The 57,398-nt window shown below is 66.1% G+C and carries 56 protein-coding genes (1 of these 56 cut by a window edge); 14 read left to right on the top strand and 42 right to left on the bottom strand.

The genetic code is table 11. From position 1 onward, the window contains the following. Positions 1–1,103: the 5' portion of an acetyl-CoA acetyltransferase gene (locus tag CRP45_RS21485; RefSeq protein ID WP_097246537.1), read on the bottom strand. Its footprint begins 430 nt before the window's first position; the window shows 1,103 of its 1,533 coding nt (coding positions 1–1,103); it begins with the start codon at positions 1,101–1,103; its stop codon lies off the left edge, out of view. Positions 1,104–1,238: 135 nt separating this feature from the next. Here CRP45_RS21485 and CRP45_RS21480 point away from each other — a divergent pair, with 135 nt between their 5' ends. The 4 genes from CRP45_RS21480 (at position 1,239) to CRP45_RS21465 (ending at position 6,072) form a co-directional block, all read left to right on the top strand. Then, positions 1,239–2,003 carry a crotonase/enoyl-CoA hydratase family protein gene (locus tag CRP45_RS21480; protein ID WP_084483072.1) on the top strand — a complete coding sequence of 255 codons (765 nt, stop codon included), beginning with the start codon at positions 1,239–1,241 and terminating at the stop codon, positions 2,001–2,003. 176 nt (positions 2,004–2,179) lie between these two features. After that, positions 2,180–3,253, top strand: coding sequence for a glycoside hydrolase family 183 protein (locus tag CRP45_RS21475; RefSeq protein ID WP_425436955.1), 1,074 nt, complete (start codon positions 2,180–2,182; stop codon positions 3,251–3,253). A 79-nt stretch (positions 3,254–3,332) separates the two neighbouring features. Beyond that, positions 3,333–4,562, top strand: a complete 1,230-nt coding sequence (locus CRP45_RS21470) for an erythromycin esterase family protein (protein WP_245910279.1) — start codon at positions 3,333–3,335, stop codon at positions 4,560–4,562. An 823-nt stretch (positions 4,563–5,385) separates the two neighbouring features. Further along, a complete protein-coding gene (locus CRP45_RS21465; protein ID WP_097246535.1) occupies positions 5,386–6,072 on the top strand; it encodes a class I SAM-dependent methyltransferase in 687 nt (228 codons plus the stop codon). A 255-nt stretch (positions 6,073–6,327) separates the two neighbouring features. Here CRP45_RS21465 and CRP45_RS21460 read toward each other — a convergent pair whose 3' ends face one another. Next, positions 6,328–6,924 (bottom strand): alpha/beta hydrolase family protein, encoded by a 597-nt coding sequence (locus CRP45_RS21460; RefSeq protein WP_097246534.1) that lies wholly within the window; start codon positions 6,922–6,924, stop codon positions 6,328–6,330. Positions 6,925–7,154: 230 nt separating this feature from the next. Between CRP45_RS21460 and CRP45_RS21455 the strand changes: the two genes are divergently transcribed. Next, entirely contained in the window at positions 7,155–8,990 is a 1,836-nt protein-coding gene (locus CRP45_RS21455; protein ID WP_067787065.1) for an acyl-CoA dehydrogenase, read from the top strand. Positions 8,991–9,159: 169 nt separating this feature from the next. Continuing rightward, entirely contained in the window at positions 9,160–10,245 is a 1,086-nt protein-coding gene (locus CRP45_RS21450; protein ID WP_097246533.1) for a glycoside hydrolase family 183 protein, read from the top strand. A gap of 408 nt (positions 10,246–10,653) precedes the next feature. Here the strand turns inward: CRP45_RS21450 and CRP45_RS21445 are convergent, their stop codons facing one another. The 3 genes from CRP45_RS21445 to CRP45_RS21435 form a co-directional block, all read right to left on the bottom strand. Continuing rightward, positions 10,654–11,037 carry a hypothetical protein gene (locus CRP45_RS21445; protein WP_097246532.1) on the bottom strand — a complete coding sequence of 128 codons (384 nt, stop codon included), beginning with the start codon at positions 11,035–11,037 and terminating at the stop codon, positions 10,654–10,656. Between the two features lie 944 nt (positions 11,038–11,981). Continuing rightward, positions 11,982–12,326, bottom strand: coding sequence for a hypothetical protein (locus CRP45_RS21440; protein ID WP_097246531.1), 345 nt, complete (start codon positions 12,324–12,326; stop codon positions 11,982–11,984). A gap of 593 nt (positions 12,327–12,919) precedes the next feature. Continuing rightward, positions 12,920–13,129, bottom strand: coding sequence for a hypothetical protein (locus CRP45_RS21435; protein WP_097246530.1), 210 nt, complete (start codon positions 13,127–13,129; stop codon positions 12,920–12,922). Between the two features lie 332 nt (positions 13,130–13,461). Here CRP45_RS21435 and CRP45_RS21430 point away from each other — a divergent pair, with 332 nt between their 5' ends. Further along, the gene (locus CRP45_RS21430; RefSeq protein ID WP_143861510.1) at positions 13,462–14,637 is read left to right on the top strand and encodes a hypothetical protein; all 1,176 of its coding nucleotides are present in this window, start codon (positions 13,462–13,464) and stop codon (positions 14,635–14,637) included. Beyond that, complete coding sequence (locus CRP45_RS21425) at positions 14,634–15,029, top strand: hypothetical protein (RefSeq protein WP_097246528.1); 396 nt, start codon at positions 14,634–14,636, stop codon at positions 15,027–15,029. The genes CRP45_RS21430 and CRP45_RS21425 overlap by 4 nt, the downstream gene beginning before the upstream one ends. A gap of 101 nt (positions 15,030–15,130) precedes the next feature. Here the strand turns inward: CRP45_RS21425 and CRP45_RS21420 are convergent, their stop codons facing one another. From CRP45_RS21420 to CRP45_RS21335, 17 genes are all read right to left on the bottom strand, one after another. Continuing rightward, positions 15,131–15,430, bottom strand: a complete 300-nt coding sequence (locus CRP45_RS21420) for a hypothetical protein (RefSeq protein ID WP_097246527.1) — start codon at positions 15,428–15,430, stop codon at positions 15,131–15,133. After that, positions 15,431–15,640 carry a hypothetical protein gene (locus CRP45_RS21415; protein ID WP_097246526.1) on the bottom strand — a complete coding sequence of 70 codons (210 nt, stop codon included), beginning with the start codon at positions 15,638–15,640 and terminating at the stop codon, positions 15,431–15,433. It abuts the gene before it with no gap. Continuing rightward, positions 15,640–16,413: a peptidoglycan recognition protein family protein gene (locus CRP45_RS21410; RefSeq protein WP_179830952.1), complete on the bottom strand. Its 774-nt coding sequence runs from the start codon at positions 16,411–16,413 to the stop codon at positions 15,640–15,642. Before CRP45_RS21410 ends, CRP45_RS21415 begins: the two co-directional genes overlap by 1 nt. Positions 16,414–16,483: 70 nt before the next feature. Next, complete coding sequence (locus tag CRP45_RS21405; protein WP_143861509.1) at positions 16,484–16,840, bottom strand: hypothetical protein; 357 nt, start codon at positions 16,838–16,840, stop codon at positions 16,484–16,486. A 721-nt stretch (positions 16,841–17,561) separates the two neighbouring features. Beyond that, positions 17,562–18,320, bottom strand: a complete 759-nt coding sequence (locus CRP45_RS33475) for a DUF6572 domain-containing protein (RefSeq protein ID WP_143861508.1) — start codon at positions 18,318–18,320, stop codon at positions 17,562–17,564. 530 nt (positions 18,321–18,850) lie between these two features. Continuing rightward, positions 18,851–19,342: a DUF6630 family protein gene (locus CRP45_RS21390; RefSeq protein ID WP_143861507.1), complete on the bottom strand. Its 492-nt coding sequence runs from the start codon at positions 19,340–19,342 to the stop codon at positions 18,851–18,853. A gap of 77 nt (positions 19,343–19,419) precedes the next feature. Continuing rightward, entirely contained in the window at positions 19,420–20,142 is a 723-nt protein-coding gene (locus tag CRP45_RS33470; RefSeq protein ID WP_143861506.1) for a hypothetical protein, read from the bottom strand. Between the two features lie 113 nt (positions 20,143–20,255). Further along, the gene (locus tag CRP45_RS21380) at positions 20,256–22,820 is read right to left on the bottom strand and encodes a hypothetical protein (RefSeq protein WP_143861505.1); all 2,565 of its coding nucleotides are present in this window, start codon (positions 22,818–22,820) and stop codon (positions 20,256–20,258) included. 361 nt (positions 22,821–23,181) lie between these two features. Then, positions 23,182–24,054: a hypothetical protein gene (locus CRP45_RS33955; protein ID WP_097246519.1), complete on the bottom strand. Its 873-nt coding sequence runs from the start codon at positions 24,052–24,054 to the stop codon at positions 23,182–23,184. A gap of 217 nt (positions 24,055–24,271) precedes the next feature. Beyond that, a complete protein-coding gene (locus CRP45_RS21370; RefSeq protein ID WP_143861502.1) occupies positions 24,272–24,625 on the bottom strand; it encodes a hypothetical protein in 354 nt (117 codons plus the stop codon). 175 nt (positions 24,626–24,800) lie between these two features. After that, positions 24,801–25,151: a phage tail fiber protein gene (locus CRP45_RS21365; RefSeq protein ID WP_179830951.1), complete on the bottom strand. Its 351-nt coding sequence runs from the start codon at positions 25,149–25,151 to the stop codon at positions 24,801–24,803. A gap of 61 nt (positions 25,152–25,212) precedes the next feature. Then, entirely contained in the window at positions 25,213–25,548 is a 336-nt protein-coding gene (locus tag CRP45_RS21360; protein ID WP_097246517.1) for an LtfC-like domain-containing protein, read from the bottom strand. Positions 25,549–25,690: 142 nt separating this feature from the next. Further along, a complete protein-coding gene (locus CRP45_RS21355; protein WP_097246516.1) occupies positions 25,691–27,076 on the bottom strand; it encodes a hypothetical protein in 1,386 nt (461 codons plus the stop codon). Next, positions 27,073–27,510, bottom strand: a complete 438-nt coding sequence (locus CRP45_RS21350; RefSeq protein WP_097246515.1) for a phage gene 29 protein family protein — start codon at positions 27,508–27,510, stop codon at positions 27,073–27,075. Before CRP45_RS21350 ends, CRP45_RS21355 begins: the two co-directional genes overlap by 4 nt. A gap of 85 nt (positions 27,511–27,595) precedes the next feature. Further along, the gene (locus tag CRP45_RS21345) at positions 27,596–29,278 is read right to left on the bottom strand and encodes a Gp37-like protein (protein WP_097246514.1); all 1,683 of its coding nucleotides are present in this window, start codon (positions 29,276–29,278) and stop codon (positions 27,596–27,598) included. Next, the gene (locus tag CRP45_RS21340; protein ID WP_143861501.1) at positions 29,275–30,030 is read right to left on the bottom strand and encodes a phage tail protein; all 756 of its coding nucleotides are present in this window, start codon (positions 30,028–30,030) and stop codon (positions 29,275–29,277) included. The genes CRP45_RS21345 and CRP45_RS21340 overlap by 4 nt, the downstream gene beginning before the upstream one ends. Before the next feature lie 161 nt (positions 30,031–30,191). Beyond that, a complete protein-coding gene (locus CRP45_RS21335; protein WP_143861500.1) occupies positions 30,192–31,484 on the bottom strand; it encodes a hypothetical protein in 1,293 nt (430 codons plus the stop codon). Between the two features lie 349 nt (positions 31,485–31,833). Here CRP45_RS21335 and CRP45_RS33460 point away from each other — a divergent pair, with 349 nt between their 5' ends. Beyond that, positions 31,834–32,280 carry a hypothetical protein gene (locus CRP45_RS33460; protein WP_143861499.1) on the top strand — a complete coding sequence of 149 codons (447 nt, stop codon included), beginning with the start codon at positions 31,834–31,836 and terminating at the stop codon, positions 32,278–32,280. A gap of 16 nt (positions 32,281–32,296) precedes the next feature. Here the strand turns inward: CRP45_RS33460 and CRP45_RS21330 are convergent, their stop codons facing one another. From CRP45_RS21330 to CRP45_RS33450, 13 genes are all read right to left on the bottom strand, one after another. Further along, positions 32,297–32,689 (bottom strand): hypothetical protein, encoded by a 393-nt coding sequence (locus CRP45_RS21330; RefSeq protein ID WP_097246511.1) that lies wholly within the window; start codon positions 32,687–32,689, stop codon positions 32,297–32,299. Further along, positions 32,686–33,129: a hypothetical protein gene (locus CRP45_RS21325; protein ID WP_097246510.1), complete on the bottom strand. Its 444-nt coding sequence runs from the start codon at positions 33,127–33,129 to the stop codon at positions 32,686–32,688. Before CRP45_RS21325 ends, CRP45_RS21330 begins: the two co-directional genes overlap by 4 nt. A gap of 38 nt (positions 33,130–33,167) precedes the next feature. After that, complete coding sequence (locus CRP45_RS21320; protein WP_097246509.1) at positions 33,168–33,500, bottom strand: hypothetical protein; 333 nt, start codon at positions 33,498–33,500, stop codon at positions 33,168–33,170. 23 nt (positions 33,501–33,523) lie between these two features. Continuing rightward, a complete protein-coding gene (locus CRP45_RS21315; RefSeq protein WP_097246508.1) occupies positions 33,524–33,706 on the bottom strand; it encodes a hypothetical protein in 183 nt (60 codons plus the stop codon). A 192-nt stretch (positions 33,707–33,898) separates the two neighbouring features. Next, positions 33,899–34,561 carry a phage tail tube protein gene (locus CRP45_RS21310; RefSeq protein ID WP_097246507.1) on the bottom strand — a complete coding sequence of 221 codons (663 nt, stop codon included), beginning with the start codon at positions 34,559–34,561 and terminating at the stop codon, positions 33,899–33,901. Between the two features lie 101 nt (positions 34,562–34,662). Next, on the bottom strand, positions 34,663–35,109 hold the full coding sequence (locus CRP45_RS21305) for a gp17 family tail completion protein (RefSeq protein ID WP_097246506.1): 447 nt from the start codon (positions 35,107–35,109) through the stop codon (positions 34,663–34,665). Then, a complete protein-coding gene (locus tag CRP45_RS21300) occupies positions 35,109–35,330 on the bottom strand; it encodes a hypothetical protein (protein WP_143861498.1) in 222 nt (73 codons plus the stop codon). The genes CRP45_RS21305 and CRP45_RS21300 overlap by 1 nt, the downstream gene beginning before the upstream one ends. 331 nt (positions 35,331–35,661) lie before the next feature. Continuing rightward, on the bottom strand, positions 35,662–36,339 hold the full coding sequence (locus tag CRP45_RS21295; protein WP_143861497.1) for a hypothetical protein: 678 nt from the start codon (positions 36,337–36,339) through the stop codon (positions 35,662–35,664). A 171-nt stretch (positions 36,340–36,510) separates the two neighbouring features. Continuing rightward, positions 36,511–36,708, bottom strand: coding sequence for a hypothetical protein (locus tag CRP45_RS21290; protein ID WP_097246503.1), 198 nt, complete (start codon positions 36,706–36,708; stop codon positions 36,511–36,513). Between the two features lie 809 nt (positions 36,709–37,517). Continuing rightward, a complete protein-coding gene (locus tag CRP45_RS21285) occupies positions 37,518–38,222 on the bottom strand; it encodes a hypothetical protein (protein WP_097246502.1) in 705 nt (234 codons plus the stop codon). After that, positions 38,219–39,004, bottom strand: coding sequence for an alpha/beta fold hydrolase (locus CRP45_RS21280; protein WP_143861496.1), 786 nt, complete (start codon positions 39,002–39,004; stop codon positions 38,219–38,221). Before CRP45_RS21280 ends, CRP45_RS21285 begins: the two co-directional genes overlap by 4 nt. Positions 39,005–39,006: 2 nt before the next feature. Next, positions 39,007–39,408, bottom strand: coding sequence for a hypothetical protein (locus tag CRP45_RS33455; protein ID WP_143861495.1), 402 nt, complete (start codon positions 39,406–39,408; stop codon positions 39,007–39,009). Continuing rightward, a complete protein-coding gene (locus CRP45_RS33450) occupies positions 39,405–39,626 on the bottom strand; it encodes a helix-turn-helix domain-containing protein (protein ID WP_143861494.1) in 222 nt (73 codons plus the stop codon). Before CRP45_RS33450 ends, CRP45_RS33455 begins: the two co-directional genes overlap by 4 nt. Before the next feature lie 141 nt (positions 39,627–39,767). Between CRP45_RS33450 and CRP45_RS21275 the strand changes: the two genes are divergently transcribed. Further along, a complete protein-coding gene (locus tag CRP45_RS21275) occupies positions 39,768–40,022 on the top strand; it encodes a helix-turn-helix domain-containing protein (RefSeq protein WP_179830949.1) in 255 nt (84 codons plus the stop codon). A gap of 106 nt (positions 40,023–40,128) precedes the next feature. Here the strand turns inward: CRP45_RS21275 and CRP45_RS21270 are convergent, their stop codons facing one another. After that, complete coding sequence (locus CRP45_RS21270) at positions 40,129–40,377, bottom strand: hypothetical protein (RefSeq protein ID WP_143861493.1); 249 nt, start codon at positions 40,375–40,377, stop codon at positions 40,129–40,131. A gap of 1,035 nt (positions 40,378–41,412) precedes the next feature. Further along, on the bottom strand, positions 41,413–44,547 hold the full coding sequence (locus CRP45_RS34695; protein WP_245910278.1) for a VanW family protein: 3,135 nt from the start codon (positions 44,545–44,547) through the stop codon (positions 41,413–41,415). Positions 44,548–45,728: 1,181 nt separating this feature from the next. Here CRP45_RS34695 and gnd point away from each other — a divergent pair. After that, positions 45,729–46,757, top strand: coding sequence for a phosphogluconate dehydrogenase (NAD(+)-dependent, decarboxylating) (gene gnd, locus CRP45_RS21260; RefSeq protein ID WP_097246720.1), 1,029 nt, complete (start codon positions 45,729–45,731; stop codon positions 46,755–46,757). 164 nt (positions 46,758–46,921) lie between these two features. Continuing rightward, complete coding sequence (locus CRP45_RS21255; RefSeq protein ID WP_097246498.1) at positions 46,922–47,122, top strand: helix-turn-helix domain-containing protein; 201 nt, start codon at positions 46,922–46,924, stop codon at positions 47,120–47,122. A 182-nt stretch (positions 47,123–47,304) separates the two neighbouring features. On the opposite strand, the gene CRP45_RS21250 is transcribed toward CRP45_RS21255, so the two are convergent. Continuing rightward, positions 47,305–48,627, bottom strand: coding sequence for an acetyl-CoA C-acetyltransferase (locus CRP45_RS21250; RefSeq protein ID WP_067787047.1), 1,323 nt, complete (start codon positions 48,625–48,627; stop codon positions 47,305–47,307). A gap of 247 nt (positions 48,628–48,874) precedes the next feature. On the opposite strand from CRP45_RS21250, the gene CRP45_RS21245 reads away from it, so the two are divergent. Beyond that, positions 48,875–50,230: a 3-oxoacyl-ACP reductase gene (locus tag CRP45_RS21245; protein WP_097246497.1), complete on the top strand. Its 1,356-nt coding sequence runs from the start codon at positions 48,875–48,877 to the stop codon at positions 50,228–50,230. Beyond that, complete coding sequence (locus tag CRP45_RS21240) at positions 50,230–51,096, top strand: MaoC/PaaZ C-terminal domain-containing protein (protein ID WP_097246719.1); 867 nt, start codon at positions 50,230–50,232, stop codon at positions 51,094–51,096. Before CRP45_RS21245 ends, CRP45_RS21240 begins: the two co-directional genes overlap by 1 nt. Positions 51,097–51,151: 55 nt before the next feature. On the opposite strand, the gene CRP45_RS34690 is transcribed toward CRP45_RS21240, so the two are convergent. The 4 genes from CRP45_RS34690 to CRP45_RS21215 all read right to left on the bottom strand — a co-directional run bounded on the left by CRP45_RS34690 (position 51,152) and on the right by CRP45_RS21215 (position 57,268). Continuing rightward, positions 51,152–53,056, bottom strand: a complete 1,905-nt coding sequence (locus CRP45_RS34690; protein WP_245910277.1) for a DUF5685 family protein — start codon at positions 53,054–53,056, stop codon at positions 51,152–51,154. Positions 53,057–53,160: 104 nt separating this feature from the next. Then, positions 53,161–53,760 (bottom strand): TetR/AcrR family transcriptional regulator, encoded by a 600-nt coding sequence (locus CRP45_RS21225; protein ID WP_067787041.1) that lies wholly within the window; start codon positions 53,758–53,760, stop codon positions 53,161–53,163. A gap of 273 nt (positions 53,761–54,033) precedes the next feature. After that, positions 54,034–55,197 (bottom strand): glycoside hydrolase family 3 N-terminal domain-containing protein, encoded by a 1,164-nt coding sequence (locus CRP45_RS21220; RefSeq protein ID WP_097246496.1) that lies wholly within the window; start codon positions 55,195–55,197, stop codon positions 54,034–54,036. Positions 55,198–55,678: 481 nt separating this feature from the next. Then, on the bottom strand, positions 55,679–57,268 hold the full coding sequence (locus tag CRP45_RS21215; protein ID WP_097246495.1) for an ADP-ribosylglycohydrolase family protein: 1,590 nt from the start codon (positions 57,266–57,268) through the stop codon (positions 55,679–55,681). Positions 57,269–57,398 lie beyond the last annotated feature (130 nt).

Below are 57,398 nucleotides of genomic sequence, written 5' to 3'. Positions count from 1 at the left end.
GTGGCGTAGTTGTTTCCCGGTCCGCCCGCGAAAGTCAGCCCGCCGGTGACCGAGAGCGGCCGCGCCGGATCGTCGATCGGCAGACCGAGCGCCTCTGCGGCGACCTGCACCGCGACGGGGAAGCAGGAGTACAGATCGACGTGCGCGACATCGTCGATGCCGATACCCGCCGCGCCGAGCGCGGACCGGCCCGCCGCCGCGATCGCGGGCGATGCGCTCATATCGGCGCGCTCGGAGACGAACCAGACATCCGTCGCGGTCGCGCCGCCGTGCGGGAAGACCCACTGATCGCGCGGGACTCCCGCGGCGTCGGCGGCGGCCGCGCTGCACACGATCAGTCCCGCGCCGAGATCGACGGACAGGTTCGCGACCAGCAGTTTCGGGTACGGGGTCGACACCAGCCGGTTGCTCGACGAGGGCGTCACCAGATCGGCGACCGTCTGCTCGGCGGGCAGGCAGGCGTAGGGGTTCTTCGCGGCCACCGCCGACAAGCGCGACCACAGTCCGCCGATCCGCTCGCGGTGCGCGTCCTCGCTCAGCCCTAGCCTGCCGCGCAGCGCGGTCTCCATCAGCGCGTAGAAGTAGACCGGACCCCACAGCCCGGCCGCGGTCTCCATCTCGGAGTTGGGCGCCTTGTCCGAGCCGATCACCTCGGTCGGGGCGACATCCTCCGGTTGCTCGGGCCAGCCGGGCGCGGTTCCCGCTCGGGTCGCCGCGTTCCACGAGGCCACGGACTCGGCGCCGGTGATGAGGGCGATGTCGGACTGTCCGTCGGCAATGGCCTGCGCGACCGTGTTGAGCAGCCGCTGTGGCGCGTCGCCACCGAATCGCACGGACTGCATCGTGCGCTTCGGCGCGGCTCCCAGTTCGGCCGCCACCAGCGCACCCAGATCCGGATATGGCTTGCTGACCGGCGCGACCGCGGCGACCAGATCGGCGGCGCGTAACAGCCGATCACCGGTGCCGCTGTCCGCGCCCGCCCGGCGCAGCGATTCGGTGGCGAGTTCGACCGGGCCGGGCAGCCCCGGCTCCCCCGTCCTGTGCACGACCTGCCCGACGCCGACGAGCACCGGCGTCCGCGGATCCATTCCGGCTGGCAGCATTGTTCCTCCGCTTCACTCCAGTTACCGTCAACATTGACGGTAACTTGATTTCGATTGAAGCAGACCCCTCCGACCAGGGCAATAGCCCGTAGACAAGAACTGACTCGCGAGTAAGATCTGGCCATGGACTCCCACATCGCGCTCCGGTTCGACGGCGACCGCGCCTACGTGAACCTGAACCGGCCGGACAAGCACAACGGACTGACCATCGGGATGCTCGAGGGCTTGGTCGACGCCGCGCGCACGGTCGCGAAACGCAAGGACGTCCGCGCCGTGATCCTGTCCGGCAACGGCCCCAGCTTCAGCAGCGGCTTGGATGTCGCCAAAGCGACCAAGGACCCGCTCGCGGGCGCGCTCAATTTCGTGCCGCTGCCGTGGCGCGGCACCAACACGTTTCAGGAGGCCTGCTGGGCTTGGCGGCGGCTGGAGGTTCCGGTCATCGCGGCGGTGCACGGTCGCTGTTTCGGCGGCGGATTGCAGATCGCGCTGGCGGCCGACGTTCGCTTCGCCACGCCCGACTCGGAGTTCTCGGTGATGGAGGCCAAGCACGGTCTGGTCCCGGATATGACCGGCGCGGCGACGCTTTCCCGGTTGATCGGTATCGACAAGGCGCTGCTGCTGACCATGACCGCCGACGTGGTCGACGCCGCCTACGCGGAGCGCATCGGCCTGATCACCGAGGTGACCGCCGACCCGCTGGCGGCCGCCGAGAAGCTGGCCGAACGCATCGCGGCGCGCTCGCCGCACGCGGTCGCGGGCGCCAAGCGGCTGTTCGAGCGGTCATGGCACGCGTCGGCCCGGCGCACCTTCGGAATCGAGCGCGCGACGCAGCTGCCGTTGATACTGCGCTTGGCCATGAAGCGAGATGGAAGATCGCACAACGAAAGCAACAATTCGTAGGGACAAGATCGCAAGCCACCAATTTCCCCGGTTCGACTGCTAGCATTTCGGTCGATTTGCCAGCCATTCGAAATGTGCTTCGGAACACATCGGGGGGTGGTGTGTCGAGGCCTGTTTCGGCGAGACCCGGAGGGCCCACGACTTTGAACAAGACCGCAAGAATCCTGCTTTCGACTCTGGCGGGTGGCACGGCCTTGCTTCTCACGGCAACTACCCCCGCCACGGCAAACCCAAACGCGATCAACCCGATTCCAGTGCTCAACGGCACCACCGGCCTGCCGAATCTGGCCGGCCGCAGCCGAGCGGTGTTCCAGGTGACCGGCATGGCGAGCCCCAACAACACCCAGACCTACAACGTGCTCGGCACCGATCTGGGCATCATGTGGGACAACGGCCACGGCGAGATGCTGACCGCGTTCGGCGATACCGCCGGACTCGGCTTTCCCAACCTGCTCGCGGGCAGCATGTGGGCGTGGCGCAGCAACATCCTGGTGCGCAGCAATACCAAGGACCCCGCCAACGGCATCTATTTCGACAGCGCGGTGCGCGATGTCTTCGGGCAGGCGCGCGATCTCATTCCGAGCCCGAAGATTCCGTTCATCGAAATCAGCCGTATTCCGACCGCGGGTATCTCGGTCGACGGCGTCCAGTACATGAGCTTGATGTCGGTGAAGACCTGGGACAACGTCGGCGAGTGGACCACCAATTACTCGGGCCTGGCCGCTTCCGCCGACAACGGTGAGACCTGGGCCGATCTCGGGCACACCCGGCGCCCGAACGAGGGCGGCAACGCCAACTTCCAGATGAACGCCTTCCTGAAGAGCGGCGGATACGTCTACGAGTACGGCACACCCTCCGGACGCGACAACGCCGCGTTCATCGCCCGGGTGCGCGAGCACGACATCCAGAACCTCGGCGAGTACGAGTACTGGGACGGCGAAGGCTGGCGCAAGAACGACGTCAACGCGGCGGCGCCGATCATGGGCGGCGTCGGCGAACTGTCGGTCATGTGGAACGACTATCTGGGCCAGTACATCTCGCTGACTACCGACCCGTTCAATTCGGTCGTGATGCGGCGGGCCTCTTCGCCCGAGGGGCCGTGGAGCGAGCCGGAGGTATTGATCGATTCGAGGGAGCTGCCGTCGGCCTACGCGCCGTCGATCTTCCCGTATCAGACCGGGCGCGATCTGTACTTCATGACGACGGTGCACAGTCAGTACAACGTGGTGTTGATGCGTACGACGTTGTAATCCCTTTTCCCGGAGCGCTTGACCTCAACAATGCTTGATGTATGAGGCTGGCGGCAGAACGCGAACTCCGGGAGGAACAGTGACTTCTGCATCCAGCATCGCCTCCGCCGAACTGGCGGCCTGGCTGCGCACCACCGCACGCCCCGTGGCGAACACCGAGCCGGGCGTCGTCGGGCCGGATCTCGACGAACTCGTCGGGACCCTCGGCTCGGCGACGATCGTCGGGCTCGGCGAGTCGACCAGGTTCTCCCGGCAGACCTACGGCGTGCGGGAGCGGCTCTTCCGCGCGCTCGTCGAACGGCACGGGTTCCGCGCGTTGGCGATTCAGGACAGCGCGCGTTCCGGCGAGCGCCTCGACGAGTACGTCCGCACCGGGGCGGGCGATCCGGAAACCGCGCTGGCCGGGGCGTGGCGGCCGCTGCGGACGGTCGAGATGGTCGAAACGCTTGCCTGGATCAGGCTTTTCAATCAGCAGCATCCGGACGATCCGATCCGCGTCTTCGGCGTCGAACCGCCGCATGCGGAACCCTCCGACTACGACGCGGTGCTGGACTATCTGCGCCGGGTCGCACCGGATCGGCTGGCGCGTGCCGAATCCCACCTGAACCCGATCCGCACCGCGCACCAGATCGACGAGCACGTCCAGCGCCACCAAGGCATTCACCCCGGACGCCCGTTCGCCGAACACGCCCGCGACGCGTTCGCCCTGCTCGACGGACTGCCCGATACCGAAGAGCACCGCACGGCACGCGCACACGCGCGGCTGATCGTCGAGTTCCACGAGCACAGCGTCGCCGGGCAGGGCGGCTTCGCCCGCGACGAGCGGCCGTCGGCCGAGCGCGTCATCGAATGGCAGCGCGAGACCGGCGCGAAGATCGCGTACTGGGACGGGATCGCCCACGTCAGTGCGAAGGCGCTCGGCGTCGGCTCGGCCGCGGGCGAGTTCCGCGGGACGGGCGCCCACCTGCGCGATCACTTCGGCACGGACTACGTCGCCGTCGCCATCGGATTCCACCACGGCGATCTCGGGATGGCTCAGGCGCCGCGGCCGCGGCCGGAGCTGGTGGACGCGCTGCTCGGCGAAGTGGATCTGCCGGCGTTCTCTGTCGATTTGCGCACGGCGGCAACCGAATTGGTGGACGCATGGCGCCACGCCCCGGCCGAGCTGCGCACGATCAGCGGGATCTACGACCCGGCGAAGGACGCCGAGGCGCACATCAACGTGCCGTCGCTGGCAGGTGCGTTCGACGTGCTGGTTCATATTCGTGAGACGTCACCTGTGCAGTGGCTTCCGGCGTTCTCAGGTTGAGTGGCGCCGACAGGTGATGCGCGAACTCCGGTGCGGCGCCGAAGGTTCAACCCCTGGCGCAGCGTCGCGGGCAAGCGCAGGAATGGGCACCGGTGGGCGTGTGCCTGGGGTTGGCGCCGAGTTTCGCGGTGCTCGGCTTTCGCTACGGGGTCGGTGGGCGTGTGCCGCTGGGGTTGGCGGCGAGTTTCGAGGTGCTCGGCTTCCGTTACGGGGTGCGGTGGGCGCTTGTCGGATGGAGGTCGGCTTTCCGGGGCTCGGGTGGGCGACGGGTTCCGAGGGCACGCCCGCTCGGGCACGCACTCGGTCCCAAGTATCCATCCAACGGTGCTGGGCGCGTCGCCTGCCGTACCCGGCTTACCTCCCGCAGTCGGTGGACACGGGGTTCGGCTTCCGGCGTGGTCATCCGGCCGTGGTTGCGTCCAGAGAGTGGGCAAAGCGAAAGCGAGCTCTGACCTGTCAAGGGCCTGACCACCATTTGACTACCGTCGATAGAGAAATGGATTCGACGGTAGTCATATATGGTGGCTCTTCAAGATCAAACAGCCACCATATGACTCCCGTCGATTTCGCGGGCTCGCCCAAGCGCGCCGTCGGGCACGCGCGACCGCAGCGGACTGTCCCCACCGCGTACACGGCATGGCCGAGAATCGGCGCGGTCGGCCCCCACGGGCAGCGGCGGTGACGGCGACGGCAGCCCAGGGTGGTGGCGGTAGCGGCGGTGGCAGCGACGGTGGCGGTGGCGGACCCTGGCGGAGTCCCCCGTCTGGTGCGGGCAGAAGTGCCAACCATCCGCCCGCGCGCGGCGGTTCCTAGACTCGCGGGTATGGATGCGGCCGATTGGGACGCGCGGTACGCGCAGAGTGAATTGGTCTGGGGCGCACCGCCGAACAGCACCGTGGTGGAGCACGTCTACGGGCTGGACCGGCGCGTGCCGCCGCGGCCCGGCACCGCCGACGGCGAGACGCTGCCGCGGGCGCTTGACCTGGCGTGCGGCGAAGGGCGCAACGCGGTCTGGCTCGCCACCCACGGCTGGGAGGTGCACGCGGTCGATTATTCGCAGGTCGGTATCGACAAGGGGCGGACCGTGGCGACGCGGTTGTCCCGGTCGGTGCGCGGCCGCATCACCTGGCAGTGCGCGGACGTCACCGATCTCGACGCCGCCGGGGTCACCGGCCCGTACGAGCTGGTGCTGATGGTCTTCCTGCACCTGCCCGCCGAGCAGCGCCGCGCGGTATTGCGCCGCGCCGCCGAACTGCTCACCCCAGCGGGCACGCTGCTCGTCCTCGGCCACGACACCCTCAACTTGGCGGAGGGCTTCGGCGGACCACCGGACCCATCGATCCTCTTCACTCCCGACGACATCGTCGCCGATCTCGCTGCGACCTCCGACCTGGAGATCCGCACCGCCGAACGGGTGCTGCGACCGACCGAGCACAGGGACGCCATCGACGCGCTGGTCATCGCAACCAAACCCGCGCCGGAGCCCGTCGAGCCGGACAACCCCTCCTGACCGGGTCGATCACCGCAGCCCGAACCGGGCACCTCTCGCACGGCAGGCGCTCGCGGCAAGCCCAGCTCTGATCTCCCCGAACTGATCCTGCGGCAGATCTCCACCGCGGACAAAGTCGCGCCCAACTCAGCAGTCACACCTGCCGTGCAGCCCATGCCCTGAGGCCGCGGCGAAACCGTCTTCGGCAGTCGCACACGTCGCGGACGCCCCTCAGAGCCCGGAAAAGCGCATTAGATCGCCGACCGGCGCGAACCCCTACTCCGACCAGTGGCGCAGCCACGGCTGCGCGGTCGCCGCGATGGTGTCGAACCCCGCCCGGAACGAATGCGGCTGCCCCGGGATCACCCGCACTTCGGCCGCGTCGGCGGGATCGGGCACGCCGAACGGGTCGTTGGCCCCGTTGATCACGACGACCTCGATGTCGCCCGCCGCGAGCAGCTCCTCGCGCCGCGATTTCTCCGGCTTCCCCGGCGGATGCAGCGGAAACGACAGCGCAAGCACGCCGCGAACCCCCGCCTCGACCGCCGTCCGACAGGCGACCCTGGCTCCGTTGCTGCGCCCGCCCTGGATCACGGGAACCCCGCGCACCTTCTTGCGCAGCGCGGCGACGATCTCCAGCCAGGCCTCGTCCTGCTTGACCGCGGAACCGGGTGCGCGCCGCCCTGCGACGCGGTAGGGCTGCACCACCCTGGCCACCGCGCCGCCCAGCTCGAGCGCCGAATCGCGCACGACCAAAAGATCTTTCGCCTCCACCCCGCCGCCGGAACCGTGGGTGAGCAGCAGCAGGAAGGCCGGCTTGCGCGGCCGGTCGAGCTCGATCTCCGCGGGGCCCGCGCTCGTCTCGATCTGCACACCTCACCGTATCCGCCGCCGAGCGGAGAGCACAGATGCCGCGCTCAGAGGCTGTTTATCGCGTCACATTGCGCCCCGCAGTCTTTGCCAGCCCCTTACCGGCCGGTAATATGACGCATAAGTTACCCGCGAGTAGCATGCGGAAAACCGGACACTACCCCGGTGGCGACAACGGGCGGGAACGGCAACCAAACCGACCGCACCAACTCAACGGAGAGTGAGTACAGACCATGGGTCACTACAAGAGCAACGTCCGCGACCTTGAGTTCAACCTCTTCGAGGTCCTCGGACTGGGCACCCTCCTCGACGCGGGCGCCTACGGCGACCTGGACAGCGACACCGTCAAGGAGATGCTCAACGAGGTGCGTCGCCTGGCCGAGGGCCCGCTGGCCGAGTCCTTCGTCGAGGGCGACCGCAACCCGCCGGTCTTCGATCCCGAGACTCACACCGTCACCCTGCCGGAAGCGTTCAAGAAGTCCTACCGCGCCCTCGAAGAGGGTGAGTGGATGAAGGTCGGCGTCCGCGAGGAGCTCGGCGGCCTCGGCGCTCCCTCCAGCGTGGTCTGGGCACTGAGCGAGATGATCCTCGGCGCCAACCCGCCCGCTCAGATGTACGGCGCGGGCGCCGGCTTCGCGCAGGTGTTCTACAACAACGGCACCGACGAGCAGAAGAAGTGGGCTCAGATCATCGCCGAGCGCAACTGGGGCGCCACCATGGTGCTGACCGAGCCGGACGCCGGTTCGGACGTCGGCGCCGGCCGCACCAAGGCGATCAAGCAGGAGGACGGCTCCTGGCACATCGAGGGCGTCAAGCGCTTCATCACCTCGGGTGACTCCGACGACCTGTTCGAGAACATCATGCACCTGGTGCTGGCTCGCCCCGAGGGCGCGGGCCCGGGCACCAAGGGTCTGTCGCTGTTCTACGTGCCGAAGTATCACTTCGACTTCGAGACCCAGACCCTGGGCGACCGCAACGGTGTGTTCGTCACCAACGTCGAGCACAAGATGGGCATCAAGGTCTCGGCCACCTGTGAGGTGACCTTCGGCGGCCACGGCATCCCCGCCAAGGGCTGGCTGGTCGGCGAGGTGCACAACGGCATCGCGCAGATGTTCGACGTCATCGAGAACGCCCGCATGATGGTCGGCACCAAGGCCATCGCGACCCTGTCGACCGGTTACCTGAACGCCCTTGCCTTCGCCAAGGAGCGCGTGCAGGGTGCGGACCTCACCCAGATGACCGACAAGACCGCGCCGCGCGTCACCATCACCCACCACCCGGACGTGCGTCGTTCGCTGGCCCTGCAGAAGGCTTACGCCGAGGGCCTGCGCGCCGTGTACCTCTACACCGCCGCGCACCAGAACGCCGACGTGGCGAACCTGGTCTCCGGCGCCGACGAGGACGTGGCCTTCCGGGTCAACGACCTGCTGCTGCCGATCGTCAAGGGTGTCGGCTCCGAGCGGGCCTACCAGTACCTGACCGAGTCGCTGCAGACCTTCGGTGGTTCCGGCTTCCTGCAGGACTACCCGATCGAGCAGTACATCCGCGACGCGAAGATCGACTCGCTGTACGAGGGCACCACCGCCATCCAGGCGCAGGACTTCTTCTTCCGCAAGATCGCTCGCGACCGCGGTGTCGCACTGGCCCACGTGGCGGGTCAGGTCCAGAAGTTCATCGAGTCGGAGGCGGGCAACGGCCGCCTGAAGGGCGAGCGCAAGCTGCTGGCCACCGCGCTCGAGGACGTCCAGGCCATGGCCGCCACCCTGACCGGCCACCTGATGGGCGCTCAGGAGCAGCCGTCCGAGCTGTACAAGGTCGGCCTGGGTTCGGTGCGCTTCCTGCTCGCCGTCGGTGACCTGCTCATCGGTTGGCAGCTGCTGCGCCAGGCCGAGGTCGCCATCGCGGCCCTCGACGCCGGTGCCACCGGCTCGGACGTGGCGTTCTACAACGGCAAGATCGGTGTGGCGCAGTTCTTCGCCCGCAACGTCCTGCCCGAGCTGACCGCCACCCGCGCGATCCTCGCCAACCTGGACAACGACATCATGGAGCTCGACGAAGCCGCCTTCTGAGGCTCGTAGCTCGAAACACCCGAGGAGCGGTCCGGATTCGTCCGGGCCGCTCTTCGGCGTTTCGGGTATAGGCGTGTCCGGTCCCACAACTTCACTCCTGCCCCGAATCCGCGGCGGGCAGGCACAATGTTCGGGGCAGACGCGCGCGCAACAGAAGGGATCCGTCCGGATGAAACGATCGCTGTCCGCTCTCGCAAGAGCCGGGGCCGTCGCAGCGGCCTGCACGGTCGTGCTGGCGGGTCCCGCCGCCGCAGACCCGAACAACGTCAACCCGATCCCGGTGCTCAACGGCTGGCGCGGACTACCGCAGCTGCCTGGGCCGACCAAGGCCGTCTTCCAGATGACCGGCATGGACAGCCCGAACCGGACGCAGAACGTCAACGTGCTCGGCACCGACCTCGGCATCATGTGGGACGACGGCAGCGGCCGGATGATCACCGCCTTCGGCGACAGCGCCGGACTCGGCGTGCCGAACCTGCTCGCGGGCAGCATGTGGGCGTGGACTTCGAACGTGTTGTTCCGCAGCACGACCAAAGATCCGTCCGGCGGCATCTTCTTCGACAGCGTCGTGCCGAATCCCTTGCCGAGCCCCAAGATTCCCGGCATCGAGATCAGTCTCATTCCGACCGCGGGCATTTCGGTCGGCGGCGTGCAGTACATGAGCCTGATGTCGGTGCGGGAGTGGGGCGATCACGGCAAGTGGCACACCAACTTCGCCACCCTCGCGGTTTCCGGTGACGGCGGCCAGACCTGGGCGCCGCTGCCCAACACCCGCCGCGCCAACGTCGACGGGCACGAGCGTTTCCAGCAGAACGCCTTTCTGAAGCACGACGGCTACGTCTATCGCTACGGCACCGCCGCGGGTCGCAACAATCCCGGGTTCGTCTCGCGGACAAGGGAAGCCGACATCGCCAACATCGACTCCTACGAGTACTGGGACGGCGGCGCGTGGAAGCCGCACGACGCCAAGACCTCCGCGCCGATCGTGGACGGCGTCGCCGAGCTCTCGGTGATGTGGAACGAGTATCTCGGTCAGTTCGTCATGCTGACGACCGATCCGGCGAATTCCGTTGTCATGCGCACGGCTTCGTCGCCGGAGGGACCGTGGAGCGCGCCGCGGGTGCTGGTCGAGGCGGCGGCGCTGCCGACCGCGTACGCGCCGATGATCTTCCCGTATCAGACCGGGTCGGATCTGTACTTCCTGCTGACGGTGCACACGCAGTACAACGTCGTGTTGATGAAGACGCCGCTGTAGGGGTGTACCCGAGGAACGGCTGAGACGAGAAGAGCGGCCCGGGAGGTTTCCCGGGCCGCTCTCGTCTGCGGGGCAGGTGATCTGCCTGGTGGCTTACATCCGTCATCGCGTTTGGGCTACGGTCAGATGCCACGACTCCTGTCAGGTCGAGGTGTCGATTCAGTCTGCCTACGCGAAACACCTTCTGCGCGCCGGAGTCAGGGTCGCCGCGCCATGCGAGTCGGTGTCGATCAGCTCGCCGAGCCAGCGCCGATTGCCGAGCCGGGGGTCGATCAGCCCGCCGAGCCGGTGCCGATCAGCCCGCCGAGCCAGCGCCGATTGCCGAGCCAGCGCCGATTGCCGAGCCGGTGTCGATTGCCGAGCCGGTGCCGATTGCCGAGCCGGTGCCGATTGCCGAGCCGGTGCCGATCAGCCTGCCGAGCCGGTGCCGATCAGGTTGCCGAGGCCGGTGAGCAGGTTGGAGGACCCGGCGCTCCAGCCGTCCAGCCAGGGGTTGGGGTAGCCGTCCGCGACCGGCAGCGGCTTCACGCCGCCGGAGCCGGAGGACAGCAGCCGGGAGAGGCCGGTGGCGAAGTTGGACGAACCGGCGGCGGAACCGGTCGGAGCCTCGGTCGAGGTCGGCAGCGGCTTCACGCCGCCCGAGCCGGAGGTCAGCAGGTTGGTCAGGCCGGTGGCGAAGTTGGACGAACCGGCGGCCGAGCCGGTCGGGGTCTCCGCCGACGCCACGCCGGAACCACCAAGGACGATACCGGCGGCGACCACAGCGATGCCGAGCACACGAATCTTGCTCATCGAATTCTTCTCTTCCTCGAAAGCTCTCGCCGGCAACACGCTGCGGCCGACGCGGGCCTATGTCTATCACGCGAGATTTGCGGGCCACGACGTGATGATGAACGCAGCGCAAATGATCAGTTACGAGTAGTTCACTTGCGCGGGGGTGACCGAGTGAAGCGTGGTGGTGTGTGGTTCTACCAGGATTTCTGCGCTGACGTGCAGTGATGGAGATGGCTGGGCGATGACGGGTTACGTGTCCGGCGTCACCGGCTCTGGCAAACATTTCTTCCGAACGGAATTTTGGCGATGACAACAGCCGATCGCGCTGATTCCATTGGTTGTAATCGGCGGTTTCGCGAGTTGGCGAACTCGCAGGTTTCGGGCTCGAAAACGAAAAATTGCCCCGCCTCGGAGGAGGCGGGGCAATTCGTGTCGGCGGTTGCCGCGCGGGGTTGTCGCGTCGATTGGCGATCAGCTCGACCGCGTCGGGTCGGTGCGGGGATCGCAGCATCGTGTTGACGCGGGATATCGCGTCGAGTCGGCGCCAGGGCTGCCGCACGCGTTGACCGGGATTACCGCACGCGCTGACGCTGGTGCCGCGTCCAGAATGGTCGGCCCGATAACCGACCGAAGGCCACCGTCACCCCGGCAGACCGACTGGATGCGGCCGTCATTCACCCGACCCGCGTGCCCCAGCGGAACCGACCGAGGGTGACCTCCAGCACGGTGGGCCGACCAATGGTGACCCTCGGTCGGCGTTGCTTGTCCAACCTTTGCGGACGGGTTCCCAGGACTACCGCGTCGCGTTGACGCCGGATTGCCGTGTCACGCTGGCGTCAGGGTTATCGCGTCGATTGCCGACCAGCTTCCCTGCGCCGTGCGGTGCCGGGACTATCGCGTCGCGTTGACGCCGGTGCACTGCGCAGCGTCGGCGACAGGACTACCGAGCGGCTCGCGCCGGACTACTTCGTCGCGTCGCCGCTCGAGGAACCGGTGGCGAGGAGCTCGAGCAGCGGTGCCAACGACTCAGCCGAACCAGTTCCGGTCTCGTTCGCCGCCGGCTTGGCCTCGCCAGCCGAACCCGTCGCCAGCAGCTCGAGCAGCGGCGCCAACGACTCAGCCGAACCAGTTCCGGTCTCGTTCGCCGCCGGCTTGGCCTCGCCAGCCGAACCCGTCGCCAGCAGTTCGGCAAGCGTGGTCAGCGATTCGGCCGAGCCCGTGTCGTCCGCGGTGGCGAGGCCGGAACCGGCCAGCACGATGCCGGCAGCGGCGGCGAAAGCGAACCCGAACGAACGAATGATTTTCATCTTGAAACAGTCCCCTTGGAAGATTTTCCCTCCGTCGGCGACCTGCTGGTGGCCGACGAAATTGTTCTATCACAGGGCTCCGAGCGTTAACGACGAAGAGGCCCAATTCGAATGGGACGTAAGTAACTCGAATTTTGCGAGACGCCCGAGATGAAACCTTCACAATTTGCTGCCTCGCGACTGAAGCCACTGCCCGAACAGCAACTACACGATGTGGAAAGGCACTTTCAGAAGTCGCCCTACCAGCCGATAGGCCCGGATTTTTCAGCATCTTCGCGGTAGGCACTCGTTAACCCGAGGCGGTAAGGAGGCCCTAAATTCCCCGATCGCAAGACCGGAGTTTTACGGGCTCACCTCCACTCGAATCGCGCGGTGAGATCTATCTCACAGAATTGACCCGTAACGTGCCACCTGGGCAAATGCCGAGGAATGCCCGCGAAATCACAAAGCCCGCCTCTCGCAATCTGCAAGCTTCGCATCGAAACTTGCAGTTGGAAGTATCTGGCAACACCGCTACGCAACGCCGCCCCTGACACAAAACACAAAAAGCCCCGCCTCCCGAAGGGAGACGGGGCACTTCGTCACTCGGACGCCTACTGGGTGCCCGCACCCGACGAACCGGAGGACAGCGCCTTCACCAGGTCCATGATCATCTTGTCGATCGGGTACATGTCCGCGACCTGCTGCGCCGCGGGAGCAGCGGGCTGCACCGGCTGGACAGCTTCGGCGCTTGCCACACCGGAACCGGCAACGATCCCCGCCGCAGCAGCGAGGGCAATTCCGAACGCGCGAATCTTGGTCATCGAGCAACTTCCCCTTGGAACGATCTCTTCACGGCCAACCGCACGTGGCCGACACAAGAGTGTCCATCACAGCGCTACGACAGTCAACGCCGAACCGACCCATCGGCTCGATCGAGGAATTCCCCCTGAAATCCTCGAATTGCAGGCTTTCGTCGATTCGCCCGCACCACTTCTTCGTACCCCCGCCACGCACGCCCCAATCCGCCTACTCGAGGAGTGATTCGACCGCCGAGGCCGCATTCCCGGAAAGCCTCATCCCGCCGACCGCGCGATGGGTACGAATTGCTCGCCGCTGCCGGGGTATTCGTGCGCGGCTCCGGTACCTTCGGGCCATGGGGAGTCCGACCGGCCCGGTGCGTCGGTTACCGAAGTTTCGCCGTCCGCTCGCGATAGTGCTCGGCATCGTGGTGGCGGTGGCGGTCGCCGGCTCGCTGCCGAGGTGGTGGTGCGGTCGTGACGCCGACGGGTGGTACCGCGGGGATCCGGCACTGGTGCGTGGACTCGCCGAAGAATTGGTGGCATTCGAATCCGATGACGATCATCGGCGCGCCAGCGGGTCGGAGAAAGGACTCGCCGAAATGTGGGGCCTGCTCGCGCATCAAATGACGGCGCTCGGACTTGCGCAAGTCTGCCTGGAGCACCCCGAATTGCGGGAACGCTACGCCCCCATCGTGACTCGCGCGGCAGTCAAGAGTCTGTTGCCCGAGATGCGCACCGAGTTCACCTCGGCCTGGCACGGCGAGGACGGGATGGCGGAACTCGACAGTCCGAACGGCCACGCCTACCTCTCCTACCCCGCCCTCGCGCTCGGGATGGCCCGCCTCGTCGATCCGGCGTTCCCTCCCGACCTCGCGGACCGACACGACGCGCTGATCGCCTCCTTGGCGCGGCGACTACTCGCCTCGCCAACTGCGCTGCTGGACACCTTCCCCGGCCGGGCCTACCCCACCGACGTGGCGGCCGTCGCCGCCGCGATCGCGGTACACGGCCGCGCGACCGGCATCGACCACAAGGCGGTCCTCGCACACTGGGCGCAGCAGGTGCGCGCGGTACAGATCGATCGGGGCACCGGACTGCTGCTGCAACGCATGGGTGTCGACGGGAAGCCGCAAGACGCCCCACGCGCCTCCGGAACCGGACTGGCGGCCTACTTCGCCGGCTTCGCGGACCGGGCACTCGCCGAGGAGCTGGCGACCGTCTTGTTCCGCCAGGAGCGAAATATCCTCGGCTTCAGCGCGATCCACGAATACGGCGCAGGCCATCACGGAGCCGGAGATATGGACAGCGGTCCCCTGATGCTCGGAATCTCCATCTCCGCAACCGGTTTCGCGCTCGCCCCGGCCCGCGCCTTCGGCCACCGCGACATGTTCACCCGCCTGTTCCGCACCACCGACCTCTTCGGCATGCCACTGCGCAGCGGGCCACGCATGCGTTTCGCGACCGGCGGGGTGATCGGCAACGCCCTACTACTTGCCTTCCTCACCTCCGGACCGGAACTCGCGCCATGAGCCTGCTCAACACCTCCCGCCTGCGCACCGGGTGGCGGCGGGTCCGTATCCCGGTGATCCTGGTGGTGCTTTCCCTCGCCCTGCACCCGGTCCTGACGGCGTTGTCCGCGCGACACGGATTCGGTTCGCCCGACGGCCTCGGCCTCGGCTTCCTCACCGTCAGCGCCATGCTGGTGACACTGCGGATAGTGCTGCTTGTCGTCGTGCCGGCCGTCCTCACCTACCGCGTTGTGGTGTGGGGAGTTACGCACGCCCTGTGCCGTGATGGCTCGCCGACCCTGCCCAGCGGAGTGACCGAATCGGGCGCACCTCCGTCCACGCCGACCGCTGCGAAGATTCATGCTCATACGCCGGTGGAGATAGTGGACGGAACCACTGAGCAGGGTCCTTAGCCCGCGCACGGCCGGAAAGGGCAATCTCAGCCCGCGCATGGCCGGAGCAAAGCCCCACCGTCTGCCCGCGCGCGGCCGAAGCGAAGGCTGCACGCCCCCGCTCAGATCTCCTCTTGCAAAGAGGGTGGAACTTCGTATCGGGCGACCGGCGGTTCCTGTCCGGGAACATGCAAGCGCAGAAAGCCGCGCAGCTCATCGATGTGCTGCTGGAGGGCCCGGATCAAACGGATCGCGTCGCGGAAGCGCTTCTTGTCGTCGGCCGCCTGGCTCTCCAAAGTTTCGACACGAGCGCGCAGTTTCGCGACCTCACGCGCCTGCCACGCGGTGACAGCGCCGATCACCGTGGCAACAGCAACGCCGAATGCCTGCACCAGTTCGGGACTCAACCAACTCTGCGCCATTCATCGTCCGCCGTCCTGTCGAACGGCCGGCGTGACCGCGGGCCGAATGACCGCGCCCGCGATCACCGGAGTGAGCAGACCGTAGATCGTCAGAACCGATTCGATCCACGAGACATCGATCTGATGGCCGACGACGAACGCGATCACGCCGGTGATCGCGACGAGCACCGAGCGCGCCAGTGCGGGCTCGGGAAGTTTGGTGACGAGCATCAGATCTTTCCTTCCATGGCGTCGAGCAGCCGATCGATCTTGAGCTCGACCGCCTTCAGCCGCTGCTCGTTGCGGTAGTCGGCGGCGTCGGAGTTGAGCACATAGCCAGCCACCGTGTCCCGGTACTCGGAATCGGCCACCCGAGACTGGAATCCGTAGGTGAGCTCGAAATGCACTCTGCGCAGCTTGTCGAGAAGTTCCCGCTGCTCCATATCGGAAAGTGCCATCAGCACACCGCCTTTCAATCGTTCCGCGACATCGGCGCGGAATCGGTCCATATCCATGCCGCCGGGATCCCACTTGCCCTGTTTGGATCCGGCCCATTCCTTGTGGCCGATCACCCGATCGGCCCCGTGGCCCAGCCTGCGCAGAATCGCCGCGCAGCAGCTCACGTACGCGTCGTATTGCTCACGCGACCACCCTTCGGTGCCGTTGTTCACGGCTTCGATACCGATGGTGTGGAAATTCGCGTCGTCCTCGGGCAGCCCCGGCCACCGACCGCGGCCCGCGTGCCAGGACACGCCCGCGGCGACAACGGTGACGGTGCCGTCTCTGTCGAGGTGCAACTGCGACAACGGCCCCGCCAAATGCGCGAACCCATACGCGATTTCGGCCGACGGCGTGTGCGAACCGCCCGTGTGATGGGCGATGACGCCCCAGATCTCGCCGAAGTCACCGTGCCCGCGCTCGCGCCAGCCGGGAAACTCGACCACGCGAAGGCCCTCCTCGCGGAGGACGTCCGCCAGCCAGACCGGATCGCCAGTCCAAGACATGACTGTCCTACCTTTCCGAATACCGAAATGCCGCCCCGGCGAACGGGCTTCGCCGGGGCGGCATCACCTGCTATTCGCCCGAAGCCGAGTTCGGCGGGTAGGCGTCGTACGCGCTCTTCTTCCACCACAGGAGGTAGTCGCCGTTGATGAAGGGAACAGCGCCCTGGAGGCCGCCTTCCACGTATGGGAAGTCGGGCTGTTCCTCGCCGGGAGAACCCGGGTCGGTGCGGGGTCCGTTGCGGATCAGACACCGCTCGGCACCGAACGAGTAGTCCTCCGTGCGCCAGAAAGTGGCGATGCCGCTCGGAGTACCGCCACCGACGACGATGCCGCCCGGCTCGGCCCACACGAGCGAGCTGCCCGCGGGCACCTCGATACTCGTCCACTCCGTGTTGGGCTGAATCAGGATGCAAACGATCTTTGTCATGAACAACTCTCATGATCAGGACAGGTGAGGAACGCTCCCCTGTCGAACTCGCACCGCGCTGTTGCGCAGGGCGCTTCGTCGGCTCCCCCCGTACCACCGCAATGGCGGCGCGTCGGGGCCATGCCGGAGAAGTCGTGAATGACGCCCGGGGTGGTGCTCACCCGGGTCGTCGAGTGATCGGCTGGTTTGCCACGACCGCAGCCGCCCTTCCGCGGCGTTCGCCACCAATCCGTTCGCTTGGCGACGTACAGAGCGGATTGGCGTATTTCTCAGCTACGTCGGAGGGCGTTCCACGCGAACCCGGGTGCCGGTGCCGCCACGTACCATTGCCGCGTGGCTGGGCCAGCCCTGCACGGTGACACGGTCACCCGCGTCGACGCGGCATGGCGAAATGGAGGGCGAGCGTGAAGCGGATCGGCGATCCCGCAGAGCCCGAGGCTACGAATCCCGTTCGCTGGGACGGCGAACCCTCACTAGAGTTCGCGGCTCTCCTCGCGAAGGCGTGGGACGACAATGCCCGTAACGATGGGGTCGACTACGTATCCGATGTCTCGATTGCCCTCGCGGGCAACGCAGCCGGGTGCCACGAGGACCGCAAGCTACCTCGCGATGCCAAGATCGCCCGGCTCGCTCGACTGGCCGTAATACCCGTGGGACACCACCGCCGCAACATGCCGTCGGTGCCTACTTCCCCGTCGGCGATCGAGATCCAGCGGGTCGATCAACCCTGTGCACTACGGATGCGCTCCGTGACCCAAACGGGCACTTCACCGGCTTCCCGTGGATACATGTCCAGCTCCGCGCGCAGATTGTCGGCGGTTGGCTGTGGCATCCACTCCGGAACGTCCGAATTGGAGAATTGCGACTTGTAGGTGTGGTCACCTTTGGTCAGGATTTGTCCGCTGAGCCAGGTGCCGAGCCGGGAATCGGAGAAGGCACGCTTGTGTTCTGAGAGCAGCGCCAACAACCCTTCGGATGCTCGAACATTGACGATCGAACCATCTCGATGCTCGACTTGGATACCAGCTGCTCCATCACGCCCGATCAGAGTCACCCACATCAGCGCGAACTTCCAGTCGGAACCCACCAGTCGGACCGACTCGTTGACCAGAGCCCTCTCGATTACCTCGATACCGAGGTCTTCGGAAGCAATGGATTCCCATCTCGCTCCGATACCCTCTGCGGAAAGTTCTTCGTTTACCCGCCCGATCAAGCGAAGAACAGCCGGAGACGGATGCGTGCGACTGTACAGAACGATGTCGATGCCATTGACCTCCGCGACACCGTTTTCGTGGGCGAGACGGTGCGCATGACCCACCCGAGCCGCATGAATGTACGAGTTGATCTTGTTGCGAAAGTCTTCATCCAGAACGTGCGAATTCTCGGGCCGATAAGGTCGCTCTTCCGACATGGCCAATACAAGCCGGCCCTCGGGGCTCACGAAAATTTGATCGATCCGGTCGTGTTCGCTGACGCTCACGGGCTTCCTAATCAGTTGGAAGGGATGGAGTACCGGCCGGAACGGCCGGGGTTCTTGTTCCTCATGGGCTGGTCTGCTCGTAGGTGATGCCTGGCCCCAACCACCCTTCGCCAACGCTTCCGCCGGCATATCGCGCAGTACATCCTCGACGGCAGACAACACGATCCGCGCGCTCGCCGCGATCCCAACGCCACCGTGCCGTTTCCCTAGATGGTGGCCTCTACCGCCGAGGTCACCTGGGGCACTCCACTGTCGGGCCCGACGAACCAAACCCTGATCCAGGATGGCTTCTTGGCTGCGGGCCCAGCGGCGCCCAGGTCGTCCAGCGGTTCGGAGCGATCGAAGCCCTCGGCTGCCAACACGTCGGTCAGTTGCTCGCCGACCTTTTCATCAACCGAGGTGCGCTAACGGCCACGACTGTCCCCTCTCGGCGCACTTACCTTTTGTAGCCCGACAGCCTGATTGGCGTGGCGATCACGGGGCACGCAACCACGACGCTCTTCGATCTCCAACCAGGAAGCCTTCCAGGTTCAAGACTCTGACGGCATCTCGATGCCGGACCATTGGCCCAAACGGACTGATTCCAAGCCGACAAGACCAAGTGCTGGCACTCTCGCGTAGTCGTCAGCCGACATGAAGATCACCGCGTAGCTGTCGCTTCCTGTCTCGAGGGAGAGGAGAACCCTTCCGATTCGGGCACATCCCTCGCCAACGACTTCCAGCAGACGTTCGACAGCTTCGGCCTGATCCAAGTCGTCCACCTCGGACTCGTACGCTCCGTACCAACTCCACGACAGATCGTCAGGGAATGAAGGCAGCGCCTCCAGCAAGGACCGTATCTCGCCCGGATCATCTTCCCAATCGAACACCGCGACGAGCCCGCGCTCCGAGAGCGCACGAATCAAGGCCCGCCAAGTATTTCCATCCGGATCAGTCCGAACTTCCCTCACCACGTCCGGTCGATCCGGCGCCAGTAGCTCCGCAATCGAAACCATGGACTCCCGCGCGATCCCTGTATTCATCGTCCACCAATCTCCGAATTGCACTGCAGTTGGAAGCATTCAAAACCGCAATATCGTCGCCACCGAAATCCCTCAGCTCATGAACTCCTGAGGGCTTCATACTGACCGAATCGCGACTTCAAGGCTTTATCGAATTCTGCGATCCGCTCCGGCGAGTCCAGTACGTTGTAACTGTCGAGCATGACATACCAATCCATCAGAGATGCGGCAATATCCCACATTTCGTTGACCAGACAGAGCAGAACTACTCCACGCAGACGGCCCGGTGAGACCTTTCGCGAGCCGCCTTTTATCGGTACCAGCTTGGCAAGTTCTATCAGCTTTTCCAGCGAGTCGCGCTTCATGAACCAATCGTCAACCGGACCTGCGACAGTCTTCGCGATCCATTCGCCCCTGATCTCCATGCCCCCCAGATCCAACACAGGACGCAATGACATCGGATCGATCGGATTCACTAGAATGTCGAAGTCTATTCGATCGACAAAGTCGCGAAGCAATTCGCCATCTTTTAGCAATGCGGCCGGGGGTAGGGCACTATGAATCTCCAGAACACTACGGGACTCGATCTTTGCCCAGGAGTTCACCTGGAGACCACCTCGAGGATGGCGCGTGAACCTGACCTCAACAACCATAGACGCCGACGGAATGGCCTTCTCGTTCTTCGCGAACCGAATCCCGTCCACACCCGAAGCCGGCTGTGGTTCCCGAAAGCCAAGTAAACCCATTCGCCCCTCGAGATCAGAGATCATGGCATGCTTCAGACGCTCTGCCTCCGTAAACACCAATTCCCTCTCGTTCACCAACCCATATCGTCCGAACCGGGATTTCCATTGTCGGCACGCGATACACTCGAACTTCGATCCTACATCGCACCAGCTTCTTCGTCGATAGACCTACCCGAACATGCATCTAGTCAGCGAATGTGCACAGAGTTGGCCACAAACGCAGCGATCTGCGTTTCTTCATCGATACGGTTTTCGGGCGCCGGTAGTCTGATATTGACTACCAGACTTTGGTCGATCGGGTTGACACTCGGGCCCGCAACAGTCATCACCGGGTTTGGCATGACCACTGCAGTTCCAGTTACAGCAGCAAGGTCCGACATCATCGACTGGACCAATCCGGCTTGCCACAGCACATCAGACTCATCGAACTCAGCGTCCTCCGACTCCTCATCTGGCAACAGAAGCCCCATGCCGAAGGCAGCAAGCGCACCGATTCCCAGCGCTGAAAGGTCACCCGTCGGCTTCGACCACTTGTCCGGAAGCGACGGCGGAAGGTTCTGATCCGCGCCTTCCTTGTCGAGTTCATTCACCAAATCATTGAGGAAGGATTTGGTTTGATTCGCCGATGTCCCCAGGGACTTCTTCGACGTATTCAGCTCGAAATAGTCGGTCTCGAAATCTCGCTGCGCCTCCCGGATAATTTCGGGCGTCGGCATGTGATCAACGTTCCAGGCATGCGTGTCAATCCCCGAAATAATGTCGCTCTCGAGTGGATGATTTTCACTCTCCATCCGTGAGACGATTTTGTCACGCAGTTCTTTCGGCAGCTCCAAATCCAGAATGCTTGTGTCGCCGGCGTTGATCCCTGGATATCCCTCGAGCTGATTCGGACGAAACGTAGGGTCGTTGCCGAACTTTGCTTCGACGAATACGAGCCTGTTCGTCTTCGGATCGATTGCGATGAAGTCCGGCTTTACGGTTACATGTCCGCCTTTACCATCGGGGACGCGGATCGGCTGGTTCTCGGCAAGAATCTCGTAGCCTTCGAGGCGAAGTTTGGCCCGGGAAAATGCTTCTCCGATGAAGCCGCGAGCGCCTGACCGAAGCCCGCCGAGAAGCCGTTCCTTCAAAGGCCATCGAGAGACTCCTGGGTCGCCAATCTTAGCCATGTTCGATGTGTCCGCCGGCGCGGTCCTGTCGTACAGCCAACGATTCTTTTCAGCGTCGTTGAGTCCGTTCGGCATACGCGAGTCTGCCGGATCGGATATACGCGGATTCCGCGTCGATATTCCCGGAGAGCTGTGGCTACCATCAGGTGAGTTGGCATCCCTGCCCGCCCCGTCACCATGGCGAAAAGCTCCATCTGGAACTCCAGTAGGGCGTCGTGAATTCTCGATCTCGGCCAGGATCTCTGCGGGTGTCAGCCGCTCGCCGCTACCATCCCCGCGATCGTTCTTGCCGGTTACGGAATCCAATGCCTCTTGCGCGGCGCGTACTTCTCTCAGCGATGCCAGAATCTCAGCTTCGGTGGCACCGGCCTCAGCCATTTCTCGAATGAGAAGCTCTTCGCCTGCTCGGCCTCGGCGCCCAAGGGCGCCCAGACCCTTCGGACCGGGTAGGAAGAAGGTTGCAGCTGTTAGTACGGCTTTGGTGGTGGAAACAATGCTGTCGTCGCCGAATTCGTCGCTGTTGGTTCCGGCAATCATGGCCTGGAGGGTTTGCCATCTCTCATGGCCATCGCCGGTGAACAACGGTTTGAACGATTCAGCGGTCTCCACGAGAACGTCGTCCGCGGTTACCGCGGCGTCATGCTGGCCCCATAATGGGCTCACTGCGTTGTAGACAGCGCCCACGTCCGTCATCCCGAACAGAAAGCGTCCCGACCCGTAAAGGAATTCTCCGGTGGTATCGACTACCTTTTCGAGTCCGGTCCGTTTGTCGTCCGGCTTCTGGCTGCTCCGGACGGTACCGTCACTGTTGTAAACGGTGACTCCGAGATTTACATCGAGCCGAGTTATCGATCCGTCTTCAGGATTGATGGTGTCCCGGTACCACAGGCCTGGCTGGTTACCGCGAAATTCATCGGTCAGCTTGCCCGTCTCGTCCAGGCGGTAGTGGTGCACACCCTCGGGAGTCTCTTCGGTGCGCATGAAGACCGGCTGGCCCTGGCTGTCCGGTGCGACTTCCCATCGCTTGTCGCCCAGGATTTTCCAGCCGTACCCATCGCTGTCGATCTGCCCGGTGAAAGTGCTGACCACAGCGCCTTTTTCGTCTCGGCTCGTGGTCGTGAACGTCTTGTTGCCGAAGTTGTCGACGTGAACGTTGTCGTAGAGACCGCTCTTGTTCGCGACACCGATATCGGTGCCGATCCGATTGCCGTCCTGGTCGTACGACGCGGTGGCGGTAGTTTTGTAGTCGGACGACATCCCGAATTCGTGATTCGGGCGGCCCGAGGTCGATGCCCCTGGATTGAAATGCTGGCCGTAGACGTCGCTGTCTTGTGTGTCTTTGCCTGCGTACGAGGAGGTTCCGGTGGAGTCGTCGTTCCACCGTTGCCACCCTCCCTGCCCGTTGCCGGCGACGCGCGAGTTCGTAGTGCTGCCGTCAGGATTGGTAATGATCTGGTCGACAGTCTGATTGCCGTTTCCGACGGGGATCGTGTTCACTACGGTTCGCCCGTCGGGCAACGTGGTGGTCCACGTATCGCCCTCCTTACGGCCGGTGGTGTCGGGAAGGCCGTAAATATCCGTCACGGCTCATCGCCTCCTCAAAGGTTTCAGGCGCGCCGAATCCGGCTCGAAATGCGGCGAGGCCAGCCGGTTGCAGAGCGGCTGGCGCACAGCGCGATTCGGCCTGATGACTACGCGGGAAGATCGATTGACCGGCCCTGAGACCAGCCGAGAAGTGGCGCATTCGTGGCCGTCCGCCGACTCCGGACTCGCCCGGTTTCCAACTGCTGGCGGGCAGTGGCGGTTCAACTCAGCGTGGAACGATGGCGGGGCATTCAGACTGCCGAAACCCGTCGAGCCGCCACACAGGTACGTGATTCGGGCACCGTGGCCGCGATCGGTGGCACGCCGAAGTAGGTCAGTAGGTCGATGCGGCGCCGGTAGTTCAGGTGATCCGCAGGTACGTATTTCCCGCATTGATCGTGGCTGCCGAGTACGCGGCCCACCCGCTGCCATCGCTGACCTCGAGAGTGAACCGATCACCTGCCGCGACTGCGACCGTGGCATTGGCGAGGGCCGGATTGGCGGGCGTGCCGGTGGCGACGACCACCCCGTTCTGCTTGAGGCGCGCTGAGATCGAGTTCGGGTAGGTTCCCTGGGTCCAGCCGACACTGCCTGCGATGGCGGCCGACGCCTTGGCGCCCTTGGCCAGGAGGGCATTCGTATCCACGGTCGAGCCGGGATAGTTCGCGGTATCCGCGGTCCAGCTGATCACCTGAATCCAAGCGTTCTGGGCATTGGGTCCGGGCTGCGTTCCGCTCTTGTTCATTCCCGACGCACTGAACCCGGGCACCACGGCGGCGGTCAGGCTGCCGCCACCCGACAACGGCGCGGACGCCGTTTCGACCGGGGGAGGAAGCACACCGATCACGGTGGCCGTGCCGTGGAATGTCGACACCGCGCCGGCAGTGGGCACGACCACGGCGGACAGTTCGCCGCCGCCACGCGCGACCGCGTTCGTCGTCATCGTGTGACCGTCGCCACCGAAGCCGGCGGAAACCACCACCACCGTCGCAGCACCGCCCGCGACTCGCGCATTCGCCGAACCGCTACTTCCGAAGTCGGCCAGCCCGAGCACGTGAACAGCGAGTGCCATGCTCAATCGCCCTGCGCCGCTGTTGGTTCCGTCTGTCACTACCTTCGCGGTCGCGACCGTGAACAGTGCACCGTCACTGGCCATGTCCGCGCGGATGAACGGCACGACGACGGGAATGTATTTGCCCGCGACGAAAGACACCGGCGAGGCGGGCAACACCACGCTGTTGGCGGGCGGCGCCGGGATAGCTGGAGTAGCCGATGGCGACACAGGCAGTCTCGCCGATTTGAATGCAGTATCTGCCACCGCAACTTCCTTTTTGTAGCACGAAGATGATCTGGCCCCGAGACACGAAGTGCCGCGCCCGACCTCGGTCGGGCGCGGCAGCTTTCGCTTCTGGAAGCCCGAGCCCAATTCGCCTGGGCTCGAGGGGCGCTGTTCAACCGGGCGGATTCGAGGCGTCCGCTGTGGCGGCGCCTCGGGCGTAGAACGACGGCAGCGCAGCGCAATAGGGCGTCGTTTCCGTCGAGAGCACACCGGCGATGCCGAAGGCGGCATCGCCTGCCACCTCCCGGCTGTCCGCATCGAACGACGCGGACAGCACAACGGCGCCACCGGAACCGACCAGCACACGCGCCGTCGCAGACGCGGTGTCACCGAAATCAGGGACAACGAATTGCGATGACAACGTCGGTGCCGTCAGCAGGCCGGCACCACCCGCGGCGGCCACCGCTGACGCCGAAGGAGAGCACAGCGCGGCCGGTGCGGCAAGGCCCGAGAAGGCGGCGTACACGAACGGGGAAACAACTGGGACGCGAGTCCCGTTGACGACGGTGACCGGCCTAGCCGGTAGCGTCCCCGTGCCCGCAGCGGGCGCCGGAACCGGCAGGGCCACTGCCGGTGGCACAGGCATGGCCGCCGTGATCACCTGACCTGGGGGTGTCATGGCACTCTCCGATTAGGCATGGTCAGCTCATGGTGAAGGTCGGAGTGATGAGCAGAGTGCCCTGCGCGCCGAGAGTGGTGGAGGCGATGCCGACCTTGTCGATGAAGGTGCCGCCGTTGAGGGCGCTCCACAGGCCAGCGTGGGTGTAGGTTCCCGCGGGCAGGTCGATGGTGACTTGGCTGCCGGTGATCTGGCCGTTGGCCGGGGCGGACCAGGTGGTGGCCACCCGCTTGTAGGCGGGGGAACCGCCGGACGCCTCGTTCGCGCCGTTGGTGCCCGGGTCGGCGGTGTGGACCGAGACGTAGACGGTGGTGGCGATATTGGCGTAGGCGGCGCACAGCGCGTTCTTGGTCGAAGTGACGGCGATAGCCATGAGTGGACTCCTCGAGATTTGTTGTATTACTGATGAATTCGTCGGCGATGTCGGACCGGGGCTAGGTCCGGACGACGGTGCCCGCGTACCAGGCGTACGTGGTCGCGGGGGAAGTGGGATAGGTGACCAGCATCGTGTACCGCGAATTCGTCGGAATGTCGTCACAGATCGCGGCCGGTACGGTCCACACGGCGCCGTTCGAGTCGACGGTGGCGGGCCAGGCGCCGAGGGCGGCGCCTCCGGGTGCGGTCAACACGATGGACACCGTTGTGCCGTCGGGAAATACCGCTCCGTCGGACGGCTGGATGGTCTGCACGAAGCTGGCGCCGGTGGTCAGCTTCAGCGGTTCGAGCGTTGGCTGGTAGCCCAGGTATCCGGGACCATTCGGTGTGCTCATAGGTTCCTCTGCTTTGTTCGACCACGCCCGTGGATCGCGGACGGGTTCGGTGCGGAATCGGCCGTACTCGGCCGCTTCGATGCGGTGCCGCCGAAACTCGTTCGCGCGACGGTGGCGGACGGCACCGCTGGACTCGATCGAGTCAGGAGAACGAGCAAAGCGTCCCGTCGAAATACACGTGGCTGCCGGACGGGTCGCCGTACATTTGGTTGGCGCCGGCGATGTAGTAACCAGGCGCCCAGACACTTCCCGCGCCCGCGAAAACGACGAAAGTTCCGGAAACGCGATAGACCTTCGAGCCTTCGGTTTCACCGCTGTTGCGAACCAGCTTCCATTGGCCATCGGGACTCGGCGCGGACCACAACGAGACGTTGTAGTTGTATCCGGTTCCGCAAGGCTGTTCCCACTGGGCGCCGACACTCATCACGTACCAGCCGGGTTTGGTGATCTGAACCTGGCCGGATGGAAGGTTGAGGACGCTGACCTTGTTCGCCTGACGCACCGTATCGAAGATGGTGGCGTATCGCGCGTTGCCCGCGCTTTGCGCGACTGCCGCTGTGCTCTGGCGATACAGCGACCAGCCTGTCCCGACTATGGGCGGTGACGACGTGTCCGCCGCGGAGAAGGCTTCGATATCGAAGCCGAAATATAGGGTCGTGCCGGACCAGGTCGTACTCGCGTAACACGCGCTGAACAACCCGACCCATCGGTTGGCCGCACCGACGGGAGAGGTGGCTGCGGTGTCTTGGTAACCGAGTCTGCTGACGCCATTGACGAGGACCTCGTACGACGCGCCGGTCGCAGTGACCGTGACCGTGTCTCCCGTGTTCAGCGACAGATTCGTCTTCTCCGCCCAGATCGTCACGGTCAACTCGCCATCGACCATCGTTCCGCGTTGGAGGGACAATTTGGACGTCCCGATCTGGACGATGACGAAACTCGACAGATCGGCCGCCGCGCGGATGAGAACGCCGCTGCCGGTGAAGTAGCCGGCCTGGTTGACGCGTCCCAACACCAGTGACACCGACTGGGAGTCCGTCATGAGTGGCGTCTTGTAGAGCGCGAAATTGCCACCGGTGCCGGTGTTTCCGGTCTTCGAGATGCCCGCCTGATGACCGACGACGACCATATCGGGAACAGTGTGTTGGCCATCGATCCACTTGGCGACCGACCACTTGGCGGTATCCCAGGTTTCGAAGCTGTCGGTGACCTTCGACCCGCCCACTTCGCTCTGCGTCTTGTCGGCCTGTAGATCGGCGATCGCCGCCGCGTTGGATGCGGACGTATTCTGCGCCGCGTTCGCGGTCGACTGCGCGTCCGAGGCATCGGTCTGCGCCGAATTGGCCGCGTTGAGCGCGCGATTGGTCACCGAGTTCAGGTTCGCGCCGATGGCGTCCACGCCGGCGAAGGACTGCACGACCTTCGACATGATCGATGCCTGCGCCGATGCCCAAGTGACCTTCTGCAGATTACGGATCGAGCCGCCGGTGTAGGCGCCCGCCGGAATCTTCTTGTCGGGACTCGTCATCGGTCACCACCGGACGCGGCGGAGTCCGCGCTGCCGACCCTGGCGTGATTGAAGTCCAGTTCGCGCGGATCGACCAGGTGCGCGAGCTCACCCGACTCGCGCAACTGTTCCACCAGATGCGCCCGCTCGTCCGGGGTCAACACGGAGACGTCGGGCGCCGAAGTCGCCGCGGGCCGCACGGCACCCTTCTCGGCCCACTGGCCCGCACCGTTGAGCCAGTGGGTGACACCGCGTGCGGGCGGAATGTATTCCTTGATCTGCTCGTCGGGGTAGTGACGGAACCCGAGGTCCCACAGGTGTTTCGACCACTGCCGCAGCACATCGGGATGCACCAGCAAAGGCGAGTTGCGCGGGCCGGGCAAACCGACCAGTGCCCACACGAACGCCTCGTGGGGATCATCGGGGTCGCAGTCCTCGCGCATGGGAATAGGCATAGTTCTCTCCGGCGGATAGAAATGAGATTGGCGAGACCGCCCTGTTCGACCTCCCGAGCTCACCGCACGGCGAACTCGGCCGGAATCACATCTGGACGGCGAGAGCGTGAATGTCGTCGACGATGTCGGCGACGACCCGCATGGATTTGGCGAACGGCATGTCGTGGTCCCGGTCGGAACCGACCGTGACCTGCCAGGCGGGGCTTGCGGTGCGCGACCAGGCGAGCTCGAGCTCGGTCACCTGGTCGACGTAGATCGAGCCCTCCGGCATGCCCTTGACAGTGGAGCCGACCCGATCTCCGAGGAAGAAATGCCCCTGGCCCTGATCACCGATCAGGTACGGCTCACCGTTGGCCACGGTGAACTTGTGGGTGAAGTGGCGGCGGGTTTTCCACAGGCCCTCACCCAGAGTGAGCAGCGATCCGAGCGTATAGGCGCGGTCGGCGCTGTTCTCGAAATGCTCGTAGTAGTGCGACCAACCCGAATTCAGCGCGCGCTGCGGCGACTGGAAAGACATCCACGCCAGCAGAGTGTCCGACAACAACGCCATCGCGATGGTGTCGACCACCGCCGTCGTACCGTTGGCGACACCGGCCAGAATGGGACCGACGAACGGCACTTCGCCGAGCGCACCAGCGGTGACCATGCCGACGAACTGGATCGCCGAGGAGATGGCCTCGTTCACACCCGGCATCGAATGACCGCCGGTGAGAATCTGCACGGCCGAGGACGGGTTGACCACGAATTGTGAGGTCTGGATACCGGTGTGTTCGTTCTGCCGGTACACCACCCAAGGGTTCGACGGCAGCGTGCCCATCCAGCCCGGATTCTTGTACAGCTCAGGCACATTCTGATCCGGCAGCACATCCGGGCTGTAGTCGAGCAGTGTGTTGTCGAGCACCTGCATCGTGTGTTTAAGGCCGTCCCACATGTTGCCGCCGGTGCTGGTCCCGGTCCAGAATCCGGACTTGTCGACGATATCGACCACCAGGCAGCCGTGGCGCAGGTTCGCACCCGGCCACGGTTCCGGATCGCCGCGCAGCCACCGCCTGGTGACGACGGCGAGCTGCGCCGTTTCCAGCGTTCCCGCCGCGGCCTCGTGGAAGTTGCGGAACCGGGAGCCGAAAATGGTCCACATCGACGTATCGGAGAGGAAGTCGCTGGGTTTCACCACGACCCGCCATTGCGACTGGTCGAGGTTGCCCCACTCGCCGGAGTCCATCGGGTCGTCCGGCAGCGCCCAGTCCAACGACGCCTCCAGCCGCAACAGATTCACGTGCAGCGCGGTCTTGAGGACCCAGACACTCGGGCCCGCCAGCAAGAATTCCCGCGGGAACTGCACCGCCGCCGGCAGGAACGGGTTCGACCAGCAGTAGATGTGTTTGAGTTCCTGGTAGGAGTGCATGAACAGCAATTCGACGGTCGTCACGCCGTGCTCGTCGGTCTTGATGACCGCCTTCTCCAACCGGCCGTCCCAGCGCGCACCGTCCTTGTCGACGGTGATGTGCACGTTCTGCTTGGTGCGGCCGTTGATGTCTACGGCCCACTTGGCCAGGTAGTAGTCGTAAGGCAGCACCAGCATGCCGGTGCCGGACTGGTTGAGCACCCATCGGAAATCAGCACTGACCTCCGCGCCGCAGATGCCGCGCAGATTCCAGTCACCGTCCCACAGGCGCACCAGCGGCCGGGCGTAGCGCTGCTGTTTGCGGAAATCCTTGCGCTGCTGCGCTTCCGCGTAGATCGCGGCGAGATCCAGCGCGGTGCTCACTGCAGCCCCCACGGCCGCGACCAGTTCCTCGGCTGCACCACCATCACCGACGCACCCGTCGGCGCACCGGCCACTTTCACCGGAACATCGGTGGCGGGCGTGTACGCCGGCACCGGATACAGGAAGCTGGCGCCGTTCATCAACGCCCAGATCTGCGACCGATCCGCGGCGACGATCATCTCTTCCATCGGGTCGGTGTCCACCGTCAACGCCTGCCCGGCGGCGGTCATCGGCAGCGTGATGGTGCGCGCCTCGTCACGATCGACGGCGCCCCACGAGAAGTCCGGCAGCGTCCACTTGCCGGGCGCCGAGCACACCCACTTCAACCACATCGGCTGATCGGTCGGGTTGGCGATGCTGACAGTGCCCTGCTGGCTCATGTTCGCACCCGTGGTGTCGATTGTCGACGTCCACGTGCTCGTCACATCCGACTCCACCCACCACGGATTTCCCGCGATGCAGGTCATCACGACTTTGCCCTGCCGCTTCAGATGCGGGTCCTTGTCCGGCTTGAAATCCGGCTGCTCCGACATCCGCAACTTCAGCGACCGCGTGCCGTAGTCGGTGGTGATGGTCAATGTCGCGTCCCGGTCATAGGCCCACGCTTTGCGCCACGCCGAGTCCACCGCCTCCCAGGACCGACCCCCGGCTTCGAAGACATTGACCGCGAACACGATGTCACGCTTGTTGGTCCGGTATCCACCGAACGAGGAACCGACCTGGAAGGCCGACTGGTTCCAAATCGTCGTCACCGGAGCGTCGTACAAACCGCTCGGCGACGTAGCCAAATCAACACCTTCACGACCACGACCGTGACCGGCGATCGTCCATACGGACCCATCGACTCCGGTCAATGTGATCATCGCGGCATTCGACGCCACAGATCCACCTCAATCCAATAGTTCCGCCGCTATCACGAATGGGCCAATTCCCACTGCAACGCGAGCACTTTCAATCTGCCGACGATGTCCTCGTTGCTCGACATCGAAATGTTCACCGTGGCCGGCTGCCCAGCCGGAGCAGCGTTCCCGAAACCGCTTCCGCCGCTTTCGTTCCGGCCGCGTTCCGATCGCGATGCCAGCATCTTCTGCAGGAAGTAGGGATCCGCGTTGAGCGCCTGCAGGAACGGGCGGTTCACCGACGTGGAGCGAGCGTTCATCACGAACTCGCCGTCGGACAGCCATGCGGGGATCTTGTCGCCGATCGACGAACCGGGGCCGCTGACGTCGCCACCCGACGCGTACACCGGTGCTTTCGGCGCGCTGCCGACCGGTGCCGCTTTGGCCGAAGGGAGATCCTCGACCTCGTCGCTCATGCCGCCGATCGTGGTGAACGGTTTCCACTTCTGGAACGGTTTGATCGCGTCCAGCCCGGTCCCGATGTCATGGTTTCCGACGAGAGTCATCGGTCCGAACACTTCGGAACCCGAATCCGCAGGATCGATCAGAATCGTATGGCGATTACCGTTTGGAGCGTCCTGATAGACCTCCAACGTCGGGTAATCTCCCACGCGTCCGTTGACTGTGACACCCGTGGACCCTGGTTTTCCCGCAACGCCCTGGCCGGGAGTGAACACCAGGTTTCCATTGACCGAGCCGACGTTTTTGTGTACCGATACCGCAAAAGGATCGTGCGCAGCATAGTTCACTCTGACGCTACCGTCTTTCGCCTGCCATACCTTGGCTTCCGGAGTTCCGACCTCGACTTCCCCGTCGTCGACCTTGATCGATGGATTCTGACGCAGGATGACCAGGCCGTTCTCGTAATCCACATACATCGTCACCCGAGACAGTTCGGGGTCGAAGTTCTCGTTCGCGGTTCGGCCGTCACCACGGTTGTAACCGAGGTTGTTCGGCGACGGGTTGAAGACCCGGTCCTGTTCGATGAAGAACGAGGAGCGGACCACCCCTTGTCCAGGGACTTTGTCGATTCGCACTACCCGGATCTGCGCCTGCACACCCTTGTACTTCGGATCGTAGGTATTCGGATTCAGTGCCTCGGCAGTCATTCGATCGATCGAATTCTGCGGGACGTGCCCGAATACCTGCGCAAACGCGGCTGCCGACTCGGCAGAACGGCGATCTTCGTTTTGAATGAACGATGGAGCTCCATCGGAACGCGGCAGGAAGGCGGCGAGGGTGTTCTTGGCACGGTCCATAAACTCGAAAAGCGGAGTCACCGGACCCATATCGTTGTTATCGCCCATTTTCCATAATCATTTCAAGAGGTCGGCTGATGGCCAGTCGTGTGGGACGCACCAACCAATACGGGACTCGGACTGCGACATGCACGCCCGGACAAGACTCTCGGACGACAATCGCGCTAGGATGCCGCGAGCGGCTATCGAATGAGTTTCGCGCCAGTCGAGCTGAAAGACATCGAGAGACAGAATGCATCACCGATATCCTGCCCTGGCGGTTTCGGCCGCGGCCATCGCACTGGCTTGCACGTCCTGCGCACCATCACCACACGAGGTAGCCGCCGAATCCAGTCCCTCCCGATGGGATCCGAAGCCTGAACTGACCTACGTCAGCAAATACCCCGTCAGGGAAGACTTGTCGGAGAAGTCCGCTCAAGAGCTCGGAGTCGCCTATCTGCACAGAACACTGGGTGCCCTGCCGCCCGAGTTGTCGCTCGTACTGAGCGATCGCTGGGACGGCCGTGCGGTCTTCGATCGAAACGTGGATACGTGCACCATTGATCGCAAAGTCCCCGATGCTCCCCTAGGGCTCTGGTTGCACTATTTGGTCACCGGAGCAAAAGAACCCGCGCGAGGGTACTTCGACGCGTTTCGGTCCGGTTGGCGATCGTTCGGATGGGAAGTGACCTATGAGCCGACCGTCGAGCCCGATCTGATCCAAGCGACCACGCCGGATCATTTCACGCTGACAGCACTTGTCTCCTCGACCGGCGAGCTCGGACTGGATCTTGCGTCACCGTGTTTTCCAAACGCTGCTCGCGGAAATGTGGACCCACTTCCGAACCCGATTGTCCATCCGTGATCTCGGGCAGGTGAACTCAGCTCACGAAGACCGAGACGTGCAAGCCCGCTCCGACTGCCTGGCCGGTGCCGTTTTGGTGCATACGAACGTCCAGGACATCACCCGCCAGGAATGTCGGTTGGGCCGTGATCGCCACGGGCAGGGAAACTTCCGCTCCGAGAGTGGTCCCCGCGCCTAGGGTGAGGCTGGCGAAGGTCTGGACCGGCGTGCCATTTCGGAGCTGGCGAACAGAGATCGTGACGTTGTTGGTTGCCGCACCGTCGAGGGTGGAAAACCCCGGCGGCGCAACTATTCTGACGTCGGTGACGGTGTCGCCTTCGTAGAAGGCCGGCGAGTAGACGCCGGCCAGTGCGGTGATGTCGGGGCCGCCGGCGGCCTGGGCCGGGAGCGTGGCGGTGAAGATCATCATTCCTCCCAGGTAGGGGCCGTGAACTGGTCGATAAGGTTCTGCATCGACCGATCGCGTCGTTCGTCGCGAACCATTTCCACCGCGGTTATCGGTCGTGGCATCGGTCGAATCTGGGGTGGGTCACCGCCCGCGGCGGCGATTACTGCGGCCTGCACACCTTGCAGGGCATCGATGATCGACAACAGCAGATAGCTGTCGATGGTGTAGCCCTCGGGCGTCGGCCCGGCGGGCTGCTCGGCTTCCTCGTAGAGATCGAGGGCGGCCGCGGCGTCTTCTACTGCCATCACCTGTTCGGCGAGTTCGCGATCCATTGCCAGCGCCGAACGATACTGCGAACCGTGCGGCAGCCTGTCTTTGAACGCCCAGATGGTGCGCCAGTCGCGTGTGCGAATCGAATTGGGCCCGAAGCATTCTCGGACGTCGATGCCGCGCTCGAGCAAGTCGTAGTCGAGCGCGGCACCGAAACGTTCCCAGAACTCTACGAGCCCTGCGATCCCCCCGGCAGCTCCGCGGCGCCCTGGCCGAAGAGGTGTGCGTAGAGATCGCGTTGGAAGGCGTACCACTCGTCCAGCGGCCGCTCGGCGAACAGGGCTTCGATGGCTTCGTGCTGGTCGCCCAGCACGATGGCCATCTGCTCGTCGTCGTCGCGTGTCCTGCGCAGGGCCAGTACCTGGCTCCTGGTGACCGGCGGGATGGCGATGTCGTCGGTCAAACGGTAGGGCGCGCGACGGCGCGGGGCGAGTTCCCGCTGGAGTTCGTAGAAACGTCCACCGGCTTCGGCCGCGGTGGCCGCATCGGATGTGGTTGCCATGGTGCTTCTCCGGTTGCGATGTGTTACTTGGACTTCGAGACGCGACGACGCTGGGCCGCGTCGGTCGCCTCGTCGGCGACGGCAGCCGCCTTCGGGGTGTGGCCGAGCTTGTAGACGGCGTTGACGTATTCGGTGGCGCTGGAAACGACGTAGTCGTTCTCGCCGTCGGTCATGAGGACGGGGTACTCGGTGGGGATGGCGGACACAGTGGACCCGCTTTCTTCTCCGGAAGGATGGACAAGGAAGGTGTGGGGCGCGCCATGACCGGAGACACACGGCCCGCCCCACGCCCAGGCCGAGACCTGGGTGATCGAGGGACCCTGCGAACGCGGCGACTCGGATCGCGGTGATCGAGGCGCGCGGCGAGCAGGGTGTAGCGGCGGTGTGCCGCGGAAGCGTCAGGCCGCCGTTTCGATGCCGGTCTGCGCCAGCACGTTCTTCCAGCCCAGGCCGCCGAAGCCGTGCGCGATGGCGTAACCCGCGGTGTCGTCCTTGAACGCGACCATGGTCAGCTTCTGCGCGAGCACCTCGGTGGGGTTCCACTGTTCGCCGCCGAACTTGCTGATGGCGACCTTCGGCAGCACCTTGAACACGTAGATCGGGCTGGCGTCGTTGCCGTCCTTGCCGATGACGATCGCCGAGTAGTAGGTGATCTCCTCCGAGGCAGGCTGCGGGAAGAACACTTCACCGGAGGCGGCGTTGGCCTTGACCTGCGCCAGGTTGGCGCTGGTGGTCAGCTGCAGCGTGAGCTTGGTGGTCTGCTGCGGCTGGAATTCGATGGTGGTGATGTCGCTGGTGATGTCGTTTCGCACCGGCTGCAGCTCGCCGTACGCCTCGATCGGCGCGGCGGTGATACCGCGAGCGAAGGCCACACCGGTCTTCTTGTCGATCAGGCCGACCGGCTGGAAAGCCGCGGGCAGCGTCTGCAGGGCGCCGCTGGCGTCGGTGAACGACGACGGAGCCGGGGTGTACCAGGGCGCGATGAACACCGCGGCGTCGAGCGGCTTGAGCAGCAGCGAACGCTGAGCGGACTTGAGCGCCGTGAGGTTGGTGGCAGGCATGTGTCTCCATTCGAGCGCCCGCGCGGACGCGGGCATGGTTAACGAAGATCGGCACCGGCTGGTGCCGTTGAAGGGCCCCATCGGAAAGGGGTGTGGCCCGTCTACTGGCGGCGGGCTTCGATCGAGAAGGCGATCTCGACCATCTGGTTGAGCGGATCGAGATCCGGCACCTCCGTCAGACCGCGGCTACGCCGCAGGATCGGCGGATGGAACTTCGGCTCGTCGGCCACGACCTCCTCGGCGTAGTCGACGAGCACACCGTTGACACGGCTGGCGGGCGCGCCGAGCATCGCCGCACGGATCTGCACCGCGAGCTGCTGCGCCTGACCACGAGTCGTGCCGAAGGCGACGACGTTCACCTTCGCCTTGTAGGTGATCGCGTTGATGTCCAGCGTCCCGCCGTTCTTGCGGACCCAGATGAGCGGCAGCGCCGACTGCAAGGCCTCTGAGGTGGCGGGCAGTGTGGTGACGGTGGTGGCGATCGGGGTGAACAGGTCGATCATGAACTGTTCGAAATCGGGGAACTCCCCCGCGACTGGATAGGTCATCACACCGCTTCCGGTGCCGAGCCGAGCGAAACAGTGGCGTCCAGGCTTCCGGTCGGCGGCGCCGGTGCGGGAAGCGCCGCGTCGACGGTCATCGCGACGCCCTGCGCCAGGTTGGACAGGACATCGATATCGGCTTTCAGTGTGGCCAGGCGGGCGACCACGGCGTTGACATCGGTAAGGATTTGTCCAGCGAGGCCGAGGGATTCATCGGCGTTGGGCATGACTTTCTCCATGGGTTGGGTTCACGGGTGCACCGTGGAAACGAATTCGTTCAGGTACGGCCGGCGTCTCGGATGGACGGCGCTCGGGGACGCTCGGATTTCCAGGGATACGCGGTAGTGGCGCATCCGCCCCGCGAACCCTGTTCTGGCACTGCGGATCACCGCCCGAACAGTGGCAGCAACAGCGGAATCACCACGCTGATCAACTTGATGACGTCTGCGACGACGGCGAGCATTCTCCTCACCCCCTCTCGGATCTCATCGCACGTGAAGTGAACGGGCGCGGCCCACTCCGGAAGGGAAGGTGTCCTCGCGCTGGGCGATCCCGCGGTCAGCGGACGTGCGACAGATACGTCAGCGCGCGAAGGTTCAGCGCGTCCTTCGACGTCGCGGGACCGTAGCTGCCCGCCTTGATCACATTGATGGTCGTGGACCGGTCGATGTCGAGACCGCTGCCCAGCCGCCCCTCGAGCGTGCGCAGTTGGGGCTGAGACGCCATCGGCAGCGGGGTGAATCGACGCAACGCCTCGGCTTGTGTCGAGAATTGTTCGATGACAGCGCCCGCCGTGTTGGTCAGCGTTGTGGCGGCCGCTGTCGCCGCCGCGCCCGCAGGTCCGGTGACAGCGCCGACGATGGCCGCTACGGCTGCCTCGCCGCCGGCCGCAGTCACCTGGTCCCTGGTGTTCTTGTAGATGTTGTACCAGTTGTGCCACTGCAGAAACGGGAACAGCGAACCCGCTCGGGACGTGGAGAGGAAACCACCGTCGCTGCTGACGGGGCCGTGTTCTTCTGCCACCTCGCCGCCCGCAGCGAACGTCTTCGCCTGAAACGCCTTCGCCAACATCTGACCACCGGCCGACGCTACCGCCGACCACTGGAGAAACGGGGCCAGCCGTCCGGGCCGACTCAGCGAAAGCATCCCGTCGTCGACATCCGGACGTCGGCCTTCCGCGACTTCACCGCCGTCGGCGAACAGGGGGGCGTCGTTTGGCACGTCTTCGAAAAACATCGTTCAACCGTCCATGAGCTTCTACTCGTAACCGTGATTTCACTGCGGGTTGGGGTGCCCCACCCCCGGCTCGTAGCAAAACCGGGGGTGGGGCCGGGCGCCCCGCGGCTCGGACCGTCTGCGACCGCGAACCGATTGCGGGAGAAGGGATCCTGCGGGGCGGGCTGGGGGTCAGCGGGTGCGTGAGGAGTCGGGAACGATACGGCCTTCGGCAATCAAGGACCGCAGCGCCTGGTCCTTGCGGCGGCAATGGTCGGTGGCGCATTCCCGATGGACGCGCATGATCTGGTGGGCCAGGTCGCGGTCGGGTGTCGCGGGGAGTGGGCTGTGCAGGTGCAGCTCCAGCAGTTCGCGCACGGTGTCGTCCATGACTGCCTCCTCGCAGACAACCGGCTGGTCACGACCGGCGGGATGAATGCCCCACCCCCGGCCTGGAGGGGCACGCCGGGGGTGGGGCATATGCCCGAACGGCGCTCGGCTGCGACCGTGCACCGTAGTGACGGGAGACGAGCGATGCGTTCGGGCGGATGCGGCAAGCTCTGCCCCGCTTGTCAATTCGACATCGGAGGGGTTTCGGGGGCGTGCCGCATGCTTGGGGACCAGAAGAGCTCCGAGAGGAACGGCCGTGGCCCTGTGCGTCCGGTGTTGCGGACGCACAGGGCCACGACGAGTTCTATCGAGAACATCTGGAGGAGTGGGGATTTCCCGGAATCTTCGGGATGAAGGCGCAGCTCTGGCGCTGCACCAATGTTCACCTAACGCGGTGCGAATGTCAACACCCGATTTTTCGAGGCGACGAAACCGCTGGTAGTCCAGCTGATTTCAGACTTCGTAGGGCAGATGGCGCGGACGGTATGGGCTTTCGGGTATCGGCTCGGCTCAACTCCGCAGCGCGGTGCGGTATCGCACCCGCCTATCGAAGCGGGTCGGCACCGATCGCGATCACGGTTGGGGCCTTCAGGGCGGCCGCACCATCCAGGAACCGCTGACGCGACCACGAAGCAGGTAACCGAGTTGGACGCGCGGATCGTTCCGGAAACGGAAATTGCCGCCCGACCGGTACAAGTAACCGGTTGGGCGGCAATGCTTTCCAACGACGACGCTGCCACGCTGGACCGTGCGATACGGTGGCTGTCGCGAGCGATGCGACTCGAGCCGTTCGGGTACGCGGAACAGGGCTACCGAGCGCGGCTCCGCGCGGCCGTCGCGCCCTTGCCCCGCGACCTGCTGGGATGGGCGCGGTGTTGGTCGAGTACCTCCCCCACCACGAACACCTCGGGCCAATCGGGAGCCCACGGCCCCGGCACCGGAGCGATCTTCCCCGCGTCACGCAGCGTCTGCACCCGCCGGACGGTCAAACTCCGGTACTCGTCCCCCAGTTCCTTCGCCAAAGTGGCGATACCGGAGGCGTTGAGGCGATGGGTGCGCGCCTGGTCGATCATCGAAGGCTCTAGGTCCACCTTTGCCGGCGGTGGGCAGACGACCGTCGTAGCCGCCAGCACCGCCTCGCCGATTTCCCGTCGCGCACTCTCGACGCCCACGGTCATCGCCAGCGCGATCAGGTTCTTGTCCAGCCATCGCGACAGTCCGGCGGTCGTGGTCGAACCCGAGTAGTCGAGACCACGTTGTTCACAAACCAGACGGACCCATCCGACCAGCACAGCGTGCAAATGGTCCGCCGCGCGGGCGGCGGCCGGGTTGTACGGCAGCGGTTGCTCGCTGGCGCGACGGTGCATGCGGTAGTCGCCCCGACTGCCGAGCTTGGCCTGGCGGGACCTCGATATCGCGAGATCTTCTGCTAGGTCGGGTATTTCACGGAGCAGGTCGGCGAGCTCACGGAGTTCGCCTCGGCTCAGGTACAAATGGTTCGGCTCGTCGTTCATCCGCGCCTCCGTAGCGCGCCCTCGACGACCTCGGCGTTGAGCCGCTCCGCCAACTCCCTGGCATGACCCCCGCGGATGTAATCCTCGGTATGCCTGCCGTCGACGAGGTAGCCCCGCGCGAACGCCACGGCTCCGGACCAGCTGCGCCAGTGCTGGGGTGACCACCACCGTTGCAGTTGCCGCTGAGCGGCCACATCGATCAGGCTCCGACCCCACCGCATCGCCGCATGGGGAGACGAAAGGCTGAAATACGCGCTGAGATCGGCGATCGAGCGCAGCGGGTTACCCTCGGGCAGCGCGGTGATCGGATCTCCGGGGGCCGCCGTCCAATAGACCGGCACGTTCGGCACCTGACGTTGACCCGCGATGCCGTAGCCGCCCGGGTCCGCACCGATGCACTCGCCCGCCGGGCGAAGTGGATCGGCGATGAGGGCGCACGCAACCACACGCGCGGATCCGCCGACCGACGCGGCGACGTCTCCCGCGATCGCCGCGCCCTGCGAGTAGCCCGCAAGCACCACGGGATGCGGCGACGACTTCATCGCGGTGATCAGAGCCTTCCGACCTGCCTCGACGCTGTCCGCGTACGGCACCGACCTGCCGTAGTCGGCAGGATAGGGGACAACTCGCGGCCTGAAGTGGTCCAGGTCGAGGCCTGCGGCGAAGGCAGCGGTGACCCCGTCCCCGTTGGGATTCCACGTGCCGCCCATGATCAACACATCGACCGGATCGGGTACTGACGTCGAATTCCAGAGGGCGCGAATACTTTTGAGTCGAGACATGTTCAGACCTGCGACCTTTCATCGCTTGTCGGCAAGTAGGAGAAGTCGGCGACGCCGACCGCACGGCCCGACGTCGCCGTGCCGTCGAGTTCGGGCAGGGCGACAAGGGTGGCGGTGTGCACGCTTTCTTCGCGGGGATCGTTGATGAGGACCACTGCCACCGCTGGTGTCGGACAGGTCGGCGCGAGGCCGGCGGGGGACGACGTCCACGCGCCGTATCCAGCCAGTCGTGGAAGCTTCGCGATGACACCCCCGAGCGCGACCGGGGCGGTAACTGATCGATCGCCCGACGCGTGGAATTCAGTTTCCGTTTGGGAGTGATTCCAGTCACAAAACGTTTGAGAACGATTGGGTGCGAAGTCCTTCACCCACGCCGGAGGACTCGATTCGCGGGAAGTGATCATCGCCGACCCGTCTGCGGAATCAGCTCGGCGGTCCGGCAGCCGGCGAAGGCCGCGATACGGGCGAGTTCGCAGAGAGTGAAGGAGCCTTGCGCAGCTAATCGTCGACGCAGCACCGCGGCGGGCATGCCGGTGTGTTTGACCAGGTCATTCAGGGCGACCCCCCGCTTCGCAAGAACGTGTTGCACACGTTTCGCAACCATTTCATCCAAATGATCCATACGGAGCACCATATGGTCCGTTCGGACTAGTTGCAAGCCCGTATGGATCTTGATTCGCGCCGCAAACTGTGCGACGACACGGGCGTGAAGTAGTCGGCATGTCGTTTGCCAGGTAGCCGTTCGGACCTCAGAATGGTCCATATGGGTGCGAAAGAGACGGCTTCGGGCATCAATCGTGCGGTAGGGAACGAACTGCGAGCAGCGCGAGCACGCCGCGATCTGACCCGCCAGCAACTAGCGGAACTGACCGGACTCGCCGTCAGCACGATTCAGCGCTTCGAGAACGGTGAACGGTCACCGGACATGCAGCAACTGCACGCACTGTGCCAGGCGCTGGAGATTCCCATGCGCGACTTCGTCACGCTGGCGCTGAAGGACATCGAGCGCCCCGACTAGCCCCACACCTACATCGGATTGTGCCCGGACCGAACCTACGGTCCCGGGCAGTCGATCCCCGACCATGAAACGCCACATCGCGCGGGTATGGCGACCCGCGCGGTGCTCACGCGCAGCGCGAACCGGTCACGCTCTTCACCGCGGATTCGAGTGCGACTTCCGCGTATTCGACGACGGCCTGAGCCGTATCGACACCCATTGCCCAAGAAGCCAGCACCACGTCGCACAATGTCGCGGTGCCGAGCAGCACCCGTTGCGCCGCCTCGTCACCGATCGCCGCGCCGAGTGCCGCCGCAGCGCCCACGCCCCGCCCCGCTACCAACTCCGTTACCGAGCCGATCTGGTCCACGACCACAGTTCCCCTTCATCTCAGTGCTCAACCTCGAGCGCGAGCCTGGAACGAAAACTCCACTGTCGTCCCAGAATCACGGTAGTTATATCCCATCGCCGCCTGCGAAGCTCGCCAAAGTTGCCCTGCTACTTCACCTTTCGCCTGACACGGGAGGCCAGAAGTTGCCTTCGGCCGATAGCTGAATGTTCGCGGCAAACCCGCCCGAGCGGCAGTTCTCCACGGCCCGTACAACTCCCGATACCCATACCGGCGACGCCGGATCGTTCGAACGTCCGGCGGCTGTCCCGCATGCGCGAACACGGCACTGGCCCATCCACACCCCGCCCACCTGATGCGCACCACCCCGGCGCGAGCGCCGCCCCGCCGCGCCACGCACGTGCCGGTTCCGTCTGAGACTTACTGAGCACCACAGTATTTCGCGACTATGCACGGCCAACGCGCCGGTCCGCGAGCGACACCCTCCCCGCAGGTCGGATCACAACGATCGTGATCGAAAATCCCCACCGGAAACCACTCCCAGCCTTCCTCGAACAGCATCACCACAGGATGTAACCTCGGCGCGGCTCCCCGACGAACCTGGCACCACACTATGCGCGCTTTGCCGCACCCACTCGATCTGCTGGTCAACCAATCCAGCACCAGCGTCCGGTCGAATAGGCTCGCAGCAGAGCCGATCGTCTACTCCTGCCCAACAGGCGCTGGCCGACTTCGCCCCGATACAGGGTCGGCAGACCAGCCGCAACAGCTCCCGGAACGGCAATCCTTCCGGACCCCTACGATGCGATCATGAGGGCTGATGTCGATCGCGCCGACGAAATCGTGTGCCTGGCGGCGGGATTCGACTGGACCCGGTCACCCGAGGACCGAGACCGGTTCTACGAATCCGCTGGATGTGAGTCCTCGATATCAGGCGGAAGAGGACACCTACGATGTCGAGATCGCCTCTTGGCTCGAGGAAACCAGCTGATTTCTTTCCGATAGGGCTCCTCGATGTCAGCGCGCTCGGCTGATCGGCTCAGGCCACGTTGCGAGGACCGATCATTCGCACTTGACCACCGGGATGGGGTCGTACTTCACCGTGCGGGTCGCGCGGGAGACTTCACGGCCGGTCTTGCGGTCGGTGATCACACGGGTGTCGGTGATGGTGAAGCCCGGTGCGCCCTCGGAAGCGATGCAGTCCTTGCCCTTCGGCAGGGTGATGGTGTTGGGCTCGGTGGGCTTGGTCTTTTCGCCGGTGATGGATTCGACGTCGACCGTCTTGGTGCCCCAGAGGCGGACGGTGATCTCCGAGCCGGTGGCGAAAGTTTCGATGTAGACGCCGGTTTGGGTGTTGTTGCGGAATTTGAGGTCGATGGCGCCGTCGAAGACGGTGGCTTCGCGGGCGGCGGGGTAGCGGGAGATGTAGTAGCTGTGTTCGGTGTGGCCCGCGTCTTCGAGACCGGCGAAGTAGGCGGCGTTGTAGAGGGTGGTGGCGAACTGGCTGATGCCGCCGCCGACGGCGGTGCTCGGGCGGCCGTGGTCGATGATGCCGGATTCGACGTAGCCCTCCGCGGTGCCGCGCGGGCCGGTGAACTCGTTGAGCGAGAACGTTTCTCCCGGTTTCACCACCGCCCCGTTGACCTTCTGGGCCACGGTGCGGATGTTGACGCCGGACGGCCCACTGAATCCGCTGGTGGTGAACGCGCCCATCTGCTCGACGATGCCGAGGCCCTGCGCGGCCTCGGTGGTGAGTTTGGGTTCGATCTTCTCGTAAACCGCTGCCGCGCTGCGCTGCTGCGCTGACGCGAGCAGGGTGGGCAGCTGTTCGAGGGTCTTCGGCCAGTTGATCTTGTCGCCGACCACCGCTGGCACGACGCGCGGCGCTCCTCCGCTCACGGCGAAGGTCGCGTCCTTGGCTTCCACCTCGGATTTCGCCAACTGCGGGGCGAGAATCGCGGTCGCGGCGTTCAGGTCGTAGTTCGCGGCGAGGCCGCCCTGTCCGTCTGGTGCGAAGCTGAGGACGGTCGCGATCTGCTCGGGGGTGAGGACGGCGTCGCCGCCCTTCCCGGTGAACACCACGTCGCCGCGCACGGCGGGTTCGGCGATGTCGTGCAGTGCGCTCTGGACGGCCTCGGGCCGGACGGTGAGCGGCGCTGGGACAACAGGCAATTCGAGGGTGCCGCCCTCGGTCCAGTTGTCGATCAACGCGTTTCGCGCGGCGGGCATGTCGAGTACGCGGCCGGGCACGGGCGGGATGGCGACCGGCTTGCCGTTCTGGAACTGGATGGTGCCTTCGACGGTGGGACGATCGTGCACGCGCAGTGCGGCGAGCTGACGGTCCAGCGCGGCTTCGTCGACGGTGCTGGCGACCGAGACCTCGCGGGTGCCGAAGAAGGAGACCACGCGGGCGAAGGGGTTGATCGGCTGGCCGCCGATGCGGTCCCAGGTGCCCTCCCAGTCGACGGCGAGGCCTGCGGCGGAGGGGGTGAGCTCGGCCCGCACGTCACCGATCTGCAAGGGGAGTTCCTGGCCGGCCCGGCCGTCGAGGCTGGCGCGGAGCTTGGCGTCGGCTTCGTCGACGTCCATCCCCCCGACATCGATTCCGGCGACGACCACCCCGCGCGGCACGTCTCCGGAGGAGAGCACGGCGTCCACGGCGTAACCGAGGCCGCCGACGGCGATCACGGCTCCCGCGGCGATTCCGGCGCGACGGATGGCGGAAGTCCGCCACCAGGGCCCGGATTCGCCGGGGCCCGGTCTTGGGCGGGATCTGCGGGCGTTGTCCCAGCGCTGGCGGTTGTCGGTGGAGTTCTCGGTGTCGGTCGCTTGGACGACTGCTGTGGTGTGTTCTGTCATGTGCTCGGCATGGGGCGCGCGCTCGTCGGTCCGGTGGACTACAGCGGTCGCGTGCTCGTTGACGGTCGGGTGCGCGCCATGGGGTGCGCGCTGGACATCGGTCATGCGGAAGACGGCGGTGGCATGCTCGGCGTTCGCGTCCTCGCCGTAAGCCACGGTACCTGGGTGGGCGAGGTGCTCGCCGAGGGGCGCCGAGGCGGGGTTGGTCGACCGCGCCGCGTTGCCGGTCTGCCCGGTGTCCGACCACGCGAGGTTCTTCGCCTGTCCAGCGTCCGGATAGGCCACCGCCCCGGCGTTGGCCGACCACGCGACGTTTTCCGCACCGCTGGCATTTGTCGCCTCGGCCGAGTGGCTCCCCTGCCCGGCATGGTCCGCCCATACGCCGTTGCTCGGCTGCGCGGCACTGGTCGCTTGGGCGGGGCGGCCGGTCTGCGCACCATCAATTGTCCGCGCGCCATCGGTCGTCCACGGGACGTCGTTCGGCTGCGCGGCACTGGTCGCTTGGGCGGGCTGGCGGGCCCGTGCGGCATCGGTCGCCCACGGAAGGTCGTTCGACTTCGCGGCGCCGGTCGCGTGGACGGGCTGGCCGGCCTGTGCGGCATCGGTCGTCCACGGGACGTCGTTCGGCTGCGCGGCGCCGGTCACTTGGGCGGGGCGGCCCGACTGCGCACTATCGGTCGTCCACGCGGCTTTGCTCGGCTGCCCGGCGTTGGACTGCGCCTGGTCGTTTGCCCACGCCCCACTACCCACGGGACTGTCGTCCATTGCTTGGGCGGGGCGGCCCTGTCCATGCGTAGCCCATTCGGCGGCGTTCGTCGGCCCAGCGTTGGCGGTCCGCGCGGCGTTGCCCAACGTGCCGCCAGCTGGGCCATCGTTTCCAGTCTGGGTTGGTCCGCTTTCGTTCCAAGCCTCGGTCCACGCACCACCGCTGGACTGCCCAGCGTTCGCCGCCGGAGCAGAGCCGCCCGACTGCCCGCCTTCGGCCGCCCAGCCGCCGCTCGCCCGGCCGTCCTGCACAGCCTTGGTGGGGCCGCCGTCCTGCCAAGCCTCGGTCCACACAACACCGCTGGACTGCCCAGCGTTCGCCGCCGGAGCAGAGCCGCCCGACTGCCCGCCTTCGGCCGCCCAGCCGCCGCTCGCCCGGCCGTCCTGCACAGCCTTGGTGGGGCCGCCGTCCTGCCAAGCCTCGGTCCACACAACACCGCTGGACTGCCCAGCGTTCGCCGCCGGAGCAGGGCGGCCCGACTGCGCGGCATCGCTCGCCCACGCGCCGCCGCTCGCCTGGCCATCGTTCATCGCCTCGGTGGGGTTGTGCTCCTGCCACGCGTCGGTCCACACCCCAGAGGGTGCGACATTCCTTGGCTGAGCGGCGCGGCCATCCTGCCCGGCACCATTCGCCCAGGCCTCGCTCGCGTCGGTCCCCCAGACACTGTTGCCAGCTTGCGCAGGGTCGCTCCCCCACGCATCATCGCTCGCCTGCCCCGCATCGGCTCCCCACCGACCACTGGCCTGCGCGGGGTTGTTCGCCCGCGCGTCATCACGCCCCTGGTCGGCGTTCATCGCCTGGCGGGGGCGGCTCGCCTGCGCAGAGTCGGTCGCCCACGCACCATTGCCCGCGCGCGACGGCTCGTGCCCCCACGCACCGTCGATTCCCTGTCCGACGTTCATCGCCTGGTCAGGGCTGACCTGCCCACCATCGGGCGCCCACGCACCATTGCTCCCGCGCGTCGGCTCGTGCCCCCACGCGTCATCGCGTCCCTGGCCGACGTTCATCGTCTGATCGGGGCGGCTCGCCTGTCCACCATCGGGCGCCCACGCACCATTGCCCCCGCGCGTCGGCTCGTGGCCCCACACGTCATCGCCTCCCCGGCCGACGTTCATCGCCTGGTCAGGGCTGACCTGCCCACCCTCGGCCCCCCACGCACCATTACCCGCGCGCGCAGGCTCGTGCCCCCGTGCACCGTCGTGCCCCTGCCCGACGTACATCGCCTGCGTGGGATAGCTGTCCTCCCCAACACTCCCCGCACCCGCCTCCTGCGCGGACACCCGCAAGGGCATGGTGTGCGTGGAGTCTGCCGGCGGCTGCTGGCCGGGCTGGGTCACGGGAAGTTGTGTGGTCTTCGCCTCATCTAGCGGTTCGCGGTTCGATTCGAGGAGATGACGGAGGCCGACCTCGCCATCTTGCTGTCGGCTGCGGCCGCGGTGTCCGGTGCTCGACTCGCTGGTCACGAACCGTCCCTCCCCGATGAAGGTGTATTTGTGGACCGCGCACGGTGCGGGTCGTCATCCACGATAGTTGTCCGCGCCGGGTACCGAACTCGAGCTCGGACGCGCAGCAAACCTCGTGCAATGAACCGCCTCGAACGCGGAAGAGCCCCGCGCAGTTGCCGGGTCGGGGGTCTGGCAACTGCGCGGAGCCGATCTGTTTATCGGAGCAGCGCACCCCGCGTTACACACCTTCCGTGGAGAATCGAGGACGACCCGCCAGACAGCTCGCACCCACGAGGGAGATGGACGGTATGCAGCTGGGAATGATCGGCCTCGGGCGGATGGGCGCGAACATCGTCCGCCGCGTCGTCCGGGACGGGCACACCGCGGTCGGCTACGAGCGCAAGCTCCGCAACATCGAGGAACTACGCGCCGATCTGGGCGAAAATTTCCGGGGCAGCACCGATCTGCCGGAATTCGTGGCGATGCTGGAGAAACCCAGGGTTGTATGGGTGATGATCCCGGCGGGCGCGACGGGCGCCGTGATCGATCAGGTCGCCGAGCTGCTCGAACCGGGCGACATCGTCATCGACGGCGGCAACAGCCGCTACCACGAGGACATCAAGCGGGCCGAGAAACTCACCCCCAAGGGCATCCACTACCTGGACATCGGCACCTCCGGCGGCGTCTTCGGCCTCAGCCGCGGCTTCTGCCTGATGATCGGCGGCGAGGCCGAGCAGGTGAAGTACCTGGATCCGCTTTTGAGATCCATCGCACCCGGCCTCGACGCCGCACCGCGCACCCCCGGCCGCACCGGAGATCCGTCCACCGCCGAGCTGGGCTACCTGCACTGCGGCCCTGCCGGGGCTGGCCATTTCGTGAAGATGGTGCACAACGGCATCGAGTACGGCGCCATGGCCGCCTATGCCGAGGGCCTCAACATCCTGCACAAAGCCAATTTCGGGGCCGCGCACAAGGGCGAGTTCTCCGCCGAGGAGACGCCACTGGAACACCCCGAGTACTACCAGTACGACATCGATGTGCCGGAAGTCACAGAAGTGTGGCGGCGGGGGTCTGTGGTCGCCTCGTGGTTGCTGGATCTGACCGCCGGCGCGCTGTACGCGGACCCGAACCTCGACGAGTTCGGCGGCCGAGTCTCGGACTCCGGCGAGGGCCGCTGGACCGTGGACGCCGCGATCGACATCGGCGTCCCCGCCCCCGTCCTCTCGGCCGCCCTCTTCGCCCGCTTCTCCTCGCGCGGCGAGTCGCTGTACGCGGACAAGCTCCTGTCGGCCATGCGCCAGGCGTTCGGCGGGCACTACGAGCTGCCCCCGAACTAGCCCGCTGCCACAAACCGTCCGCACGCCTCACACAGGCGGTGCCTATGCGAGGCGTGCAACCGCTGTGTGGAAGCGTCTCCGACAAGTCGTCATTTACTCCGACGCCCGTTCAGCCTGACTGCGGACCCGCCAATTCGGCAGCATCCTGCCGACGGAAGGACTGCATGCCAGACACAAAGGACATCGGACAGGCGATCAGAACCGCGAGGCGCCGTCATCGGCTGACGCAGGAGCAACTCGCCGAACTGGCAGGGACCTCGACCCGCACGATTCGCGAGATCGAGCATGGCAGCGGCGGCACCGGCATCGCGACTGTCGCCACGGTCGCGAACGTGGTCGGACTCACCTTGGGCGTCACCGAATGACCGGTCCCGCCGAATCGCCCGCGCCGACGTGTACGAAGCGGGCAAGGCTGGCCGCCACCATCACCCGCACCGCCGACGGCCGCACGAAATTCCAGGTCGTGCGGAGATCAAAAACCCTGCACCGCAGGAGAAACCCAAAGGCGGCACCCGGTAGAACCGGATGCCGCCTTCAGCGGTATGCGTCAGCGCTCCAGGATGGCGACGACGCCCTGTCCACCCGCGGCGCAGATGGAGATGAGGGCGCGGCCGGAGCCCTTTTCGGCGAGCATCTTCGCGGTGGAGGCGACGATGCGGCCGCCGGTGGCGGCGAAGGGGTGGCCCGCGGCGAGCGAGGAGCCGTTGACGTTGAGCTTGCTGCGGTCGATCGAGCCGAGCGCGCCGTCGAGGCCGAGGCGCTCCTTGCAGTACTGGTCGGATTCCCAGGCCTGCAGGGTCGCGAGGACCACGGAGGCGAAGGCCTCGTGGATCTCGTAGTAGTCGAAGTCCTGCAGGGTCAGGCCGTTGCGGGCCAGCATGCGCGGCACCGCGTAGGTGGGTGCCATCAGCAGGCCGTCGGGGCCGTGGATGTAGTCGACCGCGGCGACCTCGGAGTCCACCAGGTGGGCGAGCACCGGCAGGTTGCGCTCGGCTGCCCACTCGTCGCTGGAGAGCAGCACCGCGGACGCGCCGTCGGTCAGCGGGGTGGAGTTGCCCGCGGTCATGGTGGCGTCGCCCAGCTTGTTGCCGAAGACCGGCTTCAAAGTGGCGAGCTTCTCGATCGAGGAGTTCGGGCGCAGGTTGTCGTCGCGGGTCAGGCCGAGGAACGGCGTGATCAGGTCGTCGAAGAAGCCGCGGTCGTAGGCGGCGGCCATGTTCTTGTGCGACAGGTAGGCCAGCTCGTCCTGCGCCTCGCGCGCGATGCCGAACTCTTTAGCGGTGATGGCGGCGTGCTCACCCATGGACAGGCCGGTGCGCGGTTCGGCGTTGCGCGGGATCTCGATGCCGAGCATGCTCGGGCGCAGCTGGCCGACCAGCTTGAGGCGGTCCTTGTTGGTCTTGGCGCGGTTGGCGTCGAGCATCCACTCGCGCATGCCTTCGCTGACGCCGATCGGCGCGTCGGAGGTGGTGTCGGTGCCGCCGCCGACGCCCGCGTCGATGCGACCCGCCGCGATCGCGTCACCGACGGTGACGATCGCCTGCAGGCCGGTGCCACAGGCGAGCTGCAGGTCGTGCGCCGGGGTGTAGGGCGAAAGCTTGCTGCCCAGAACGCTTTCGCGGATCATGCCGTGCTCGCCGACCCGCTTGAGGACCGCGCCGCCGACGACCATGCCGAGCCGCTCGCCCTGCAGGTTGAACCTGCTCACCAGACCGTCCAGCGCGGCGGTGAACATGTCCTGGTTGGACGCGTGGGCGTACGCCTTGTCGGAGCGCGCGAACGGGATCCGGTTGCCGCCCACGATCGCGACCGGACGCGGGGCCTTCGCGGTCTTGGCCGTGCTCTTGGTTGAACGGGCTTTGTTTGTCACTCGAGTCTCCAAGGGTCTCGTGGGATGGTCCGGCGCACGGATGTTTCGCGCAGATCGGTGCCCCGTGCGTTGGTTTACTTTAAACTTACTCTGGAGTAAGTTTGTTGTCGACACCGTACCCCGCAAATGTGCGCTGACACGCCCACCGCGCGGTGCCTGCCACGCAGTCCAGGCCCACGCGGAAACGTGCGGAACACCAGGGGCGAACCAGACATCCGCGAAATTCGAGACAGAAAAGGTAGGAACAGTGGCAGCCAAGAGCAAGGGTGCACCCAACCTCTACGGATCGTTCGTCCACTCCGCCCCCGGCCAGTTCCTGGCGAGCAAGCTGGGTCTGCCGCAGCCGGCGAACCTGCGCCGCTACGTCAAGGGTGAGCCGCCGCTGGCGGGCCCGGTGCTGATCGGCGGCAAGGGCAGGGTCGCCGAGCCCGTGCGCGCGCTGCTGTCCGACTACACCTTCTCCGACTCGCTGAGCCAGGGCACCAAGTACGGCGCGCTCGTCTTCGACGCGACCGGCATCGGCTCGATCGAGGACCTCTCCCAGCTCTTCGAGTTCTTCCAGCCCGCGATGCGCAGCATCACCCCGTCGGGCCGCGTCGTTGTCATCGGCACCACGCCGGAGCTGGCGGGCAGCGTCGACGCGCAAATCGCCCAGCGCGCGCTCGAGGGCTTCACCCGCTCGGTCGCCAAGGAACTGCTGCGCGGCGCCACCGCTCAGCTGGTGTACCTGCACCCGGAGGCCTCGGCCGCCGCGACCGGCCTGGAGTCCACGCTGCGGTTCCTGCTCTCGGCCAAGTCGGCGTTCGTCGACGGCCAGGTCATCCGGGTCGGCAAGGACGACGCCACCGCCCCCGCCGACTGGGACCGTCCGCTGGAGGGCAAGGTCGCCGTGGTCACCGGCGCCGCGCGCGGCATCGGCGCGACCATCGCCGAGGTGTTCGCCCGTGACGGCGCGAAGGTGATCGTCGCCGACATCCCCGCCGCGGGCGATGCGCTCTCGGAGACCGCCAACAAGGTCGGCGGCACCGCGCTCGCGCTGGACGTCACCGCGCCCGACGCCGCGGACAAGCTCGCCGAGTTCGCCACCGAGCGCTTCGGCGGCATCGACATCATCGTGCACAACGCGGGCATCACCCGCGACAAGCTGCTCGCCAACATGGACGAGGGCCGCTGGAACTCGGTCATCAACGTGAATCTCGCCGCGCCGCACCGCATCACCGAGGGCCTGGTGGCCAAGGGCGTGCTGAAGGAGGGCGGCCGCGTGATCGACGTGTCCTCCATCGCGGGCATCGCGGGCAACCGCGGCCAGACAAACTACGGCGCCTCCAAGGCAGGCGTCATCGGCATGGTGAACGCCGAGGCGCCGAAGCTGGCGGAGAAGGGCATCACCATCAACGCGGTGGCGCCCGGCTTCATCGAGACCGCGATGACCGCCGCCATCCCGCTCGGCACCCGCGAGGCCGGTCGCCTGATGAGCTCGCTGCTGCAGGGCGGTCAGACCGTCGACGTGGCCGAGACCATCGCGTTCTTCGCGAGCCCGGCCTCGAACGCGGTGAACGGCAACGTGGTTCGGGTCTGCGGCCAGAGCTTGATCGGAGCATGATGACCGAGACCATCACGCTCACCGAAACGCCCAAGAACAGCAGCCTTTTCGTGAAAGCAGCGCTGGGGGCCGTTCCGGTGCCGCTGCTTTCGGCGCGCAAGTCCACCGTGCCGGACCGGGTCGTTCAGCTCGATGGGGTGAAGGTGGATCCGGATCACCTGGCCGCCTACTGCCGGGCCACCGGCCTGCGCTTCGGCGACTCGCTGCCGCTGACCTACCCGTTCATCCTGAGCTTCCCGCTGGCCATGCAGTTGGTGGTGGCGCGCGACTTCCCGTTCGTCGCGGTGGGCGCGGTGCACGCGCAGAACGTGATCGAGCGAACACGCGAGATCTCGGTGAGCGAGCCGCTGGACTTCCGCACCCACATCGAGAACCTGCGGGAGCACCCGAAGGGTCTGCTGGTCGACGCGATTACCGAGGTCAGCGTGGGTCGCGAGCAGGTGTGGCGGCAGGTAACCACCTTCCTGCACCAGCAGCGCACCTCGCTGTCGGATCAGCCCAAGGGCGAGCCGAAGCCGGAAGAGGTGCCCCCGCCGCCGCTGCGCGCGTTGCGGGTGGATCAGAAGATGATCACCCGGTACGCCAACGCCTCCGGTGACCACAACCCGATCCACACTTCGGCATTGGGCGCCAAGGCATTCGGCTTTCCGAAGGCAATCGCGCACGGCATGTGGTCGGCGGCCAACGTCCTCAGCAACATCGAGGGCCGCATTCCCGAGAAGGCCACCTACACGGTGAAGTTCGGCAAGCCGATCCTGTTGCCCGCCACGGTGAACGTGTACGCGGACCAGGTCGAGGGCGGCTGGGATCTGTCGCTGCTGCACCCGAAGAAGGGTTTCCCGCACCTGACGGCGACGTTGCGCTGAGCCCGCTTCACGAACGCCCCCGAATCGCTGTGATTCGGGGGCGTTTTCGTGTTCGTCAGCAGTCGCAGCAGCCGCCGCAACTGCAGCAATCGCCGCAGCCGGAGCAGCACTCGCCGCAGTCGCAGCAGGAACCACAATCGCAGCTCTTCCACCACGCGTCCTTGCGCTCGCCGGTGCAGGGGCTGGTGTGGTCGGCGCAGCAGGCGTAGCCGGTGCAGTAGACGCCGAGGACGATGGTGAGGGCTTGGCCGAGGTTGGGGCGGCGCGTTGGGGGGCGGTGGCCGGTGCGGTGCGCGCGGGGATGGTGGGCCGTTTCGGCGCACGTCGGGCAATGCGTGGACGTACCGAGGGCGGGGTCATCCAGGTGCTCGGTGAGAGTTGGCGCGCCGAGGAAGGAAGTGTGCTGGTGGTCGAGACGAGTCGCCACGACGGGGGCCGGGCCTGACGTGCTGCCGGTACGCGGCTCGCAGGTGCACGTGTGGTCGGCGTGGGAGATCTGGCCGAGCCCGAGGTGAGCAGGCGACGACGAGGGGCCGTCGGTACCCGACTCGTGGACGCAGGTGTGGTCGGCGCGGGACCTCTGGCCGAGCCCGAGGCGACCAAGCGACGACGAAAGGCTGTCAGCACCCGGCTCGTGGGCGCAGGTGTAGTCGGCGGGTGAGATCTGACCAAGCTGGTGGCGAACAGGCGACGACGAAAGGCTGTCAGTGCCAGGCTCATGGGCGCAGGTGCAGTCGGCGCGGGACCCCTGACTGACCTCCAGGCGAGCAGGCGACGACGGACGACTGCCGGTGCCGGATGGGTGGGCCGGTGCGTCGTCTGCGCGAGATACGTTGCAGGCGTGCGCTCTTACCGCGCCGATACCTTTGCCGAGCCGATGCACCAGCGCGTGCAGTGGATCGAGCAGCATCCAGCGGACGGTGGGGACGTCGGCCAAGCGAGCGGCCGCGAGGGCCCTGCGCAGCTCCGCGTCCGACTGGCGCACCAACTCGTACGACTCGGCGAGGGTGGTGCCGGTCGCGGCGAGCGGATTGAAGCGGCCGTGCGCGGTGTCGTCATCGTAATCCGCGATGGCGTCGGATAGGTGGGCGATGCGACCGAAATGCCTTCCCGCGGTGCGGAGTTGGTCGGTGTTCTCGGGGCGATTCGCCAGAATCGCCGTGTGGGCGAAGAGTTCGGCCGCGCACAGGGCGGCCGGGGCCGTGAGTTCGTCGAGCGTGACGGGCGGCTCGATGGAGGCAGCAACCCCGGGGTCGAGCGTGACGAGTGGCTCGCCGGAAGCAGCGTTGGGATCGAGCGCGGCGAGCGGCTCCCCCGAAGCGGCGCTGCGATCGAGCGAGACGGGCAGCTCCCCGGAACCAGTGCTGGGATCGAATACGGCAGACGGACTTCGGTCGGATATGCCCGCGCGTCCGTCGCGACGCCCGCCGATTCCTCTCGGCTCGGCGGTACCCGTCGCCGGGCGTGGCGCGGGCCGTAGGGCAGCGGCACGGCTTTCCACGAGTTGTTGTGAATCAATCGCTGCCACAAGCGGTTCCACGTCGAAATCGATCAATGCCGCCTGCCTGCGAGCGCTGTCCGCCCAGCGCGTCGACATCCGCGCCATGGGCCGTCCGGCGAGCCGCGACGCGTCACCGTCCGCGACGTGATCTCGCAGTTTGGCCGAGCCGAGCAGCAGCGACGCGGTCGACGCGAGCAGGACGCCCGGCGAATCGGCCGCGGCGACCTCGGCACGCCGCATGCCGCGCAGCGGGCAGCGTCCCGCGGTGGTGCGCGCCGAAGGAGCGGGCAGCTGCGCTTCGGTCAATACGCTGAGCAAGATCGCGTCGGTGTTGGTCGCGGTGCGCGCGAGCTGGCCGTGCCCGTCGCGCAGGCCGAGACACAGCCCGCACATGTGCGCCCGCCATTCGGCCGCGTCGATTCCATACTTTTCGGCGCCGTGCGAGCACGGCCTGAGCATCCCGAACACTTTTCCCCGTTTGTCCCCGAGCCTCGACGGCCCTCCAGCTGTGATCTCGACCGAGAGTGGCAGAGCGGCGCGCGGCTGGCAAACGGGATGACGGTCTATTCCGGCTTCTTGCGACCGGCCAGACCGCGCCAGGCCAGATCGTCGAGCAGGTCGACGGCCTCGGCCACCTCGATGCGGCCGCTGGCGAGCCGGTCGGCGATGGCCTCGCCCGCGCCGATGACGGCGACCGCGACGACGTCGAAGTTGGTGCCGGGTTCGGCGTGCTTGGCGCTGGATTCGAGCAGCTTCGCGGTGAGCTCGATGACCCGCTCTCGGGCGTTGTCGATTTCGGATGCGAAGGCTTGCTGTCCGATCGCCTGACGGTAGAGCACCTGCCAGGACTTGCGGTTCCGGTCGACGAATCCGAGGAAGCCCTCGAGGGCGGTGCGGACCTGCTCGTGCGGGGTCAGCAGCGGGTTGCCCGCGGGCGCGACGGCCTCGATGAAGCGCATGCCCTCGCGTTGGATGCACGCGCGGAACAGCTCGTCCTTGGAGCCGTAGTAGAGGTACAACATCGGCTTGGAGATCTTCGCCTCGGCGGCGATCGCGTCCATCGACGTATCGTGGAAACCCTTGCGCGCGAACACCTCGACCGCGGCGTCGAGCATCTGCTGCTCACGAACCGCCCGAGGAAGTCGCTTCGTTCCGCCCGCCATCCACTCTCCTACCGCATGGTGAATCTCTTATATTACTCCAAGGTAAGTTCCGCCGGACGGATTTGCTCACCAGTCGCCGCGGTCAGCTGTGCGGTGAAACGGGCCAGCGCCTCCCCCCGCCTGCACGGCGAGCCGCCGGGGCGAATGCCGTCCGAGGGGGGTGGGCCGGTCGGCATCGCCGAGGGCGGGACCGTCAGCGGAAACTCAGCGATACTACGGGGCGCGGCGGGGTGGCCGCCTGTACGTCATACGAAGGTGCGCGGGCGCCGAACCTCAGCAGGGCGGTAGCGCGCCCTTGTACGCGGCCATTCGCAGCACCGAGCGGTCGACCTGCGCGGCGGGCAGGCGTCCGCTCGCCACCGCCTGCTCGAGCTGGTCGAGCACCGTCGGGACGGCGTCGGTGGTAATCCACAAAGCGTTGTCGGCGCCCGCGACCAGCGCGGCTTCTACCGCGTCCTCGATGGTCATGCGCGCGCTGATGGCCGCCATGCCGCCGAGGTCGTCGGTGAAGATCGGGCCGTCGAACGGGGCGGCTCCGTAGCCCGTGCCCTCGCGCAACAGCGACATAACCTGCGGGCTGATGCTGGCTGGCACGTTCGGGTCGGTCAGGCCGGGGACGTCGAGGTGGCCGACCATCACGGCCGCGCCCGAACCGATCAGGTTGCGGAACGGCACCAGGTCGACCGTCTGGAGCTGGTCCAGCGGCGGCGTGCGCACCGCGCCGGTGTGCGAGTCGCCCGATCCGGAGCCGTGGCCGGGGAAGTGCTTCATCACGGTGCCGACGCCGACCTCGCGCATCGCGCGGATGTAGGCGTCGGCGTAGCGGGTGACCACCTCGGGGTCGTCGGAGAAGGAGCGGTCGCCGATGACGGTGTCGTCGGGCTGGCTGCTCACGTCCACGTCCGGGGCGAAATTGACCGTGATGCCGAGTTCCTTCAGGTCGCGTCCGCGGGTGACGGTCGCGTCGTAGAACTGCTCGGGTGTCATGGTCTGCGCGGTGACGCGGGCCGACGGGACCGCACCGATGATGTCGCGGACCCGCGAGACGCGGCCGCCCTCCTCATCGATGGTCACCATCAGCGGCGTGATCGCGGCCGCCTTCACCTCGTCCAGCGCGGGTCCGGAGATCAGCGACCGGTCGGTCCAGCCGCCGATGAAGATGCCGCCGACCTGCTCGGTGCGCACCACGTTCGCCGCGTCGGCGCCCCCGGTCACGCCGACGGTCAGCAGCTGCGCGAGCTTCTGCCTCGGGGTGAACTTCGCGAGGTACTCGGCACCGCAGTCGCGCTGTGCCGGACTGGGCGGAGCGGCCGGGGCGGCCACCGTCGTTTCGGGAGTTTCGGCGCGCGACGTGGCGGGGGCCGGGGCTTCGCCGTTGGAGCAGGCGGTGGCGACCGCGGCGCAGAGTGCGAGCAGGACGAGAGGCGTCTTCCGCATAGGTCAACGGTAGTGCGAGGAGGGTGCAGGTGTTTCGCGGGGTGCTGATCGCATACCTGCGGGCGCCTGCGGCAGCCGCCCGTGCGGTGTCTAGGAGGCTGAACAATCGAGGGTAGTCAAATGGTGGTTGCGCCTATGGACGACCAGAAGCCCTGCCTAGACCAACCTCCGGATTGCCCTCCCTGGACGCAACCCCAGCCAGATGACCACGCCCGGAACCCGAACCCACCCACCGAACTGCGGGAGGTAAGCCGGGTACGGCACACGACGCGCCCAGCACTGCTCCGAGGAAAAGCCTGGGTAGGCAAACCTCTTGGGCACCCGCAACATTGGGCGAAACCACTGGTAGGTGCACCCCCTTGCACCTTCGACATTGGAACCGTCAACCAACCGCAGCATCCGGCCGGAACGCACGGAATTCCCGTCTACCTTGTGCTGCTCACCGATTCGGATACAAGCCATCCGACCGCACCCGACCCGTTCAGACCAGGGCGCACGTACGACGGGCCAGTTCCGAAATGCGAGCTCCGTCATAACCCATGACCGCACTGTGCAACATGTCGTGCAGCGGGTCGATCCAATGCGCGGGAATTCCGTTCGAACCCACCAGAATTCCGGCGACCGAACCGGCGGTAGCTCCATTGGAATCGGTATCGGCCCCGCTCTGAACGGTCAAAGCGATCGTTCGCGTGAAATCGCCCGCGCCCCAAAGTAACCCGGCGGCGACCCGACATGCGTTGGGTATGGCGTGGACCCAGTTGTATCCACCGTGCCTGGCGTCGATGTTGTCCACAGCCTGTTCCCAGGAGAAACCGCGGTCGAAATCGGCGCGGACCTCCGCGAGAGCGATCGCCAGACGGGAACGAGGTGGCAGGACGTTCTGGGCGGCTGTGAGGGCCGATACGACGGCGGAGGCAGCGTCCGAAAAGAGCGCGCCCGTATGCCCCTCCGGCAGGACTGGGGAGCCCTCCCCGAGTTCCGGCCCGTGATCGCGGACTGCTGCCTGGAGATCCACGTCCTGCTCGTCAGCGCTATCCCAGGCGGAACCACGCCCTGCGACCCCAACCGCCTGCTCGCCGGTCGCGATACCCGGGCCGGGACCACCGTCCACAGCCCGGTCACCAGGCCCACGGGCAGCGGGCGTACCGCCGGAAGCAAATCGCGCCGTGAAGGCCGCGGCGACCAGGGCGGAGGCCCACATGGCCGCGAAAACACCGTTCCCCGTGTGGGATACGGCCGCCTCGCGAGCGGCGAGGGCGGCGGCGCGCTGCGGATCGCCCGGGCTGACGTAGCCGAAGATGTCGGCGCGGATCATTGCGCCGATCCACTCGCGGTACGGGTTGCGGACTTCGGCTGTCCGCGGCGGGCGCAGACCGTCGACGAGGTTGCGGTAGGCGACGCGTTCGGCGGTGTAGGTCTGGAGGAAGGGGAGGCGTTCCAACCACAGTCGCGCGACGTCGTCGGCGGTGAAGTCGAGTCCGCGGGATTCGATGAGATGGAGTCCGAGGACGGTGTAGTCGATGTCGTCGTCGCGCGGAGCGCCATCGATGCGGCCGCGCGCCGACACCGGCCAGGTCGGGTTGAGCGGGAAGCGGGGCGACGGTGGGAGCAAGGCGGGGACGTAGTCGGTCAGCGGATACGCGCCTGCCCGTTCCAGATAGGCACGGATGTGTTCGCGCGTCCACACGAACCCGTTCTCCAGCGGTTTCCCCAGCGCGCACCCGACGCACCGACCCAGCCAGCCGCCGTAGACGCGGTCGAAGAGTTCGTCCGGCGCGAGTAACGCCGAACCGCGTGACGCGGCACCGCTCGACACGACACCAGCCGACCCCACCCCCGCCGACACGACGCCAGCCGCATCCGTACCCGCATTCGCACCCGCACCCGCCGACACGACACCAGCCGCTTCCGCTTCCGCTTCCGCTTCCGCTTCCGCTTCCGCTTCCGCTTCCGCTTCCGCTTCCGCTTCCGCTTCCGACGACACGACACCAGCCGCCGCCGTCGCCGCCTCCGCCGGCACGACACCAGCCGCCGCATCCGCATCCGCGCCCGCCCCGGCCTCCGCCGACACAACGCCAGCCGCCGCACCCGCACCCGCACCCGCACCCGCACCCGCACCCGCACCCGCACCCGCACCCGACGACACGACACCAGCCGCCCCTACCTCCGACGACACGACATCAGCCGACCCCGCCGCCGCC

The sequence above is a fragment of the Nocardia amikacinitolerans genome, assembly GCF_900215415.1.
In the GTDB taxonomy this organism is placed as follows: domain Bacteria; phylum Actinomycetota; class Actinomycetes; order Mycobacteriales; family Mycobacteriaceae; genus Nocardia; species Nocardia amikacinitolerans.
The sequence above is the reverse complement of the archived record's forward strand: the minus strand, read 5'-3'. Positions and strand labels throughout refer to the sequence as shown.

Bases quoted from the DNA above. Each gene is read 5' to 3' on its own strand.
- CRP45_RS21280 (WP_143861496.1), bottom strand. From the start codon at position 39,004: ATGTCTCGACTCAAAAGTATTCGCGCCCTCTGGAATTCGACGTCAGTA.
- CRP45_RS21420 (WP_097246527.1), bottom strand. From the start codon at position 15,430: ATGGCGCAGAGTTGGTTGAGTCCCGAACTGGTGCAGGCATTCGGCGTT.
- CRP45_RS34690 (WP_245910277.1), bottom strand. From the start codon at position 53,056: ATGCTCAGGCCGTGCTCGCACGGCGCCGAAAAGTATGGAATCGACGCG.
- CRP45_RS33450 (WP_143861494.1), bottom strand. From the start codon at position 39,626: ATGGATCATTTGGATGAAATGGTTGCGAAACGTGTGCAACACGTTCTT.
- CRP45_RS21405 (WP_143861509.1), bottom strand. From the start codon at position 16,840: ATGACAAAGATCGTTTGCATCCTGATTCAGCCCAACACGGAGTGGACG.
- CRP45_RS21305 (WP_097246506.1), bottom strand. From the start codon at position 35,109: ATGACCTATCCAGTCGCGGGGGAGTTCCCCGATTTCGAACAGTTCATG.
- CRP45_RS21450 (WP_097246533.1), top strand. From the start codon at position 9,160: ATGAAACGATCGCTGTCCGCTCTCGCAAGAGCCGGGGCCGTCGCAGCG.
- CRP45_RS21455 (WP_067787065.1), top strand. From the start codon at position 7,155: ATGGGTCACTACAAGAGCAACGTCCGCGACCTTGAGTTCAACCTCTTC.
- CRP45_RS21465 (WP_097246535.1), top strand. From the start codon at position 5,386: ATGGATGCGGCCGATTGGGACGCGCGGTACGCGCAGAGTGAATTGGTC.
- CRP45_RS21240 (WP_097246719.1), top strand. From the start codon at position 50,230: ATGACCGAGACCATCACGCTCACCGAAACGCCCAAGAACAGCAGCCTT.
- CRP45_RS21410 (WP_179830952.1), bottom strand. From the start codon at position 16,413: ATGTCTTGGACTGGCGATCCGGTCTGGCTGGCGGACGTCCTCCGCGAG.
- CRP45_RS21335 (WP_143861500.1), bottom strand. From the start codon at position 31,484: ATGGGCGATAACAACGATATGGGTCCGGTGACTCCGCTTTTCGAGTTT.
- CRP45_RS21415 (WP_097246526.1), bottom strand. From the start codon at position 15,640: ATGCTCGTCACCAAACTTCCCGAGCCCGCACTGGCGCGCTCGGTGCTC.
- CRP45_RS33455 (WP_143861495.1), bottom strand. From the start codon at position 39,408: ATGATCACTTCCCGCGAATCGAGTCCTCCGGCGTGGGTGAAGGACTTC.
- CRP45_RS21350 (WP_097246515.1), bottom strand. From the start codon at position 27,510: ATGCCTATTCCCATGCGCGAGGACTGCGACCCCGATGATCCCCACGAG.
- CRP45_RS21330 (WP_097246511.1), bottom strand. From the start codon at position 32,689: ATGATGATCTTCACCGCCACGCTCCCGGCCCAGGCCGCCGGCGGCCCC.
- CRP45_RS21430 (WP_143861510.1), top strand. From the start codon at position 13,462: ATGGGGAGTCCGACCGGCCCGGTGCGTCGGTTACCGAAGTTTCGCCGT.
- gnd (WP_097246720.1), top strand. From the start codon at position 45,729: ATGCAGCTGGGAATGATCGGCCTCGGGCGGATGGGCGCGAACATCGTC.
- CRP45_RS21435 (WP_097246530.1), bottom strand. From the start codon at position 13,129: ATGACCAAGATTCGCGCGTTCGGAATTGCCCTCGCTGCTGCGGCGGGG.
- CRP45_RS21365 (WP_179830951.1), bottom strand. From the start codon at position 25,151: ATGGCTATCGCCGTCACTTCGACCAAGAACGCGCTGTGCGCCGCCTAC.
- CRP45_RS21220 (WP_097246496.1), bottom strand. From the start codon at position 55,197: ATGCGGAAGACGCCTCTCGTCCTGCTCGCACTCTGCGCCGCGGTCGCC.
- CRP45_RS21290 (WP_097246503.1), bottom strand. From the start codon at position 36,708: ATGGACGACACCGTGCGCGAACTGCTGGAGCTGCACCTGCACAGCCCA.
- CRP45_RS21360 (WP_097246517.1), bottom strand. From the start codon at position 25,548: ATGAGCACACCGAATGGTCCCGGATACCTGGGCTACCAGCCAACGCTC.
- CRP45_RS21445 (WP_097246532.1), bottom strand. From the start codon at position 11,037: ATGAGCAAGATTCGTGTGCTCGGCATCGCTGTGGTCGCCGCCGGTATC.
- CRP45_RS21275 (WP_179830949.1), top strand. From the start codon at position 39,768: ATGGGTGCGAAAGAGACGGCTTCGGGCATCAATCGTGCGGTAGGGAAC.
- CRP45_RS21255 (WP_097246498.1), top strand. From the start codon at position 46,922: ATGCCAGACACAAAGGACATCGGACAGGCGATCAGAACCGCGAGGCGC.
- CRP45_RS21425 (WP_097246528.1), top strand. From the start codon at position 14,634: ATGAGCCTGCTCAACACCTCCCGCCTGCGCACCGGGTGGCGGCGGGTC.
- CRP45_RS21285 (WP_097246502.1), bottom strand. From the start codon at position 38,222: ATGAACGACGAGCCGAACCATTTGTACCTGAGCCGAGGCGAACTCCGT.
- CRP45_RS21440 (WP_097246531.1), bottom strand. From the start codon at position 12,326: ATGAAAATCATTCGTTCGTTCGGGTTCGCTTTCGCCGCCGCTGCCGGC.
- CRP45_RS21355 (WP_097246516.1), bottom strand. From the start codon at position 27,076: ATGACGAGTCCCGACAAGAAGATTCCGGCGGGCGCCTACACCGGCGGC.
- CRP45_RS21390 (WP_143861507.1), bottom strand. From the start codon at position 19,342: ATGAATACAGGGATCGCGCGGGAGTCCATGGTTTCGATTGCGGAGCTA.
- CRP45_RS21295 (WP_143861497.1), bottom strand. From the start codon at position 36,339: ATGTTTTTCGAAGACGTGCCAAACGACGCCCCCCTGTTCGCCGACGGC.
- CRP45_RS21225 (WP_067787041.1), bottom strand. From the start codon at position 53,760: ATGGCGGGCGGAACGAAGCGACTTCCTCGGGCGGTTCGTGAGCAGCAG.
- CRP45_RS21300 (WP_143861498.1), bottom strand. From the start codon at position 35,330: ATGCCCAACGCCGATGAATCCCTCGGCCTCGCTGGACAAATCCTTACC.
- CRP45_RS21320 (WP_097246509.1), bottom strand. From the start codon at position 33,500: ATGGCAACCACATCCGATGCGGCCACCGCGGCCGAAGCCGGTGGACGT.
- CRP45_RS21310 (WP_097246507.1), bottom strand. From the start codon at position 34,561: ATGCCTGCCACCAACCTCACGGCGCTCAAGTCCGCTCAGCGTTCGCTG.